Consider the following 57,671-nt stretch of genomic DNA (forward strand, 5'->3'; position numbering starts at 1 on the left):
TATCCAAATCATTCGTGTACGAATTGTATGGTGACAGCATCGGGCAAGCAATCGCCAGAATAATAATGACGATAAGAGCATACATACCACCCATCGCCAATCGATTGGTCTTCATCCGTCCCCATGACTCCTGCCAAGTGGACTGACTTTCGGCCACTATTACTTCCGCATCGATATGCTTTTGATGCAGCTTCTCAAATGGATCTGCTACAGAACCTTTCGCAAGGGGGGCGTAATCTTCAGAATGTGTACTCATGATTTAACGATACCCCCACTCAATTTGATCCTTGGATCAATAAGAATATAAGCCAAATCCGTAACAAACCGAGCTGCCATAAGAATGACTGCGTAGAAAATAGTGATTCCCATAATTAGCGTGTAATCCCGGTTCGTGATACTTTCAACAAAATGCGCACCTAAGCCTGGAAGACCAAATATCTGTTCAACAACGACTGAACCCGTAATAATATTGGCCGTCATGGGTCCCAAATAAGTAACAACAGGCAGGATACCATTACGAAGACCATGCTGCCATAAAATCGCTGACGGTTTTAACCCTTTTGCTTTAGCCGTACGAATATAATCAGAAGTTAACACTTCAAGCATGGTAGAACGAGTTAACCTAGCAATAAACGCAATCGGAAGCGTTGAGAGCGCAATGGTTGGCAGCACATAATCCATCGGGCCTTCTAATCCGGCAACCTTGAAGATCGGAAACTGTACAGCCAATAAATACTGGATCATGGCACCTATGACGAAGTTAGGCACAGATATCCCAATAACAGCTAATGTCATCGCACCATTATCAATGAGTTTACGATGTTTTAGTGCAGCCATCATCCCTAGATAGATCCCAATGATAATGGAAACGATTACCGCAACAAATCCAATTTTGAAGGAAGTACCAAACGAATCCGTAATGATGCTCGAAACCGTTCGATTCTGACTTTTCATAGACTCGCCCAAGTTAAGTTGGAATAAATTCTTCATATAAATAATATATTGCTCGCCAATTGGCTTATCCAGGCCATAATGAGCCATGATATTCGCTTTAATTTCCGGCGGAATCGCCTTCTCTTGAGTGAAAGGGTCCCCTGGGACAGCTTTCATTAAGAAGAAAGTAGCGGTGGCTAGAATGAGTAGAGATACAATAATATTGATAAATTTACCGCCCAAATACCGAACCATCCTAAGCACTCCCCAATCCTAAGAGAAGGGGTATATATGGGTATCCCATATATACCCCTGTGCCCCCTGTTTGTCTTCTTCGTTGTCTTATTTCTCGATCGAAATGTGCGAGTAATCCACGTTACCGCTGTAATCCACCACGTAATTTTTCACATAAGGCTTAACCAATTCTGAGGAAGTGTAGTTCCAAATTGGCATAATCGCCATGTTATCACCGATCAGAATTTTCTCTGCTTTCGCCATCGCGTCGACACGTTTTTGTTGATCATTCGTGCTGTTCGCTTCTTTAACTAAAGCATCGTACTCTGGATTTTTGAAACCAATGTCGTTATTACCGCCTTTAGAAGTATACATATCAATGAAAGTCATCGGATCATTATAATCCGCGCCCCAGCCCGAACGAGCGATATCAAAGTTCAAGCTTTGACGGTTTTTCAAGAACACTTTCCACTCTTGAAGCTCGAGATTAACTGTAATACCAAGGTTTGTTTTCCACATGTCGGCAATGGCTTCCGCTACATTCTTGTGAAGTCCTTCGTTAAAGGAGAGGGAGAATGCAGGCATCGATTTCAAGCCTTCTTCAGCTAAGCCTTCAGCAAGCAATTTCTTCGCTTCTGCAACATCTTCTTTGAAGAAGTTAGCCGGCACTTCTGTACGGTACTCCTCTTTCACACCATGGATACCTGTCGAAACAAAGCCGTAAGCCGGTTGTTGACCGCCCTTAGCTACTTTCTCAACAAGGTCTGTACGATTGATAGCCATCGATAGCGCTTTACGCACCTTTGCATTATTGAAAGGTTTTTTCGTGTTATTGAAGAGGTAATAGTACGTGCTCGCAATCCCTTTGATATTTAGCTCCGGGTTTTTATCTTTAATTGCTTTTGCAAGCTGTTCAGCAGGGATACTTCCTGTAGGCATGCCCGCCCAATCAAGTTGGCCTGTTTTGTATGCATTAAGCTCCGTATTCGGATCTTTGTACATCGCGAATTTCACGCTAGTCAGCTTGATTTCGGCTTTTTTGTTATAATACTCATTCGGCACAAGCTCAATGGAATCACCATGTTTCCATGAAGCCAATTTGAATGGACCGTTACCGATATAACCTTTTGCTTCTGCAGCCCAGTTCGGGTTGTCCTTCGCCGATTTGTGAACTGGGAAAGTGGTGAAGAATGCCGTTATATTAAGGAAGTAAGGAGTTGGGTTCTCAAGCTCCACATCCAATGTATAATCATCTGTTGCTTTCACACCCAGTTGATTCGGGTCGCTGATATGATTAGGGTTGTCCGCTTTGATGTTATAGTTTTGAGCGTTCTTAATATAATAAAGCTGGTAAGCATAAGGAGCAGGAGGATTCAAATTCGGATCCAACGTGCGCTTCCAGGAATATTCAAAATCATGAGCCGTTACAGGGTCGCCATTCGACCACTTTGCATCCTTGCGCAGGTGGAAGGTGAAATGCTTACCATCTGCCGATACATCCCATTTCTCTGCAACACCTGGTACGATGTTTCCTTTTGCATCCATACGGGTAAGACCTTCAAAAAGGCCAGAAAGAACAGTAAACGAAACGTTATCCTGTACTTGAGCAACATCAAGCGTTGGCGGTTCCGATGTAAGGTTCATCCGAAATGTTTGATCACTGCTTGAGGTTTGTCCACCGTTCTCTTCTTTCTTCGAGCCACAGGCTGACAATAAACCTGTTAATACGAGCATTAGTGAAACAAGGACGATCATTTTCTTCTGCATAAAGCCCCTCCGTCAATCAATTATTAGTTTAAACTTTTGAATCTGTTATTAATGATACTATTATTTTAATCGAAATAACAACATATTTTATGAATTTGTAAAATGTTACAACGTTTCTATGTTAGATTATGTTACATAGTTTTGAACGAAATCTTATTGATCTCTTTTATTATGCAGTTTTTTAAACTTATTTATTTTACACCGCAAAATTTTCTTTCGCCTTCAGACAACACAAAAAAGCCATCCCGCCCAAGAAGGTGAGATGGCTTTGAAGCTATTTGTTTATCATAAAAATACTTCATTCATTACTTAGGGTGTTGTTGTTGCAGGTGCTGCAGTTTTTGCTGCCGCTGCAGCCTTTTCTTTGTCGTCAAGCGTATTCGTAATTTTCGCTTTTGCCTTGAGGTCAGCAAGCCATGTAGCGGACAATTCTTGCACTTTTTGGTTAACCAGTTGATCTTTTATCTTTGCTTTCTCTTCATCTAGCGTTGCTACTTTAGCTTCCTTACGATCCGTCACTTTAATAATATGGTAGCCAAAGCTTGTCTTAACCGGGGCACTTAACTCATCCTTTTTCAAAGCAAATGCAGCTTTTTCAAAAGCAGGATCCATTGCGCCTGCACCAAAGAAACCAAGATCTCCGCCATTTGCTTTACTTCCGGGATCTGTTGATTTTGCCTTAGCGATTGCCGCAAAATCTCCTCCGGCTTTTAGCTCTTTCAAGATATCTTCGGCTTCTTTCTCAGTAGCAACCAAGATATGTGATGCACGGACCTGCAAAGGCGTACCTAAAGATGCTTTATTCTTATCAAAATAATCTTTAATTTCCTTGTCAGTAACCGTTACTTTCGGCTCCAGAATTTTGCGAATCCGAAGCTGCATAGGCGTTTGCTTCTTAAGATCATCCAGTGTCATGTTCGCTTGCTGCAGAGCCGCGTTGAAATCCGCCTCTGTCGGGAAGCGACCTTTAATCGATGTGATTTCTTTCTCTACATCAGCGTCAGTCACTTTAATTCCATCTTTATCTGCTGCTTGCATGATCAACTCATCTTGGATAAGATTATCCAACGTTTGCTTGCCGCCGAGCTCAGACATGGAATCAAAAAGCTTATCCTTGGTAATAGCAACGCCATTAACGGTGGCAACTGTATCATTCTTGCTGCTCGCTCCTCCAAATGGCGGTGCCACAAGAACGATTACTAGCAGAATTGCTAGACCGAGCGAAACATACATCCACGGCTTACTGTTGCTTTTCGTTGCTGCTGCCGAAGACGGCGGCCGATTGGAGTTGTCATTATCTGTTGAACCAACACTGACAACCTCATCGTGCTCTCCTTCATGTCGCTCAGCAGAATCTACACCTTCGTCGACCCCATTTTTCAATTCCTCTAGGTTATTCTCTTTGTTTGTTTCATTCTCTTTCTCGTTCAATGTTAAATCTCCCTTCCAATAGGTGAGTATAGCGAATGGTTTGTCCACTTGTTGTCATAATATCAGAAATAAAATTAATAAACCTTAAAAGAAGATAAAATGTCACTGAAAATGAGAAAAACAAACGAAAACGAGAGATTTTAGCAAAATATACGATTTTCAGAGCCAGAGCCAATTAGTTTACCTTATTAACGACGAGCTTTTGCTGGAATGATCGTAAGTTCTCGGAAGCAATGCTCATGAGGCGACTACGCGCTTCGATTGTAGCCCATCCGATATGGGGAGTAATGCAGCAATTGGCCGCATGAAGCAGCGGATGATCCGCAGGCGGCGGCTCAACAGACAATACATCTAGCGCAGCACCGGCTATTACGCCCTCATTAAGCGCATCCGCCAAATCCTGCTCAACTACATGCCCACCGCGAGCCGTGTTAATAAGAAAAGCTTCCTTCTTCATCCTTTTCAACGAGTCACGATTAATGATGCCTGAGGTTTCGGGTGTCAGCGGGCAATGAAGGGAGATAAAGTCTGATTGTTCTACTAGTATCTCAAAAGAGACAAAACGAACCCCTTCCAGTCCCGGAACTTGTTTGACTGTACGCGTGTGCACACATACTTCCATGCCAAAAGCGATAGCGGCTTTAGCAACCTGTTGACCAATTTGGCCAAAACCAATGATCCCGATCGTTTTCCCAGCTAACTCTAGCAGCGGAGTGAGCGAGAACATGAAGTCAGGACCAGCCGCCCAACGCCCATTATGAACGGCAGTACTATGTTCGCCAACATGAAGACAGTGCTCTAGGAGGAACGCGAATACCAGCTGAACTACCGAATGGGTGCTGTAATCTGGAACATTCGTCACAACAATACCTCTTTCAGCTGCTGCTGACGTGTTCACGATATTGTAGCCTGTTGCCAATACGCCAATGTAGGTTAAGTTGGGTAATTGTGAGATTGTTTCAGCTGTAATCGGCGTTTTATTCGTCAATAGAATGTCCGCTTCTGACGCCCTCTTCACGATCTGATCCGGTGATGTCCGTTCATATACCGTTAAATGACCAAGCTCAGACAACTCCTCCCATGTCAGATCGCCAGGATTAAGTGTGTATCCGTCTAAAACAACAATGTTCATATCGATGATACCCCCTGTTTTATTAATACAAATAACACAAGTAGACTAAGTGAAACATCCAGCATCCACATAGAGCGGCACACCCTGTAAGCCACCCTTTTTTCAAACGAGTCTTTGTTGTCGTAAAGAACAGGAAGAAAAAACACACCAGGTATATATTGGCGCATTCTGGGCATTCTATAGTTATCGGCGTCGCGAGATGCCGTAGACAACCGCGGAGAAGACTTACGTTTCCCCATAAGCTCTTCGTCCGGTTTCTCCTCTCCCATGAAAGGGACCCTGAAAGGGGTCCCGGATTTTTTGTATAAACCCTTGATAATAAAGGGGTTTTTCGAGTTTCTCCGTTAAACAAACACCTTGACCTCAATTATTGCGAACGACCGCTAAGCCATGATCTCGGGGTTAGGATGATAGGTAAGAACAACGACACCCGAACTGAACGTCTTTGTCTCCACCAATTTCAAGGTCTTCTTATCGAGACCTTCTCCGAAGAGACGTTTTCCGCTCCCCAGAACGACTGGAAACACCATGAGCCTATATTCGTCGATGAGGTCAAGCTCCATCAGCGTGTGAACAAGGCTGCAGCTGCCGAAAACCAAAATGTCCTTGCCAGGCTGCTGCTTCAGCTTGGATACTTCCTCTGCGATATCCCCCTTGATCAGCTCAGAATTGTTCCATTCCACTTCTTCCAGAGTCGTTGAAACCACATGCTTGGGGTAGCCGTTCATCATCTCGCCATATTCCCCTGTTTGCTCGACCATGTTAGGCCACACCGCCGCGAAGCCATCATAGGTTACTCAGATACAACTAATTTTCTCATTTTGATTCTCCTTTATCATTTTTGTATACTAGCTATTCATAAGTATAACATTTTAACGATTAGGCTGTTTCTAATGAATAGAGCCTCTTTAATTCATCAAAACTCATCTTTCGGACAACTTCATATCCTTTGCCTACCCAAATAAGGACTTGCCATAACCGGGAATTGTAAAGGAATCTGTTGTCCACGAAAAATATCCCCAATTAACTTGGCTTGTTCTTTACCTGTATCCGTCAAATTCCTCTGTGTGCTGCAATCTTTATTTTGACTGGAGCTTCCTTAAGATCTCTAGCAAAATAACATTAAGGCTTACCCAAACCCCTCCGAAAACGTAGCCTGCCACTACATCACTCGGAAACTGAACATGAAAGTAAATTCGGCTTAGACCCACGACTAGACACAAAAGAATGACGGAAAATACCGCTGCAACACGAATTGATGTCCACGTATAATGACGAACCAGTAAAAAAGCTGAAAAGCCGCAAACGGTAAGAGAAGTTAATGTCTCTTCACTTGGGAATGTGTTATACAATTGATGCCCTAAATGGACAGGACCCTTCCGATGGAAAAGTGCGCCTAAGCTCTCGTTAAGCAATTCCCCTCCAACCACAACCCATAACAGAAACAATAGTTCTAAAAACTTATCCTTAGCTCTTAAGCAGATCCAGATTGCTGTTATGGCAATCAGCGGACCAAAGAGATCAATTGAACCAAGTGCTGAGAACCTACTCATCCATCCATTCCACTCTGGACCAAAGACCCTCTGAACGAAATATGAGGCAACCTCGTCAAATTGACTAAACTCCTGTGCCAAGAAATCCTGAATTATTCCTAGCATGAAGGAGAGTGACATAACGAAAAATGCAAAGGATGCCAGAACCAAGAACCGAACTGTGCCAAGTGAATTGAAATGTTCGATTCCTTTGGATAGCATACCAGCAAACCAAGTGACGATACGCTGTTTATTCTTCCGGTAGAAGTAGACCAGAATCGTTACAATTGCGGAACCAACCCCGAACATAATCATGTAATGATTCACGGTTCTATGGTAGAGTTCCCATTTGGGCCCGAGAACCTTACCCAGCGAAATGAACAGGCTGACCCAGAAGATCGCTCCCGAATACGCGTATATTGCGTATCTACGAAATGGCATTCTAGTTACACCGCAGAAGTACCCCGTTATATGTCTGACACCAGGAATGAAATAAGCTACGAATAGAAGCTTGTCCCCATATTTATCAAACCATACAGACATGCTTTCGAGTTTCTCTTCGCCAAAATGAATGCGTGCTCCATATTTCATTACGAAGGGTTTACCCAAACGATAACCGATCCAATACGACAATGTAATGCCTGCTGTTACACCTGCACTCGCTGAGACAATACTTAACAACCAGTTCAATTTCCCTTCAAATACAAACAATCCGGTATAGCTCATCAACATTTCACCAGGTAGAGGCAGTGCAAGCATCTCAAGGAATAAAGCGATAAAAATAAGGCCATATCCATAATGTTCAAGCCATGTTGTTACTACGCTCAATGTAATTCCTCCTCTTCCGGTAGTTTGATCTCAAAACTTGGATAATAACCAATCAAAAACACATCGGCAGTTAACCCGATGTGTTTCGTTGAGATCTAGGTTTTCCCTCCTCCTCCCATTCCCTCCTTCGTCTGTTTGATTAACTGATGACTGTACACCGAAACCGCTCCGCACAGAATGCCTTGCAGTACGCTCTTTACATGGAATCCAAGCAAAAACAAAGTGACTACGATTGCAAATGCAGTTACCACATAAATGATTATCCAATCAGGTATCCTCGGTGTCTGCTTTAGCATGTAGCCAACGACCCAACATGCAGCAAGTACGATAAATAAGGAAGGATCGATTAGATCCGTAATAACACTCCATTCCATATTTGATCACGCTCCATTTTTAACTAGGCTATGAGTTTCCATCATGAAATGTACCTGTTCATGACAATGCCCCCCTCGATGGGGTCTTCGATTTTATCTCATTCCACACAAGTTGTAATTAAATGAGCTTTTGCCTTTTCAATACAACCAACAACCGATAGAAGTCCAATCCTCCGCCATTTGGCGTATCGATGAGCTTCGCTTTTATAGCTGCATCTACTGCATCCTTAGCCCAGCTTGGGACATCCATTGCAGATTTCCCCTTAAGATCTGCTACTTGTGTTTCTAGCGTTGTGATTCTCACTGCTTGATCAGACACTGTCTGATTCTGCGTATTCAGGCCAGCCGAAAGCTGGGTTACTATATCCTGCAAAGCTTGGAATGCTTTCTTTTCCGCATCTGTCATCGGTTGATCCTCCTCTGCCTTCACGTCATATTGAATGAGACTGTTCGAATCAATAATGGATTTGATTTGACTTGCATAGCTTGGATCGGTAGCGTAACCACATGCCTGAAGCATATCAGCCTGCTGCTTGGGAGTCTGAGCAGACCGAACACGATCATAACGGCTCTTCATAAATAATAGATCCTGATCTTTGTAAAAGTCATAAATAGAATCATAAGCTCTGAATGCTGCGATAATATCAACTCGCTGGTTGTTATACACCTCCCAGGTTCCTTTGTTAATAATTGCACCTCTCCAGTACGCATTCGGCGTTCCGCTTCCGACTTTATAACCACCAAGATTGTTCCAGCTTGGTAAATTTCCTCCCGTTTCCAGCCAGTTCTGGGCAAGTCTTACCGATGGGAACATGAAAGAGCCTTCCATTCGAACCTGAACTGCGATTGGCGCGAGCTTGTTGAAGAATTGTTCCTTATTCAATTTCAATCACCTCCAGCTCTTGTCCTAATTTCGTCTATACCTTTATATATGAAACTAGGGCAAGAATCGAAACGGACAAGTGCCAGTATGGCAGGATGGCAGCATGACGAACGCCTAACCTTTCTTTTGCATACGATGAATAACCAACTTTTATAGGCGAAAGGGTGCTCCAAGTGGAAATTCAATTGACTCCGCTGCACTATGTATACCTGTCGTTCATTGTTTTCATCATGGCTCTTCTTATTAAGCGCAGAGATACGACACTGATCTGTGTCGTCGGGATCTTTGCACTCGGCTTAATTGCCACTGAGAGTTTGAGCGGTTCTGTAAGCGCTATATTTAACAGCTTTATCTATGCGATCAAAGAATTGATTGGAACGATTCTGATCATATCCATCATTGTCGCTATGAGCCGAATTCTTATCCGAACCGGGGTCAACGAAATGATGGTTGCGCCGCTGACTCGCTTCTTACGAACACCTGCACTAGCTTTCTGGGGCATAGGTATCATTATGATGCTCACCTCTTGGTTCTTCTGGCCTTCACCCGGTGTTGCCCTCATTGGTGCCGTCCTCCTGCCAGTTGCTGTACGAGTTGGCTTGCCTGCACTCGGGGCTGCTATGGCAATGAACTTATTCGGGCACGGAATTGCATTGTCTGGGGATTATATTATTCAAGGCGCACCAAAATTAACCGCTGACGCAGCGGGATTACCGGTATCATCCGTAATGGAAGCTAGTATCCCGCTTGTCATTGTAATGGGTCTGGTAACAACAGTGGCTGCTTTCTGGATGATGCGCAGAGATATGAAACGGGGGACATGGAGAGATGGACTGGTCGTGCAAAGCAAAGCTTCGAATAGGAATACGGACGATACGGATGTCAAAATCCCCCTACCTTACCGTACCAAACAAGCATTAGCTATTGCCATCCCACTGCTGTTTCTGGTCGATGTTGTAGCGATGTTCGTGCTGAAGCTGCAAGGCGGAGATGCAACGGCGCTTATTGGTGGTACAGCTGTATTCATCTTGATCGTTGTCACGATGCTGGCTCATCGGAATCAAGGTCTGGAGCAGACGACCTCCTATCTCATTGAGGGCTTTCAGTTCGGGTTCAAAGTCTTCGGTCCCGTTATTCCAATTGCGGCCTTCTTTTACTTGGGCGATGCTGCCTTCACGGAGCTGTTCGGTAAAGTGTTACCAGCTGGCTCACACGGCATTGTCAATGACTTAGGTGTAGCACTCGCCAACCATGTGCCGGTTAATCAAGCAGTCAGTGCTATAACCCTCACTGTCACAGGTGCCATTACAGGTCTTGATGGATCAGGCTTCTCCGGTATATCCCTTGCCGGATCGATCGCACATCTCTTCGCCACTGCAATTGGTTCGGGAGCGGCGACACTTACCGCACTTGGGCAGATTGCTGCGATATGGGTTGGAGGAGGTACTCTTATTCCATGGGCACTCATTCCAGCTGCGGCAATCTGTGGAGTCGATCCATTCGAGCTTGCCCGCCGCAACTTGAAACCAGTATTACTCGGACTAGGCGTAACGACAATTGTCGCTATGTTCATTATCTAATGAGTGGCATCTATTGTTAAAACCCGGTGCTGCGCCATTATAGCGTATCACCGGGTTATTCTTGCTTCCAGGATTAAGTTAACGTTGAACAAATTGTCTCCTTGCTAGCTGGTTTCGCGGTCGCGATCTCTGCCTCTTAAACCTGCAAGACCAATTAATCCAAGCAGACCCAACCAGCCCCAGTTAAATTTATTCGTAGTGGTTGCTGTCACAGCCTTGGTTTTGTACAAATTAGCATGCATCGAGTCAAAGGATTTGGTGCCATAATTCGTGTAGGTATTGGGAGTTGTTGATTCAATCCCATAGCTGCGCATCCTTGGTGAAACGGATTGCGTTTCATTCTGGCCACCGGTATTGGATGAATGATAATAACTGCCGTATGGATCAATTGTTTGAGGAACTGTCGTGCCCTTCAACGTATCCGTGTTGTAATTATTCGTACTATATGCCCCGCTTCCTCCCGTCGACGTTGCACTTTCGAAAGCAAGGACAGGTACAGCGAACACCGATATAGCCAATGTCGTACTAATCGAGATACTTGCAAGAAGCTTCTTCACACCAAGACCTCCGATTATTTTTTTTGCGTTCCCCCTTGTTTTCTCCTGTTCAGGATTCCTTTATGCTTGCCAAAACAAGCAAAAACCCGGAGTCAGCACTACTTAGCGCCGACCCCAGGTTATTTGTAGAAATTCATGGCATTCATAAGCAGCTTTTCTTCTGCTTCCGTTATCGAAATCCCTTTGAGAAGGGCAATTGTTGCAGCAACCTCCTGCACCATGGCCGGCTTGGTGGCTTGCCCTTGGAAGGGGCCTTCGAACGGCCACGGCCCATCGGTTTCTGTCATCATTAGCTCAATCGGATACTTCTGTACCAAACGTCTAATTTCTTCTTCATATGCAACATCAGGCGTTATGGAAATCGAATAACCAGCCTTGATCATGCGATCAATTACAGAATCTGATCCTTTGAACCAATGAAAATGCGCTCTGCGTACCCCATATTGTTCGAGAAGATCACAGGCTTTATCAGCATCCTCATATACAGCGTGAAGTATTATCGGCCGATCCAGCTCTGCAGCCAACGCAACAAACGTCTCGAGTAAAACGATATAAGCCCCTTCGTCAAAAGAACGCCCTTCCGCTTCAGCCTCTATTCGCGAATAATAAGGAAGTCCAACCTCACCGATCGCAAATGACTCCTTGTCAGCAAACCGTTCACGAATCCACAGCAGCAAAGTATTCAGCTCTTCTTGATCTGGTAGAGGCTGTTCGGGATGGAAGCCATAGGCAGGTAAAACTTGACCTGGATAACGAGCTGCCAATGTCCGATTCGTTTGACTAGAATGCAAATGCATCGATACCGCTACAACTGCGGCGATACCACCATCTGCAAATGCCTCATGGAGCAGGGCATCACGTTCTTCCTCTGCATATAAATCCAAGTGAATATGGGCATCCATCCATTTCCCCATCTTTTTAGCCTTATTCATAAGAATAAGAACACCTCCTACCACTAGATCTTTTCACCCTTACTTCAAGATGTTAGGGCTTAAGCTGATCATAAATTTCCCGTTTAAGCTCATTAAAAGTAGGATCGCTCCACAATTCATCCCTGCGAGGCCTAGCAAATGGAACTACTACTTCCCGGATAATCGTAGCAGGAGCCGTCGATAGAATAAGAATACGATCTGACAAAAGCAAGGCTTCCTCAATACTGTGTGTGACGAAAAGTACGGAGCGTCGATTCTCTTCCCAAAGTGATAACAGCCAGGTCTGCATCTGCATCCGCGTTAAAGCATCAAGTGCACCGAATGGCTCATCTAAACACATTAAAGGCTGCGGAGAGAGAAGTGCCCGTAAGAAAGATACACGCTGCTGCATGCCGCCTGACAATACGTGTGGATAAGAATCACCTATTTCTCCATGGAGTCCTACACGTTCCAGCCACTCCCGAGCTTTTATTCTTGCTTCCTTCCGATCCATTCCAGCGATATCTAGTGCAAGCTCAATATTGCCGGCAACGGTTAACCATGGCATTAGCGAGGCCTGCTGCGGCATATAGGCAATATTGCCTCTCTCACCGATCGTTCTTCGACCCTTGATTCTGATTTCTCCAAGGTTAGGAACATCCAACCCGCCAATGAGATGAAATAGCGTCGTTTTCCCGCTTCCAGACGGGCCGATTAAAGAAACAAACTCGCCTTCCTTCACTTGAAACGTCACATTGGAGAGAACGGGCTTGCTGGATAATGGTACGTCAAAGCTCTTCGTTACGCCATCAACTTCCAAAACAAACGACATCCCGCTCATCCTCCTTTGCTCGGTGTTCGACCACGAAGGAATAATCGCTCTGCCAAACTAATTGCACCGAATATAATCAAGCTGATAAAAATAATAATTGCGATCGCACAGAAGATTTTGGCGGTCTCAAAACCATTACGGGACAGAAGCATGTAATAACCGAGCCCTTTACTTGCCCCGATCGACTCTGCGTAGATCGCACTAATTACACTATAAGATGCTGCAATCTTAAGTCCCGAGAACAAATAAGGAATCGAATTCGGAAGCTCTAACCGCCAGAACTGCTGCCGTTTCGTGGCACCGATCATTCTCATATAGGTGACTAGCTTAGGATCACTTTGCATAAGACCGGTCAGCATGGCAACTGCAATGGGGAAAAAACAAACAATGATAATCAATATAACTCTTGGTAGGATTCCGAAGCCAAACCACAATACCAGCAGCGGCCCTAAAGCCATAATCGGCACATTTTGTGTGAGCACGAGCAGTGGATAGAAACCGGATTTGGCACCTGGAATAAGATGCAGCAAAGCGGCGAGCACGAAGCCCGCCGCTGCACCTGCCGTAAATCCGAGTAAGGTAACACCCAAAGTTGCCAGCGTATGATCGAGTAAAGGTGAAGCATCCGTAATCGCCTGCATCATGATCACATAAGGTGATGGAAGAACGAATGGACGGATATCGAATACTACGACCACCGCTTGCCAACTTAGCAGCAGGAACAACATAACCGCGACTGGCGGCCATATTTTACGAATATTATTGCCCATCAGGGTATTTCTCCAGCAGCCTTCCCATGGAAGCTCCGCTGCTTGGATTGTAATAAACTTTAATTTGTGAAATAACAGAAGGACAGCCCTTAGCTGTCATAGCGTCATTCATTTCTTGCACGATGGCGAGCAGATTGCTCAATTCGCCTTCCATTGTTGTTTCTAATGGAGCCACGCGATAAGGAACGCCAGATGCTTTTATAATCTCAATTGCCCGGTCCACGTAAGGAATGACGCTCTCGCCACCCGGTGTCGTCGGTAATATTTGAATGCTTAGTAGTGCGTTTGCCATAGGATTCGCTTCCCTTCTGTATCTAGCTTAGTAGGAATGGTTTATTCAGGGATAAATGTATTCGTGAACGCTTTGTCCACATCTAGTTCCTTCTTGAGCAGCTTATGATCGAACATCCAGCCTGCATAGTTTGCCCATACATCCCGCTTTTGTTCGCCCCAACGCTTTGCATCATCTTGATACTTCGGACTGATCCACTTCTGGCTCGCCCGAACAAGATCTGCATTCAGGTCAGGTACTGCTTTAATCAACACCTCAGCGGCATCATCGGGATGATCAATTGCGAACTTGTAGCCTTCTGCCGACGCCGTAACGAAGGCTTGAACGATATCCTTGTGGTCTGTGATCATTTTCTCATTGGTTTCAAGTATCGGTGTGTAATAATCCAGCTTTTTGCTGTAATCTGTCAAATAAATCATGTTAATCTTCTCACCGCGAAGCTCTGCTTCCACACCCGTCCATCCGTAGAAAATCCATGCGAAGTCAATGTTTTTCTTAACCGCCGTGAAGAAATCAGCTTCGCCGATGCTGACGATTTTCACTTTCTTCACATCTGCCTTCTCTTCCTGCATGAGAGATTCGATGACTGCAGCTTCAGCAGGCGAGCCCCATCCGCCATACGTTTTACCTTCAAAATCCTTCGGTGATTTGATATTCTTGTCTGCAGGCGAGGCAAACCCGGATGTATTGTGCTGAATGATCGCTGCAATGGAAACGAGCGGCACGCCTTGAATTCTTGCCTGTGTTACGCCCTCTTGATAACCGACGCCAAAGTCCGCTGCACCTGTCGCAACCATCGTATCTGCACCAGCTTCACCGGGTTGAATGATCTCCACATCAAGACCCTGCTTCTTGAAAAATCCTTTGTCCCGCGCAACATATAGGCCGGTGTGGTTTGTATTCGGTGTCCAGTCAAGCACGACCTTTACTTTAGTGAGCGGTTTGTCTGCAGCGGCTTGTGTTTGCTCTTTGTTAGCTGCTCCGCAGCCTGTTAGCGCTAAAACGAGCGCAAGCCCCATGATCCCCCATTTTGCCTTATTCCAATGATTCCTGCTTCCCATAATACGATTGCTCCTCTCCAGTTATCCAAGATGAGCGACAAGCTAGTCAGACCCTGAGAAATAAGAAAAGCGCCCTCCGATTGGAAGACGCTTGAAAGTTGCTCTGTACAATTCATTCCGCTTAAAAGCACCTTAAACAAGGTGTTCACAGTGGTTGAGAATTGGTTACAACGCGATTTCCTACGCTGGCATTATCCAGATCAGGTTTAAGGGTCGGGATTATTAAGGTATCCCCTCTCAGCCGGCTATCTCCAGCTCCCCCTGTCTATTCAGTTATTGTCGCACAACCCATTATAACAAACAATGCGATAAATTCCACTGTTATTATTAGATATCTACCAGAAGCTATGCTTCACCAAGTATCCTCCACACATTCTACAGTTTGCTGCTCCGTCTATGCTGCACCGCTGCTGCTGTTGTAGAATCATTGTCTGCATGGGAAGCTTGAGTGCTGAGGTCCAATGCTTCATAATCCACTATCTGTGCGGCAGAAATCTCGCGCATCGGCGATCCTTTCATCCAATGCCGGTACCAATGCGCTGTGCGTTCAACAGCTTCAGCAGCCTCCCAACGGGGCCACCAATGAAGGCGATATTGCGTTTTGGCGATATTGAGCTGCAGCATAGTTGTATCATCTCGCTGGCCGCGTGCCGGCTGTTCCATCAGCGAAGCGGCATGCACCGGCGACTGGGTGCCGAGGGCTGCGCATAGCGTCTCGGCCAGCCAGGCCACTGTCCGCGCATCTTCCTCGCGCGGACCAAAGTTCCACGCTTCGGCATAGGCAGCGCCGCGCGTGAACAACCGCTCCGCCAGCTCGAGGTACCCTGCGAGCGGCTCCAGCACATGCTGCCACGGCCGAATAGCTCCCGGCCGCCGGAGCACAGGGGCATGCCCGAGCATGGCGGCACGCAAGCAATCGGGCACAATGCGGCCTTCGGCCCAATCGCCGCCGCCGATCACATTGCCGGCTCGGACCGTTGCGACGGCAGGCATTATGCCGTCCCCGCCTGTGAAGAACGAGCTGCGGTAGGCAGATACAACCAGCTCCGCGCTTGCTTTACTCGCCGAATAAGGATCATATCCGCCGAGCAGATCCTGCTCATGAAATCCCTTTGCGGATTCGAGATTGGCGTAACATTTGTCCGAAGTCGCCACCACGACGGCGCGTACCGGATGCTCGACACTCGTCACTCGCACCGCTTCTAGTAAAGCAGCCGTACCTATAACGTTAACTGCAAAGGTTGTGAACGGATCCTTATACGAGGCCCCAACTAAAGGCTGAGCGGCCAAATGAAAAACCAAATCCGGCTTTACTTCGCGCAGCGCAGCGATTAACTTCGGACAATCGCGAATATCACCGCGCGTCCATGGAATATCCGTCTCTAGTCCACAGAGACGGTACATCGATGGCGAGGTAGGCAGACTATCACTGTAGCCATGAACCTCCGCCCCCAGCTTGCGCAGCCATAGGCATAACCACGATCCTTTGAATCCCGTATGGCCTGTAACGAACACTTTCTTATGCTGCCAGAACGAGTGATTCATCGTTTCGATTCATCTCCCTACTTACTTGCAGAATGTTAGCGATCCCTCTTCTTTCGGCAAACAGCCACGACATACATGGGCTCTCCACTCTTCAGCTCTGATAAAGGAACAAGCTCATATCCACGCGGAACAACTCGATTCTCCGGTATACGGTCCGCTGGTTTTCCAGTGACTTCCCGCAGCCAGCGCATTGCCGCTAATCGCGAATCATCAAAGACCGTTTGACCGTAAAGAGCTACGAGATCATAAGACTGAAGCAGCTCACCAACTAATTCCTCTGTACGATATTCAAATTTATGATGAGGATTAAAAGGCTTTTCCTCATAGTAAAGCGGAGAATTTGTCAGCGCTCGGTTCGGTGTCGATACCACAAACAGCCCGTCGTCTTTCAGCACTCGCGCAGACTCCTCGATCCAAGCACGGCCATTATCTACATGCTCGATAGTCTCGAAGGAAATAACCGCATCAAAGGTCCCCTTGTCAAAAGGAAGCTGCAGTACGTCTCCCTGAATAAAAGTTACGGCTTCACCCCTATAATCAACCTTCGCCCGTTCCACCGACGAAAGATCGATATCGATCCCTACAAGTGAACTGGCTCCAGCAGCCTTCAGCATAGCCGTTCCATATCCCGTTCCACAGGCTGCATCTAATACGTCCAGACCGCGAACCAGCCCAGCAGCCATCTCATAACGCCGAATATGCTCCTCATAAACATCTTGATGGTGCGTTTTAACGACCTGATTCACAACAAGCCGTTCCCCCGTGAACAGCACATCATTCTGCTCGTGTATTTGCTGCTGGTGTTTTTGCTGCTCATGTATTAGCTGCTGGTCCGCCAATGATTTAACCACCTGAACCAGCAGCGGTACTGCTTCGCTCTCTTCTTTCTCTTTCTCTGCTTCGCCATTCTCGCTCTGCTCTCTCACTCCATCGTCCTCCTCTTTCTGAACCTTTTCGATATCTTTTCTTACCTTATTTCTGTCTCTTTTTGTCTCTTAATGCCCTTTCTCGTTCATGTCTATCTCTTCTCTCCGCCCCAATCCTTCTTTCACTGAACTTCCGGCTTCCTGCTCAACCTGATGCTCCATCCCCGATAGCAGACAAATTCTTCACTAGAAGACTTGATCCCAGAACTAATCATATTTACAGCTGTAAGCTGCTCTTTGAAATGGGAGCCCATCAGCTTTGTTATGAATAGATAGAAGCTTCATCCTCCTTCTTAAAAGCTGTACATTCGCTAAGCAAGCATCGCAGCAATCGCTCCAGCCATAATCACCAGCATTTTTCCTCCCAGAGCAGGATGTGTGTCTTTAGCGTATTCAAGCACGACTCCATTCGTTTGGACACAATGCCCACCACGCACAAAAAAATACGAGACGCTAAGCGCCGCGTATGCTCACAAACTTCCAACAAGAGACTTGGAGGGTGTTCACTGCAATGCCCCAGAATACTTCTGGGCCACCACAAGTGCCTCGACAGAAATCAATCGGAAAATAAAAAAAGCAGCTGAGGTTATGAAGAACCTCGGCCGCCGCGGAATTTCTGGGTATGTGCTTTTGCTTCATCCGTATTCGTGACGCGATTACGGCTCCATTCAATAAGAATCCGATCAATATAGCGAAAGTGCAGCTTTCCAGCGAATACAGCTTCCTTGAGTGCGAACCGGATCAGTTCATCGGGATATTTATCTTGATCCAGCCACGCGCTAATCGTCTCACATTCCATTGGAGACAATGGACGACCGAATTCCTGTTCAATAACGGTGAATAGATCGCTGGCTTTGGGCTGCTCAGCAGATGCTGCTGCTCGCTGCTGCTGCTCTTTGTCATTCTGTACCGATTGTTTGGCATCATCTGCTAGCCATTCCGCGCTGCGTATGATCAGCCCATTCCAATTATAACGCTCCGACTGGATGCCGCTCATCAGATCCATCTGCTCGTCAATGGCAAGCAGCCCCTCTTTCATCAAACGGCTTAGCATTTGTCCCACTGCCATTGATGTAAGGCCAAGACGATCAGCCAACTGTTCCGGAGTAGGGAATTCAACCTGTTCGATCTGTCTATACGTCAACAATTGAATGATTAATAGCATTTCTCCGTCTGACAAACCAATGCCTCGATAAGCACGAAGCAGACCGGCCGGAACAACAACACCACCACTATTCATAGCAGCGGCCATGCCCCGGGCGTAAGCTTTCCACATGTCATTCTTCACCGGTCACCCTCCTCTGCCAGGATATCCAACCCCTTCGATAATGGGGCGGATATCCGTAAGTCTTACTCGTTCATCCGATTGCTAAGGATAAAGACGGTAAAGCATGCGCGGGAACGCAATGGTCTCCCGCACATGATCAAGTCCACAAATCCAGGCTACAGTTCTCTCTAAACCTAGACCAAAGCCTGAATGGGGAACCGTACCGTATTGCCTTAAATCCAAGTACCATTGATAAGCTTCAACTGACAGCTCATGCTCGGAGAAACGCTCTGCCAGAAGCTCCGGATCATCAATACGTTGAGATCCGCCAATAATTTCACCATAACCTTCTGGTGCGATCATATCAGCGCATAATACAACCTCTGGTCTTGTTGGATCGGGCTTCATATAGAATGCTTTGAATGAAGCTGGGTAATGCGTGATAAAGACAGGACGATCATAGGTCGCAGCAATTGCCGTTTCATGCGGCGCGCCAAAATCCTCTCCCCACTGAATCTCCTGACCTTGCTCCTGCAGCAGCCGAATCGCCTCATCATAAGTAATTCGTGGGAAAGGAGCTTGAATCGCTTCAAGCTTGCTTACATCGCGACCAATCGTTTCAAGCTCTAGGCGGCAGTTCGATAGCACACGCTGCACAACATAAGCAATAAACTGCTCCTGAACACGTAAATTCTCCTCATGATCGACGAAGGCCATCTCCGGCTCGATCATCCAGAATTCAATCAAATGTCGACGTGTTTTGGATTTCTCCGCACGAAAGGTGGGGCCAAAGGAATAGACCTTGCCAAGCGCCATGGCTGCGGCTTCCATATATAGCTGTCCACTCTGCGTCAAATAGGCATCTTCGTCGAAATATTTAGTATGAAACAGATTCGTCGTTCCTTCACAGGAGGAAGGAGTCAGTATTGGAGGATCGACAAGGGTAAAGCCCCTTTCATCGAAGAAGGCTTGAATGGCCCGGATGATCTCCGCTCGAATAACGAGTATGGCTCGCTGTTTCGGTGCTCGAAGCCATAGATGACGTCGATCCATTAAGTAATCGACACCATGCTCCTTAGGTGTAATCGGATAATCCTGCGTCACTTGTATAATCTCAATTTCTTCTACTGTCAGCTCATAACCGGACGGACTGCGAGGCTCCTCGCGTACTATTCCCCTCACATACAGCGAGCTTTCCTGGGTCAGTGTCTTCGCAGCTTCCCATGAAGCTTCTACCACCTCGCTCTTGACAACGACCCCCTGAATATACCCTGTTCCGTCACGCAGCTGAAGAAATTGAATTTTGCCGCTTGACCGTTTGCCGTTCAGCCAGCAGCCGATCCAAACGGATTGTCCTGCATGCAGATGCAGCTGACTAATCGTGGTTAATTCTCTCATGTTCGTTACATCCTTTCTAAAGGCAGATCGTTTCCTTACAAGGATTCCCTAACTAATTGATAGGTATCTCTGGCAATGATCAATTCCTCATTAGTAGGAACAACAAGCACACTCACGCGTGATTTATCCGTTGAGATTAATCTTACTTCCTTAGATCTGATTTCATTCCGTTCATTATCCAGTTCAATCCCCATGAACGACAAATTCTCGCATACGGCTTGTCTGACCATAACCGAATTCTCTCCGACTCCCGCAGTAAATACAAGCACATCAATGCCGTTCATTCCCGCAGCATAAGCGCCAATATATTTGCGCAAACGATAAGTATACATGTCAAAAGCCAGCTTAGCCTGCTTATCGCCGTCCTTCATCGCATCCGTTATCTCTCGCATGTCACTGCTAAAGCCGCTAATAGCCTGAAGTCCACTATGCTTATTCAGCATCGAATTCACTTCATTCAGCGTTAATTCTTCTTTGTCCATCGTAAAAGGAACAATCGCTGGGTCCAAGTCGCCGCTGCGGGTTCCCATCATCAGTCCTTCAAGCGGTGTTAGGCCCATGCTTGTATCGAAAGACTTGCCATCCAGAATAGCAGCACAGCTGGCACCATTACCGATATGACAGGTAACCATCTTCAGCGACTCAAGCGGCTTATTAAGCTTCATCGCTGCTTGTCGGCTCACATAATCATGTGAGGTACCATGGAATCCATACCGCCGAATTTTATGGCGCCTGTAGAGCACCATTGGGATCGGATATAGAAACGTTTCCTGTGGCATCGATTGGTGAAACGCAGTATCAAAGACAACAACCTGAGAAACATCCGGCAGATTCGCTTCAACTGCCATAATTCCCATCATCGCGGCTGGATTATGTAAGGGGGCTAGATCAATAAGCTTCCTAATCTCCTGCTTGACCTCAGAGGTTACTATGACAGAATGCTTGAAGCTCTCGCCGCCGTGTACGACTCGGTGTCCTACGGCATTAATATCTTTCATTGAAAGAATCACACCATGCTCTCTGTCAATTAGCAAATCTGTGAGCTTTTTAACAGCTGTATTATGATCTAGGATTTCACTGACCTGGCGCACCTCTGTCTTACCACTAGGCTCGTGCGTTAGAATAGAATCCTCCATCCCAATCCGCTCTACGCGTCCTTGGGCAAGCACCGATTCGTCACTCATATTATAAATCTGGTACTTCAAAGAAGAGCTTCCTGCATTCAGGACAAGTATAATCATTGTCGATCCCCATCCTTATCATATTGAAAGAACCCCATACCGCTCTTAACACCGAGATGTCCGCCACGCACCATCTTCTTGAGCAGAATGGATGGGCGATACTTTAACTCTCCATATTCCCTGAACATTCGCTCAAGCGCGGCCAATACCGCATCTAATCCAAAGCGATCCGCCATTTCAAGTGGACCGTTCTGAAAGGAATATCCGATTCTCATTGCACTATCGATATCTTCAGCAGAGGCTACATTCTCCTCCAATACATGGAGCGCCTCATTAATAAACAAACAAATAAGCCGAGTGGTAACGAAGCCCGCTGATTCAAATACCATGATACTCTTCTTATGTATCACCTCTTCGACAAAATCCTTCGTTCGCGTGAACGTCTCATTCGAAGTTTTGAGACCACGTACAATCTCGACCAGATTCGTCTTCATAACCGGATAAACGAAGTGCATACCGATCACTCGCTCCGGGTATTGCGTTACACTTGCTAGCTCGGTCAAGCTCAGTGTAGACGTATTACTCGCAATAATAATATCAGGGCCACATAAACGATCCAATTGCTCAAAGATTGCAATTTTTCTGTCCAGATCCTCCGTTATGGTTTCAATAACCAGCTCACAATCCGCTAGCTCCTGCAAGGATTCAATCGGATGAATCCGGCTCATGATAAGCTTCTTCTCCGCAAGGGTTAAAGCCCATCGTTCCATCTGCTTATCCAAGCTTTGCTCGATCACGGCGATCATTTGGATAAGTCGCTCGTTAGAATGTTCAACCATATATACGTCAAGCCCATTGAAGGCGAGCATTTCTGCAATTCCTTGTCCCATCGTTCCGACGCCAACAACACCAACTTTACGTAATCCCACCTGCATACACCATCCATTTCACACATTCTTTTGTCCCGTCTATTATACCGTTTTTACGACAAAGAAAGAAGACAGACACAAGGTCTGCCTTCAATTGTTCAATTTTATACGGTTTGCAGCTCGAAGTTAGGCCGTGCTGCTGTATCCCCAAGCAAGGAACGAAACCGATCCCCGCCAAGCGTCTCTTCAGCAATGAGAACATCGAGTGAGCGCAGAAATACTTCCTTGTGCTCACCAAGCATCTGCTTCACTTTCCCCATAAGTTCTTCCAGAATGGTATGGTTGACTCCCGCCCACTTATCTGGGGTCATCATAGAGCTGTCAATAATACCAAGATCCGTTAAGCCCGATTCAACCATGGTACGGACAATACTCATTGACTGTTCGAAATCACCTCTGGAGCCGGTACTGCGATCCCCATAGAATATCTCTTCAGCAGCAGCGCCTCCGAGTGCAATCATAATTTGTCCATCTAGAAATTCCCGTGTATACAAATATCGATCCTGCTGTGGATTGTGGCGTACATAACCAAGCGCTTGTCCACGCGGCTGCAGTGCAACCTGTGAAACACTGCCAGGACGAACAAGCTCAGCAGCGATAGCATGTCCAAGCTCATGAAGTGCGACGCGTTCTCGTTCTTCCTTCGTTGCCTCGCGATCACTCTGCTCCCCCATTAACACCTTGTCAATTGCCAAGGAGAGATGACGTTGGGTGATGGAATCATTCGAATCACGCAGCGCATAGATAGCGGATTCATTCATCACACTCTCAAGCTGTGCACCCGAGAAGCCAAAGGACTCCTCAGCAATCTTCTCCAAGCTGACTTCCTCATGTAACGGTTTATTTCGGGCATGAATGTGCAGAATATGAGCACGTCCCTTTTTATCCGGCAGATCAACTGCGATATGACGGTCGAACCTGCCTGGACGCAGCAATGCGCTGTCCAGCATTTCCTTACGGTTCGTTGCGCCAATGAGAAGGATACGCGGAGACTCCGATGTGTGAATACCATCCATCTCAGTCAGCAGTTGGTTTAACGTTTGGTCATATTCTCGATGCTGTCCGCCATCGCGTTTGCCGCCAATGACGTCAATCTCATCGATGAAGATAACCGCACTATTTTTCCCTGCTTTTAATGCCTTCTGCCTTGCTTCCTTGAACATATCGCGAATTCGGCTTGCGCCGACACCGACGTACATCTCAACGAATTCGGAGCCGGATGCAGCTACATAGATAGAATCCGTATAGTGTGCAGCAGCTTTAGCCAGCAGTGTTTTACCAGTACCCGGAGGGCCTGTCAGCAGAATCCCTTTCAGAGGTCGAATCCCGAGTTTCGATATTTGCTCTACATTAACCAAGAAATCGAGCGCCTCTATAATCTCCTGCTTCGCACGCTCCTGACCGCCGATTTCTTCAAAGGATAACGGTGTTGTTAGGCGGGGCTTGCCTTTACGCTCGCCACCGATTGCTGCCAAATTACCACGTGACTTAGCTACATATAGAAGCCCTCCTGCTAAGCCAGCGAAGAGAACAATCGGAATCATGTTTACCCCAACGAAAAACTGCATAAATAAGATAAAGATCGGCATGAAGCCGATCATAATTTCTTTACTGTAATTACGCATTAGGCCACGCTCCCATTTGGTCTGGCGTACGAGGCAATATAATATATTTTGCAGAATCACCGTTCTTTAACGTGATGTAGACATTCGTCTCATCCATCTCAGAGGTCGCTTGAACGCCGCTGTAATTCTGTTCAATATGCTTCATAGCTGTAGGAATTTCGGAGTAATTACGATGCTCCATCGCCTGAGCTACATCAAATAAGTTCGATGACCAAACCTCATTCAGTTCTTTCTGTTTCGTGCCTGAATCTTGATTAATAGCAAGCTTCAGCTCACGCGTACCAATTATCGATTGACTTTGAGTTGCTATAGTATCGTATACAACGCGAAGGTTTGCATCCTTACGCAGTGTTAAATCCACCGTTACTGCATCATTGCTGACAACTGGCTTTGCTTCAAGAACACCCGGCACTTGTGCAACAATCCGCTCAAGCGGGTGAACAGTCGCCACATTCTGATATATAAACCAACCACCGACTAATAAGCTAGCAGAAACAATAGCTATAATCACTGTAGGCATCACACGTATTTTCATGGCAAAAATCCCCCTTTTACCTAAGATCGAATTCTTTCGTCTATCACAACTTGCTATACGAAAGTATATCATGATCTAGGGTCTAAGAGGGTGTGTAATAACAGGGAGCAGTGGGTGATTATGCTTCCAAAGTCAAATCTTCGCCTTATTGGGTGGGCAATTTGTATGTAACTACAAATGCGCCATTCTGGAATTGGTAAAAGTCATAATAATAAGTTTTAACTGAAGATTGCACTTTAGAATAATAAACTTCCCATACCGGTGCATTGTTCAACATTCCAAGCTTAGTATTTTTAATGGATGCATCCGGTTTGGATTGTAAGAATCTCTGTTCAATTTCCTGGCTAGTTAGGCCATCCTTAGCCTTGAGCACCAATGATGTATCCTTCTTGAGCCAAACGTAGGTATCCTCGTTATTCTTATCCTTGCCTTCCACAATCCAAATGGACTCATCCCATACGAATGGATAAGATAAAGTCGCTTCCTTCAATCCTGCGGTTTCAATTGCTTTTGCTTCCGCCAAACGTTCTTGTTTCCACATCGGAGATTGAACCGATCGATAATAAGCGTTCAATGCAATCAAAACCACAACGACAATCATGACGGACAGCAGCGTCCAACGGGCTGCCGTCATTACGGGTGGCCTTTTACGTCGATTCGTGCGCATTAGGAGGATAGCAGCCTTTCAAAGCATTGCTGTGCTTCGTGGCGAATTCTCGCTTCATCCAGCAGTAGGCATTCCCCATTCTTGACGACTTGTTTACCATCAATCCAAACATGCAGCACATCTCTGCCTGAACCCGAATAAACCAAATGGGACACCATATCTGTTTGTGGGTAGAAATGCGGCTGTTCTACATTAAGAGCGATAAAGTCTGCCTTCATTCCTTCCTTAAGCATACCTAGACGTTTTTCCTGCCAGATCGCTTTGGCTCCGTAAGTGGTTGCCATCTTGAGCGCTTCCCATGCAGGAATTGCAGTCGGATCACCAGAGATTCCTTTGTGAATAAGCGCTGATAACCTGACCTCATCAAACAAGTCCAGATTGTTATTGCTAGCTGCACTATCCGTACCTAAGGAGACCGTTATGCCTGCCTTCAAAAGATCGGGTACACGGGCGATCCCGCTCGCCAGCTTCAAGTTACTTACCGGGTTATGGGATACAGCAGCACCACGCTCAGCAAGCAAAGCAATTTCTTCATCATTCAAATGAACGGCATGGGCCAGTAGGGAAGGACGTGTAAAGAAGCCTAGCTTATCCAGATGTTCAACTGGACGACAGCCATAGTCCTTCACATTCTGAGCAACCTCAGCCGCCGATTCTGACATATGCGTATGTAGCGGAACGTCCAATTCATGAGCAGCTTCAACGATCCTAGCGATATAGTCCGGCGGGCATGTATATGGCGCGTGCGGTGACAGCATAGCCGTTATACGTCCTTCTGCCTGACCATTCCAATCCCTTACGAACTGCTTCGCCTCGTTTAGCTTTGAGGTCTGTACGTCAGGCGGGCAAAGCCCAATAACACCGCGAGTTAATACGCCGCGAATGCCGGATTGCTCCACGACCTCAGCAACAATATGCATGCGATCATACATATCAACAAATGATGTTGTACCTGATTTGAGCATTTCGGCTACAGCAAGCGAAGTTCCCCACCGAGCATCATCATCGGTGAATTTCGCTTCCATCGGCCACATTTTTTGTTCAAGCCATACTTGCAGAGACTGATCATCCGAATAGCCGCGAAGCAGTGACATCGCTGCATGTCCGTGGGTGTTAACTAAACCCGGCATGAAAACGAGACCCTGTCCATTTATTCGTTCTGCACCTTCTGGCAATGGGTCTGGAGCTTCCTCACTCAAATAAAGGATCGTATCTCCTTCGACGACCATATGACCCTTCAGTACGGGACGGTTATCATCCATTGTTACAAAAATACCGTTCTCAATCCACAACCGTTTCATCCTCGTCGTCCCCTTCTTTTTCCAAATAATAGGCTAAGCTCAGCAATTCCGTCGTGAAATCCGCATAGTGAATGCGAACATGATCTGGAACCCTCAATATTGTCGGAGCAAAATTTAAAATACCCGCAACTCCAGCATCCACGAAACGATCCGCTACATTCTGTGCTTCAACAGCAGGAACAGTAATAATTCCAATTCGGATATTTCGCTCCGCAACCGTTTCCTGCAGCTTGTCCATAGGCAAAACGCTCAAGCCATTAATTGAAGCACCAACCATTGAAGGATGAGCATCAAATACAGCAGTGATTTTCATATTATCCTTCAAATAGGTATTATAATTGCATAGCGCACGTCCAAGGTTACCCGCACCGACTAACCCTACATTAAGCGGCTGGTCGAGCTTTAAGATCTGTCTGATTTTCTCGATGAGATAAGACACATCATAGCCAATGCCTTTACGTCCAAAATCACCAAAATAGGCAAGATCCTTGCGGATTTGAGCTGGATTCAAATCTAATTTATTCCCAAGCTCCTGTGAGGATACCGTCTGCACATCCCTCATATGCAAATCGTTCAATACCTGCAGGTAAACAGGCAATCTACGAACTACCGCTTCAGAAATTTTGAAAGGCTTCACTCGTCAATCCCCCCATGTCCTGACGCTAACCATTCCCTTATACGGGGTACGATTTGTTCCAAATGCATATGCTCGATCTTGGGGCCAGGCAATGAATATAGAAAGTATTTGCCATAATACGTGTCAATAACACGTGTATCATAAATGAGAACAATACCGCGGTCTTTTGTCGTACGAACCAGCCTTCCAAAGCCTTGCTTGAACTTAATTACAGCTTGAGGGATCGAGAGCTTCATGAACGGATTAAGCTTCTGCTCCTGCAACATCTCAGACTTGGCCTCGACAAGCGGATTATTCGGCGGCTGAAACGGCAACCGTACAATGGCTAGACAGGTGAGCGCATCACCGGGTATATCTACACCTTCCCAGAAGCTGCTCGTTCCAAGGAGCACCGACGCTGCCTGCTGTTGAAACCGCCTGGTAAGCTTGCTCCGGTTACCACTGTCAATCCCTTGACCTAGCAGTTGAATCCCGCTTGGCATCAATGCTTCTTTCAAAGGATCATACACCTGCTTGAGCATTTTGTAAGAGGTAAATAGAACCAGCATGCGTCCTTTAGTCTCGATTGCTGCCTCCGCAAGCGACTTAACCAGCATTTCGTTAAACAGCGGATCGCCTGCAGCCCCTTTAAGAACTGGGAAATTACGCGGAATAATTACCAGCGCTTGATCTCGGTAATTGAACGGTGAAGGAAGTTGAACCGTCTTTAATCTACCGTGCTCTTCGTCTTGCTCCAAGCCAAGCTGCTCACATGCATATTGAAAGGACTTCTGTACAGACAAAGTCGCTGATGTGAGAACGACGCTTTTCTTGGTATCGAAGAAGAACGATCGCAATTGACTGCTGACATCAGCAGGAACCGCATAAAGATGAATGGATTTGGCTCTAAAATTACTATTTGCTTCAATCCAATATACATTTTCTGCTTTGTCCGCTTTCATGAATTGGCGCAGCTCATCTCGGGCGCGTGTCAGATCCTTTACCGTTCCGCTCAGATCAGTCACAAGCGCGATAAGGGCAGGATCTTTACATTCATCCTTCATGCTCTGGAACATTTTATCGAGGGGACGAATGATTTGGCTCAGCAGCCCATTTACAACTTCCTCAATCGCTTGGGCATCCTGCCATTTACTTGGGAGCTTGCTGCTGCGAAGTCGTAATATGAACTGTCCCGTTTCACCTGATGAGGACTCCTGTGGGCCTCCATTACCAGCGCCCAATAATGAGAATAATAAATCAAACAAACGATCCCATTCATCACGAAGCTCCCCGAAAACGGGTACAACACTGTCTATTTCTTCCTGCCATTTGTCTGCATAATCGGTATCTTCATTAGCAATTCTATGCTTGAGCTGAATGAGCTGACCGTTACGAGCATCCTTGCAAAGTCTGCCAACTGGATGTTGTACCGTATGATAGGATAATTGTGTACCCAAATGCTTACCTGCTACCTCTTCCAGATGATGAGCCTCATCGACAATGAGATGCTCGAAGCCTGGCAGTAATCGGTGATCAGCGCGAATATCCGTGAAAAGCATGGAATGATTCGTAATGACAACATCTGCGAGATTGGCCTCTTGCTTAGCTCTATGATAGTAACAGCGCTTAAACCAAGGACAGCTTCGATTGAGACAGGAATCTGCATCACTGGATACCGTGCTCCAGAACTCCGCTCCCCGATTGCCGAAATTAAGCTCTTCCTGATCCCCGTTCTCTGTTTCGCTGAGCCAAACGACCATCTGTGCTGACGTAATACGATCCTCTACCGGCGCTGCAAAATCTCTTGTATGGACCTTACCTTCAAATTTGCGTAAACAAAGATAATTGCCGCGTCCTTTGAAGACAGCGGCTCGGAAGGGATAAGGCATAACAGCTTGCAGCAAGGGCAAATCTCTTTGCCTTAGCTGCTCCTGCAGGTTTATCGTATGCGTGCTTACGACTATCTTTTTATTATGCTGGACACCATAGTATAGTGCGGGTATTAAATAGCCTAATGATTTGCCCGTTCCAGTACCCGCTTCGATAAGCAAATGACGATCGCTCTCTAATGCATCAATAACTTCTTGGAACATCATATTCTGCGGCTCACGCTCTTCGTACCCCGGTACGATAGACCGAATGCTGTCCTTCATATGGGTTAGAAAATCATGGAATGACCACTCACCTACTTGATCAGCTTCACCATTCTCCCCACGCGGCAGCTGTTCCTCGGTCCAATCTCCAGCTTTCATGGCAAACTGCCGAAAATAAACATAAGCATCTGTATCAATTGAGGTCATTGTTTCTTTATGAACCGCCATCTGCTCCACAAACCAGCCAAGATCGTCAATCTCATCGCTCAGCAGCCCTGACAAGCGCTGGAGCGTGAGAAGCGGCAAGCTCGACAGCTTCTTGAAGCATTCGATGAATAGCTCTGCAGTTGCCTTAGCATCACTATCCGCTCGGTGATGGTGGTCATGCTCAATGCCAAACAGCTCCGTTACAGCGCCAAGCTGATACGTAGTCAATGATGGATAAAGGACACGAAGCAAATCAATGGTATCCAGCTGACGACCTGCAAACGGCATGTAGCCGCTTCGATCGAGTGCCATGTTCAAGAAGCCTGCATCAAAGCCAACATTGTGGGCGACTAAAACGGCATCATCGAGAATGGGAATAAGCTCAAGGAGCACATCTTCAACAGAAGGTGCGTCCTCGACCATAGAAGCATCTATTCCCGTTAATTGTGTAATAAAGGGTGGAATTGGAATCGTCGGTTTTACAAAGGTATGATAAGTCCTTACGATTTGCATGGATTCATCAAGTAAAACAAGACCAACTTGTATCATTTCATCGCCGGCCCCATGACCGGTCGTTTCTAAATCCAGTACCGCGTAATTCATCCGGTTTTCGATCCTCTCACAAAAACTAAAGCTGTCCGCTCCCAAAATAGAGGGAAAGATGACCCGCCTGCTGTTGACAGGACTTCATGTTGGACAGCGGGTCGGCAAATTCCGGGTCGGCTTCGTGCGCTTTCTCAAAATACTTTGCAGCCTGTTCAAGATTCATGCGAACCGCTTGTATACAACCTAATGCATTAAGAGCAAGAGCTCGCCATTTGGCATAATCCGTCACCTCAACGAGAAATTGAAAATGCCGCTGTGCTTCATGCCATTCCTGTAAATGCATATAAGTCATAGCCAAGAACAACAGCGCTCGATTATCGTCGGGTGACAGCCTAACCGCTTCTTCAAAATGCTGAGCTGCTTGACGGAACATGAACAGCTTGAAGTAGCCCTGCCCTCGCATCATGGTTTGAGTTCGCTCATATTCTGCTTCACTCTCCAGCACAGCTTCTTCAGCGTGGGCTGCTGCTCCGCTGGCATAAGCCTCAGTAGCGGAACCAAGAATGGCATCAGCCGGTGGCTTAAGCTCATCATTGTGAGCCGTACCATAAGGAGGCTTACCGCCTGCGTAGCCCTGTGGAGAACTTTGACCTTGTTGAAGAGCGATTGACGGATCAAGCTGGAGATCGCGAAAGTCAGCCATTTTCTCTTCAAATTGCAGCCATTGCTCGATGAAGGTGTCACTGAACTGTTTTAGAACAGCGAGCTGCTCGTCATGCAGTTTTTTCTGATCTGCGTTCGCATTTGGATAATGAATCATAATTTCATTAAGCTTTTCATTCATGGAAGCAAAAACATGCTTAAACATCGTCTGCATCCCACCTTCACGCCATGTTGTGATGTAGAGAATTGTTATGCTCATTCTTTGCCCCGGCATCTGTTTTCATACAACGTCCCAGACGTTTCACAAGGCTGGAATTCTACATGGCGGCGTGGAAATGTTAGATAATGGCGGCGTGTACCTCTTCATAAGACGATTCAATGGGGCGATTGGCTGCATCCAAGATAACAACCTTTGGTTTGTTGGCGCGGCTTTCCTCTTCAGTCATCATTCCGTAAGAAATAATGATAACATTATCTCCAACCTGTACAAGTCTTGCTGCTGCACCATTCAGACATATAACCCCAGTACCTCTTGGCCCCGCAATTACATACGTTTCCAGACGTGCACCGTTATTGTTGTTAACAATTTGTACCTTTTCATTTGCCCAAATATCGGCCAGCTCCATCAAATCCTCATCAATGGTTATGCTGCCTACATAATTCAAGTTAGCTTCTGTTACGGTTGCCCGATGCAGCTTGGATTTCATCATCGTTCTGAACATGTCTGTCACCCCCAAACGGTACCATTAAACGGTTATCTATAAGACGCGTCTGCCCAAATTTAACGGCTAGCGCGACAATTAAAGTCGATTCATGACGAGATAGGTCTACACCTTGCTCAGGCAATGTCAAATCTGGATATTCAAGAACCTCTGCATAATCAATTTCTGCAAGTGAGGCTTCTCTTATCTTGCTGTTGATACGTGAGGCAAGCTCCGCGGCTGTAATACCTGGTTCCTTTAACCAATCATCAGCAGCAAGCAGCGTCTGTGAAAGAACGACCGCTTGATTGCGCTGCTCTTCGTTAAGATAAACATTGCGCGAGCTCATAGCCAGGCCATCTGCTTCCCTAATTGTTTCACAAGGCACGATTTCTACTGGAAAATTAAGATCATCCACCATACGCTTTATAACAGCCACTTGTTGGGCATCCTTCATCCCAAAATAAGCACAATCCGGCATAATCAGGTGGAACAGCTTGCTAACTACGGTTCCTACACCATCAAAGTGACCGGGCCTTGAAGCACCGCATAGACGATCAGTCACCGTACTAACCAGCACTTTCGTAAATGGCGTCTTCGGGTACATCTCATGAACGGTAGGCATGAATACCACATCGATATGATTAGCCTCTGCCAGTGCGATGTCGCGTTCCGAATCCCTTGGATAACGATCAAAATCTTCATTTGGACCAAATTGAAGCGGGTTAACGAATATGGATAGGATTGTATATTCACATTCCTCATTGGCTCTACGCATCAAGCTGGCATGTCCTGCATGCAGGAAACCCATCGTCGGGATCAAGCCAATACGTCCTTCTGGGACGCTTCTGCGTTGTTTAAGCAACTGAGCTTTAAGCTCAGTTATCGTTGTGCAAACGATCATTACTTACCCGCCTCCTTTCCGCTTTCTTGACTGCGGCTGCTGCCATAGAGCTGTGTAAATAATTCCTGTTCCATCGGAAACACATGCTCCTGCTGTGGAAACGCGCGAGATTTCACTTCTGACACATACGAACCAATCGCATTACGAATCGTTGTACCAATATCCGCATAGGTTTTCACGAATTTCTTCTCCCGATAAGGTGAAGCATATTGCAAAATGTCATGGTACACCAGCACTTGTCCGTCACAACCTCTGCCTGCACCAATACCAATTACAGGGATCGAAAGCGCGGACGCAATAGCTTCGGCAAGCGGTTCGGTTACAAGCTCCAGAACGATACTGAATGCTCCCGCCGCTTCCAGAGCTTTGGCATCCTCTATTAGCTGCTGGGCTTCGCGCTCCAGCTTACCTTGTACGCGATAACCGCCCAGCTGATGAACGGATTGCGGCGTGAGTCCAATATGCCCCATCACTGGTATTCCTGCACGAACACAGGCGGCAACCTCATCCGCAATGTCTGCTCCACCTTCAAGCTTAATCGCATGAGCATGGCCTTCCTGCATTATTCTAGCCGCATTCCGCAAGGTTGCTTCTTTGCCGATTCTATAGGTCATGAAAGGCATATCCGTCACAATAAATGTGTTCGTTGCAGCGCGTGCTACTACCCTTGAATGGTAGACCATATCATCTAAAGTTACAGGTATTGTTGTATCATAACCAAGCACCACATTGCCTAGCGAATCTCCGACAAGTATAATGTCGATTCCCGCTTCTTCAGCAAGCTTAGCGGATGGATAATCATAGGCAGTCAGCATCGAAATTGGCTCGCCGCTTTGTTTCATTTTTTTCAGCTTCGTAATAGTCAACGGTTGTTTCATTGCTTCATCCTCCTTGGATTGGGATGACTTCGGCCCCTAAGCTTATCTTAAAGCTTTAGCGAACCCAAGCCTTCCTATGTGGTAAACACAAAAAAACCTTCTAGCCCGTCGCTAAAAAGGTTCCAATTCAAAAAGGAACGTCCTGCTACCAGCGAGCTTCCTTCTGTCTCGGTCCCTAACGGCTCAGAGCAGAGTACACTGCCTTGCAAAAAGACATCAATCAACCACGACTACATGGTGTGAAGCTTCGACTTCCGGTGCGGTTCGAGTGCATCGATACCGCCCTGTCGAATGATTCATTGATAACCCGATTATAACAAAGAAACCACATGCCGTCTATGAACGGTTATCTGACAAAGGAGACATTTCAGCGGAAAAGATTGGCAGCAGCGAACCGTCTTCCAGCTTAACTAGCAAAGCTCCACTCTCATCTAATCCGATTGGCGTTCCGACTACTATACCGGTTGGTGTTTTCAGTTGTGTCGGTTTAAATAAAGAGACAGATAACGCTTCCCACACTGTGCGAATCAAGCCGAAGCCCTCATTCTGATAAACGTTATAGAGCTGTTCAAATTCGATAATGAACGCCGCAATGATATCCGCTCGATCAAGAGGACGACCAAGCTCCATTCGAAGTGAAGTCGCAATAGGCAGCAGCTCTTCGGGATAATCATCGGCCTCCAGATTCACACTGATTCCTATGCCGGCTATGACATATTTGAGACGTTCGTCCTCAGCTGTAGACTCCAGCAAAATGCCACTTATCTTTTTACCGCCAATGAGCAAATCATTCGGCCACTTAATCCCAATATCAAGGGGAGCTGCAACCGTCTTAAGTGCTCTACATAATGCAACAGCCGTAAGCAACGTTAACTGTGATGCGAATTGTAAGGGTAATCTCGGACGAAGCACAAGACTCATCCAAATACCTTTGCCAGAGGGAGAGACCCATTTGCGTCCCATTCTACCGCGCCCGCTCGTTTGCTGTTCAGCTATAACCAAAGTACCCTGGGGTGCATCATCCTCAGCGAGTCGCTGTGCGATATTTTGCGTGGAATCAACGGATTCATGCAGCTTAATGGCTTTTATTAAAGAGGTACCGCTCAATTTCTCCATCAGCTCTTGAATGGAGAGCTTAGAAGGCTTGCTAATAAGACGATAGCCTAGCCGCCTAGAAGCCTCAAACTTATAACCTTGAGCCTCAAGCTTCTTAATATGCTTCCAAACCGCAGTCCGGCTAATATGTAGATCTTTGCTGAGCACCTCACCGGACAAGTAGCCTTCGGTTTGCTGCTCCAGCAGCTCGAGAATTCGATTATCCATAGTAACTCCTTATCGATCTAATCGATCCACTCAAGTTTGACGTCGAGCAGCTTCGGCTAATAATCGCTTCTTATCATTAGGAACTTCACCAAACACAACACTTCGCAGCAGCTCATTCAGAAGCTGACCCAGCCACGGTCCAGAAGGCTTCTGGAGCAAGGCAAGGATATCTGCGCCCCCTATCGCAAGATCACGAACTGTGGATAGGGGCAGCGTCTGAAGCCAATCGTCCAGCTTGTCCATCGCTGCATTCGATCCAGTAGTTTTGGCTGCCGTTCTTAGCCAGCTGGCTGCTGCATCCTTACCATAGGTCAAAATTGTTTCCATCCATGTTTGAAATAATAGTTGATCGGATTGTGAAAGATCCAGTGAGTCCGAGCTATTCATAGGCTGATAAGAATGCAAAGCCTGCTGCATATCATTCTCAACTTGCATCACAGTCTTCAAATGCTGCGTTCGCACTGTCGAGAAGCGAAAGGCATCGAATAGCCGGAAGGCTTCATCTGCTCCTAATCCAAGCCCCATGCACAGCCCCGCCCAGCGGTCATCGATCTGATCCAGCTTGTTTAATTGCTCAAAGATAGGAACCGCATGAATTCGTTTACGCTCATATTCTCCTGCAGCTTGAACGATTCTCTCCGGCAATTGTCTCTTCGTATATTTCAATAGACCGCTTGCTGCCATCCAAGCTATTGCCCTGATCGGGCTGCTGCCACCGATCATTTTATCCGCTTCAGCACCAACACGCTCCATCGCTACATGGACGAGCAAGCTGCTATGCTGCTTCAAGGCACGCCATGTTTGCGGGGCAATACGCATATTGAATTCTGACGCAAACCGTATTGCTCGCACCATCCGGAGAGCATCTTCCTGCAATCTAGCATCTGCATCACCAACACAGCGAATTATACGATCCTGAAGATCCTGCATCCCGCCGAAAGGATCTACCACTGTGCCGTCCGCACGCATGGCCATAGCATTAATAGTGAAGTCTCTCCGCAGCAAATCTGCTTCATGCTCTGTTACGAATTGAACCTGTGCAGGACGGCGAAATTGTTCATAGGCCGTCTCCGTACGATAGGTTGTAACTTCGTAGGTTTCTGCTCCATGAATGACCGTTATCGTTCCATGCTGAAGCCCCGTCGGAATTGTCCTTGGGAAGCTAGCTATAACCTGTTCTGGCGTTGCAGAGGTTGCAATATCAACATCATGGAGCGTTCTTCCCATTATTGTATCTCGGACGCAGCCGCCCACGAATACAGCCTCATAGCCTTGACTTTCAAGCTTCTGAAGAACGGGGAGCGCTAGTCTTAAGGCTTCCTTCATCTAATGCGCTCCCTCCTATGGATGCGAATTACTCGCAGACTGGTACCGGAATATTTGCTTCAATACCAAGCACACGATAATAAATACGTTCATATTCAGCCGTAATCAATTCATTACAGAACTGGTTACGTGCCCGATAAAGACAAGCTTCACGGAACTGCTGATAAAGCCGTTCATTCTGCAGCAGCTTGATTGCGTTATTTGCCATATCATCGGTATCTCCGATTGGAGACAAATAACCGGTCTCTCCATTCGTTACAAGCTCAGGGATACCGCCCGCGATTGAACCAATCGTTGGAACACCACAAGCCATCGCTTCTAGCGCCACAAGTCCGAAGCTTTCCTTCTCCGATGGAAGCAGCATGAGATCAGCAATCGATATCACATGAGCCACGTCATCTTGCTTGCCTAGAAAGTGAACTTTATCCTCGATTCCCATCGAGCGAACCTTATGCTGGATTTTCGGCAAATCAGGACCTTCACCAACGAGTAGAAGACGACTTGGAACCTTTTGAAGAACCTTAGCAAAAATATCAACAACGTCGTTCATTCTTTTGACGGGTCTAAAGTTCGAAATATGCATAAGGATCTTCTCACCCTTGCCGACAAAATCATTACGCAATGATGCGCAGTCTCGCGGGTAATAAACTCGTTTATCTACGAAGTTATACGTAAGATCAATTGCTTTATCAATATCGAGTAAATCACGGGTTTCTCGAATTAAGTCATTCGAAACAGCTGTAACCGCATCGCTTTGGTTAATGCCTAGGCGGATCATATCTTTAATCGACTCATCCTGCGCGAGTACCGTAATATCTGTTCCATGCAGTGTGGTTACCGTTCGCAGCTGGTCTCCGACCATCTGTTTGGCTAAATAAGCACATACCGCATGCGGAACCGCATAATGAACATGCAGCAAATCAAGTTTATGCATTTTCGCTACCTGAGCCATTTTGCTAGCCAACGATAAATCATAAGGCGGATATCGAAAGACATAATAGTCGTTTACTTCAACTTCGTGGTAGAAAATGTTTTTATGAAATTGTCCCAGTCGAAAAGGAACACTATGGGTAATAAAATGAATTTCATGCCCTTTTTCTGCAAGCAGCTTACCAAGCTCGGTTGCTACAACTCCCGATCCGCCCAATGATGGGTAGCAGGTAATTCCTATTTTCAAGCGTCTTGCCATACTTACACCCCCATTGGTTACACGGCTTTATAACATTGTATGCTCCATTTTGACGATTCCTGCTTTAAAATATCGTAACCGCATAAGGACGCTTCATTGCAAATCCTTCCGCATATGCCCATCCACGTGTTTGTCCAAGCAGCATGTCACGAGCAGTTACTCGTTCCACGTACCGGTCTGTCAATGGCGTCTGCACACGATCTTCACCCGCGGCAGCCGGAGCAAACTGAGATCGATAAGCTCGCAGCGCATTGATCTTCTGTTCCACATACTCACTGATATCCGTAATAAGCGATACTTCGCTGCTATCATTTATGTAATAAAAATAAAGTTGTTCCACCTGAACGGATGGCAGCTCAGGCAAGTAATTACGCAATTTCGCATTAAATACGGCCTCTTCCAGCAGACGACTGCATGCATTATGATCCGGATGACGGTCAACCCAATAGGGTGCAAAAACAAGACGAGGTCGCAAACGGCGAATTTCACGTACGATAGCTTCAATTTGCTCCGATGAGCCTGTTAGTCCTCTGTCGGGCAGTCCAAGACAGGAGCGGTAGGATAAGCCAAGCACCGCGGAAGCTTCGGCAGCTTCTTGCCGCCTTGTTTCTACGGTGCCGTTAGAGGACATCTCTGCTTCTGTCAAATCACAAATGCCAACACGAAATCCTTCATGAACATGTTTAGCAATGGTACCTCCCATCCCAATCTCAACATCATCAGGATGAGCACCAAAGGCAAGTATATCAACGGTTTTCATCATTATCATTCACCCGGCTTATATTTATGGACAAGCTCACGCCATCCGAAGTCTCCGCGCTGCAGTGCCCTTACAAGTATTTCCCCAGTTGCGACATTGGTTGCAACCGGAATTCCCTGCACATCACAAAGTCTTAATAAAGCAATAATATCAGGCTCGTGAGGCTGTGCCATAAGTGGATCGCGGAAGAAGAGTATTAAATCCATTTCATTTTGTGCTACCATAGCGCCAATCTGCTGGTCCCCGCCTAGCGGTCCAGACATGAAACGATGGATGGATAATTTGGTTTGTTCCATAATACGGGTACCTGTTGTACCCGTTGAATAAAGGGTATGACCTTCAAATGCCATCTCATAAGCGATAACAAAGTTCACCATTTCATCTTTTTTACGATCATGCGCAATAAACGCGATGTTCATCCAAGTCGTTCCCCTCTCCGGTTACCCCGCAAGTGCTCTCATCAATCCATTACATGCTCAAAGCCATAAATAAGTCCAGTATAAGTCATTACCTTCTTAACGGCTACACTTACACCCGGCATATACCCTGCACGTTCGTAGGAATCATGACGGATTTTAAGCGTTTGTCCAAATCCGCCAAAAACAACCTCCTGCTGGGCAAAAACACCTGGAAGCCGAACACTATGTATTCGAAAGCCATTATAGTAGCCGCCTCTTGCTCCTTCGATTATTTCCTTTTCATTTGGATTCCCCTGTCGCAGCTCTTGTCTAGCTTCAGCGATTAGCTCCGCTGTCTTGATCGAAGTTCCCGAAGGCGCATCCAGCTTCTGATCTCCATGATATTCGATAATTTCAACATGAGGTAGATATTTTGCTGCTTGCGCAGCAAACTTCATCATTAGAATTGCTCCAATCGAGAAATTAGGTGCAATTAATCCACCGATCCCTTGGCTTTGACATAGCTTGTCCAGCTCTTTAATTTGCTCTGGGGTAATCCCAGTTGTACCAATAACCGGACGAACGCCATGACGAATCGCTGTTTCTGTAATGCTATAGGCAGCATGAGGCACGGTAAAATCAACAAGCACATCTGCTTGCGTATTAGATAAGGCAGTCTCCAAATCTGAGGAAACGATAATACCGCAGGGCTGCAGTCCGACGAGCGTTCCCGCATCAATCGGACCGGCGGATTGACTTACCGCTGCAGCTAATATCAATTCCTCATCTTGAAGCACCATCTTGACGACCTCGCGGCCCATACGCCCGCCTGCACCTGTTACAACAACTTTTATTGGTTCTGTCCTCATTTTATCACCTATTCCCCTTCGGTTTTCTTATCTGATTGTTCGCGCTTCGTCTGCGGGCCTTTACATCGCTAAGCAAACGGCGTGCCGCTTTATGCTCAGGATCAAGACCTATGGCACGCAAGGCACATGACGCAGCCTCATCGAGCCTATTTAATGATGCATACGCAGCACCCAGCAGCAGCAAGGCTTCCAGATTCAGCGGATCAAGGCGAGACGCCTCCTGCAGCATTTCTAACGCTTGATCAGCCTTCACAGACGTTTGTGTAGACAATATCGTCTCTGCTTCTAGGACAAGCTGTTTGGCCTGGACGGTTTGTAGGTGAAAATGATATTCTTGCTGCGCTGGATCCAGCTTCACTGCCTGCTCAGCATAATCAAGTGCCTTTTGCCATTTCCCGCTCCGAGCGCATGTTATGGAGCATCTATAGTAGGCAGCCGCATTACCGGGCTCCTCTTCAATTGCTTCCTCAAAGCGAATGATAGCCTGCTCAAAATCGCCACCTAAGATGGCTTCGTAAGCTTTCTTCAAGCTGCTCTCTCCGTCCATCCGTCCATCCTCCTTGTACACAGGTGATGGTACAGCATATGTATAAAGCTGCTTTACGGTTCGACGTTTTTTCGAGTCCAGCGGTTTGCATCCCGCGTATTAAACTTATTCATTACGCGATCATGCGCCTCGGCCATATCGATCCCTAAGGAATTTGCAAAGCAGATTACGATAAATAAGATGTCTGCCAGCTCATTTTCTATAGAGTTGTCTGCTTCGTCCACTTTCTTCGGTTTTTCACCAAATTCATGATTAACCTCTCGGGCAAGCTCGCCAACTTCTTCAGTCATGCGGGCTAGCATGGATAATGGGCTAAAATAACCCTCTTTGAATTGCGAGATGTAGCGGTCTACCTCACGCTGCATTTCCGCAAGTGATTTTTCTGACATGACGGTATTCCTTTCTATTCACCTTGGGTCTATTCATATGTTATCGCAAAGCGCATGTGAAAACAATGCTTTTGCAATCGTCTCAAAAGAGCCATACTACTTCTATGCCTTAAGAATCGTTCATTCATTTCATTATCATAAAGAGGGACTAGAAGGGAGTATGATTCGGCTTGACTACTCGTCTATCGACACTGCTGCGCACCTTGCCGCTCGTCATGTTTGGCACTGCGGTTTATGCGTTCGGTCTTCACTATTTTATTATTCCTAATCAGCTCATGGAGGGCGGCGTCACTGGAATCGCTATCCTTCTCAACTACGCGTTGGGTTGGCCTCTATCGATCTCCACGCTTGTGCTGAATATTCCTTTGTTTATTGTGGGATGGCGTATTCTAGGCCGTTCACAGATCGGCTACTCCATTTTCGGCACGGTATCCTTATCTGTGTTTCTTGCTCTGATGGAAAAGCTTATTCATTTAGGCTGGATTGTTCCTTTTCGCACATCAAACGATTACATACTAGCTGCACTTTATGCTGGGGTTACGCTCGGGTTTGGACTAGGAATTGTATTCCGTTTCGGCGGTACAACTGGAGGAGCAGACATCGTCGCACGCATCGCCTCCAAAATGAAGGGCTGGAGTATGGGACAAGTCATTCTAACCCTTGATGTCATTATTATCGGAGTTTCCCTTATCTATATCCCAAAGGAAAAGGTTCTCTATACTTTAGTGGCTGTTTTTATCGCTTCCAAAATGATTGATTTCATTCAAGAAGGGGCTTATGCTGCTAAAGCCTTCTCTATCTTTACTGAGAACGGTGAAAGGCTCGCCACCCTCATTACGCAGGAAATGGAACGAGGTGTTACTTTATTTCCTGCAAGAGGAGCCTACTCCGGCAAACAAAAAGAGGTCGTCTACTGCGTCGTTTCCCGTCAAGAAATTAGACGGATGAAAACGATTATTCGCAGTATCGACCCTTTGGCTTTTATCGTCATTACAGACGTGCATGATGTGCTTGGTGAAGGGTTTAAGGAAGAATAATGCTCATAAGACTATCGCCTCTTCTTATTACCATTTGCTGGGGAATAAGGCGAACCATGTCTCCGCTCATAAGCGAATCTTCGCCAGCCCACTAAAGCAAGCATGCTCATGACAATTGCTGAAATATATAAGATAGCAAGCTGCTCACTGCTGGATGGATTTCCACCTGGCATCATCACTCGAGGATCCGATTGCGCGGCTATGGAAGGATGATCCCCTTGAAATAGATGACTTTGCGCGAGAATCAAATTTTGAAAGGCTTGAGGAATTGAGGTCGCGTTAGTCTTCCCTTCCTTCTCTACATGGCGAATCAACTGCTCCGTGTACACCAATTGATTCCGAAGTCCAAGAAGGAGCGAAGCATCACGCTGCATCAACGCAGCTACTTCGAACCTCTGAAGATGCTCGTTGTAAATACGTAGAGAAATAAGCGTTTCCTCAGAATAACCCTTACGTTGTGATTGCCACGCTTGACGCATTCGACTTTCATCATCTCCGAGAATGTCCTCATATTGGAGCCAAAGCCCAGCTTCCGGCCTTATTAAAGCATCAGACGCCAATTTAATCCGAGCTGCTTGCATGTACCAATCGCGGCTTGAGCCGGTTTGAGACAACACCTGCTTGACTTCTTTCAAACTTTTATCAAAAGCAATCCACCCCTGCGGGGTTCCCTGCTGTCTCACGCTTGGCAGCGCAGAGGCTTTCTCTAAATGCCCAAGAATGGTATAAGCAAGCTGACGGTTGCCTTTGTTAGATGCGGAATACAGCTCTTCTGACAAGCGATTCAACTCCGTAAGGGCCACATACGACTTGTCCATATGTAAAGCGGCCGATTGCTCATCATGGAATACTGCTGCTGGATTTGAATCATAACTGCAGCCTGCAGTTATAGATAGAACTACGATAACCGCAAGCATGATAAAGAACGCAGATGGTTTATTGCTCATGCTCATGTTCATGTTCATCCCCCTCCTGTACAAATGTATGGGGGGATGTCCAATATTAGACCTTTCGGAATTGAAGTGTAAACCAAGTCACAAGTAAACTGAAAACGGATAAACCGATCGTGAAGGTTTGAATCGCGTTTAGATCATCCTCAAGTACGTCAGACAGCCATGGATATACGCCAAAGGTATAATCAACCGTGTCATTCAACAAAAGCCATAGAAGCGCAAAGAAAGCGGCCAAACGACCAAACACCATAAATCTTACGAAAAGCAGTCCCTCAATCGCCATGCCTAGGTGAGATACAATTAGCATATAGTGCTCCCATACGAGGTGATCGCCCTGTGCTGCCCCAGCAAGGATCATCGTGACTGCCCATATCCCATATTTCAACGAAGTAACAACAGCTAACGCCTCGATGATCGGCCTTAGCAATCTCAACACACTCGATGATTTCGTAAACTGTGGAAACAGGAGGTAAAGCAGCGATAAGGTAAAGAACAAACTGGCTGTTGGACTATCTGGAACGAAGACAACCCTCCATAAAGGATGATGATCAAGCGTATATTGCATTTGGTCCCAGTACCATATGTAACCGTATACAGTACCAAGTGCGTTTACGAGAAACAATACGATCAACATCTGTCGGCTAGCAAGAAAAGCACGGCTCCAAAAAAATGATATCGACGACAATAAAGCCACCCTTCCTTAAACTTTCTCGTGTATATAAAAAAGACGGCTAACACTCCGCATAAACAAGTTAGCACATCTACGCTGTCTTTAGTCGCGTTACAAGTTTCTTCCATAAGCAGCATTAGAAAAAGTGTCGATCAGTATACCTGCTTCTCTGAATTCATTTAAAAAAACCTGATCGAGTTGTTGCGATCAGGTTTTTTTGTCTGTGAAGTGTTATTCAATTATTCAGCTTTTTTTTGCTTAGCAAGCCAAGTTGTTAATTGATCAATTTCAGCGGCAGTCAACGTATCCTTGAAGGCAGGCATTTTACCAACTCCACCCTTACCATTGGTTACGATGTCGACAAGCTCCGCTTTCTTAAACTTATCTCCGATACCATGAAAGGAAGGAATTCCTGCGCTCTCATTACCTTTAAGATCTGCACCGTGACAAGAAACGCATTGCGCTTTCTTCGTAAGCTCTACAGCAGGGTCAGCTTTATCAACAAGCGGAACGTCCACTGCTGCTGCTTGACCTGGTGCTTCACCTTTTGCTGCTGCTTCACGTGCTCTCTCTTCCCGCAAAATATGCTCAGGAACCGTATTCGTTAACTCCAGCTCATGCTGGTAGTGAGACCACGATTGCTTAGTCAAATAAAATACGGAAATCAGGGACATGAACATCAGAATAGATGTGATTGGACGTCTGTAGAAGCGACGCTCTTTACCTGTATCCAAGAAAGGTGCAAGCAGCAGTGCACCAAATGCGATACCCGGTACGCCAACTGTTCCTAGAACGACGTAATCTTTGGAAACATATTGTAATTTCAAAAATTGATACAGGAACAAGAAGTACCAGTCCGGCATAGGAATAAACGCCGCATTCGTTGGATCTGCTGGGTAACCCAGCGGTGCCGGTTCCGAAATTGTCAGAACAAGGAATCCAACAAGTACAACGACGCCTACCATCCACTCTTTCAGCAAGAAGTTCGGAATAAATGCTTCCGACTTTCCTGGGTAAGCGGAATAGTCTGGTGGTACTTTGCTTACCGGTACTGTCCGCTTACGAACCCGTGAATCACCAACGAATACGACTTTTTCGTTCGATTTGTGGCCATGTGCCATTCGCAAAATGCCTCCTTTCGGCTTATAGTGGTCCCGAAATACCTTGCTTCCGGATCATAAAGAAATGCGCCGCTAGAAGCGCAAGGAGCGCGCCTGGCAGGAAGAAGACGTGAATCGCGAAGAAGCGTGTCAATGTTTCTGCTCCTACGATTTCTCCACCTTGCATCAATTCTTTGATGTATGTACCAATGTAAGGTACGGATTCTGCAATTTGAATACCGACCTTTGTTGCAAAATAAGCTTTGTTATCCCAAGGCAAGAGATATCCTGTGAAACCAAGTCCAAGCATGATGAAGAAAATAAGCATGCCGACAACCCAGTTCATTTCACGAGGAGCCTTGTACGATCCTGTAAAGAATACACGAAGTGTATGCAGGAACATCATAACGATTACGAGACTCGCACCCCAGTGATGCATACCGCGGACGATTCCGCCGAAAGCAACCTTGTGTTGAAGATAGTCAACGCTTTTGTAAGCATTGATGATATCCGGTACGAAATACATTGTAAGAAACATACCTGACAAAATTTGAATGACTGTAATGAAAAACGTCAATCCGCCAAAGCAGTACACGAAAGCGGAAAAGTGATGCGCAGGGTTAACGTGCTCTGGTACTTCGTGATCCGCGACGTCCCTCCACATCGGCGTAATATCAAGACGTTCGTCTATCCAGTTGTATACATTTTTAAACATCTGAGCTACGCCTCCTTTTATACGCGTGTATTAGCTTTGACAGGACCGAGATAAATCCAGCCTTTTTCAACCTTTAGATCGTACTCATCCAAAGGCTTTGGAGCTACAACCAAGTTCTTGCCATCCTTGGTATAGTGGGCTCCGTGACATGGACAAACATACTCTTCATTCTTTTCTGTGTTCCATCCAATTGTACACCCTAAGTGCTTACATACTGGTGAGAGTGCAAAGGGAGTTCCTTTGTCATCTTTGGAAATCCACGCTGTCAATTCAGGGTCGCTTACGTACCAACCGTCAATCTGGTGAATTTGGAATTTAAACTCTTGCGGTTCCGTTGTTAGCTTGGATTCTTCGACAACTTTAATCCAAGTACCACCGGCTTTCTTCGCCAGAATCGGGTCTACCGCAAACCGTATCATCGGGAGTGACATACCAGCAGCCATAAATGCTCCGGCACCTCCGAGTGTATACGACAAAAATTGACGACGGGACATTCCGCTTCGTTTCACCGGACGTTCTTTGGTTTCATGTTGTTCATGGTTACTCATCTTCTGTTCTACCCCCTTTGCTGAGCCATATCTTGTGTTCTGCCGGAGAAGGCAAAACGTACGACAAACTAGGACATTACTTATAATAGCCTAGGTATTTTAGAGCGTCAAGAATATGGCGGGTAATTTAAACAACGGATCAAAAAGCGTTCTTTAATTTGTTCGTATTTTGTCACAATTGACCTTGTCTGGCATTTGTTTTTCCCATTCAAGCGTCACCTTATGCAAAAGATGCTGGAATTACCTCTTAAGCTCGTCCCAGCCATAATGTTCGAACAGCCTCACTTACAGCTGGCGCGCTTGGCAAGACATCACCATTCTCCAGTCCTATAACCATGTCTGCGGAGATGGGTTTATCTTGATCCGGAGCTTGGAATGCCGCTGCTATAATAACGTACCGAAAACCTACCTGCTTCAAACTTGAGCAAAGAACTGCCAATTGCTCATTTGCACCATCATCCCACTTTACGTAATGGCAAGCTGGATAAACAACAACTCTTCCTTTGAAAGGGCCTTCAATTAAATCGAGAACATCTCGCAAATTCTCCAGCACAGCTGTTGCCTCATGCGGCATTTCTGAACCAGATAAACCTGTCAACGGAAGGATAGCTGTATCCAAATAGGGCTGAAGCTCTGCCCATTGCTCAGCGCTAAGGTCACTGAATTTCATCGTTTCACCAGTCCTTGAGTCATCATTTTCTTTCAAAACATCTGTATTCTACTATCCTACCACAATCCTCCAAACAAAAAAACGACCCGCAACCATACTCGGAGCATTCTCCGAGCGGAAGCAGGTCTTCATGAGCCGTTCTCATAGATCCTTATACATTTAAGGCCTTCAATTCGTCTGTCAAGCGACGGAACGTATCCTTATCCCCGGATGCTAACGCTTTATCAATCGCTTGATACAATCGGTCCGAGCGAAATTTAAGCACGGCCTCATCAAGTGTCATCTCAGCAGCAAGTCCGAGCATCGCTTCGTACGAGACTTTCATTTTATCCATAGGATACACCTCCACCACGGCGTTTAAGAGATCCTATATTCGTTTTCTTGCGCCACTTGAGCTTTCCATCGTCCATCTTTTCGTTGCCAATCGTCTTCTTGTCCGGATTCTGTTGACGACTTTAGCAGGCGATCCAAGAGAAAGCGTATAGGTGTCATTCCTGTAATGATTTCTAGCGAGAGCGAACCGGCTCTACTAAAGCATATTCAAAAACAGCCGCTCCGCTAGGACGTTGGCCCCTGTCAATGATGAATGTGTTCTTGCCTATGTGATAGATACCACTAGCTATTCAAAATAATGGTATCATCATCTATGCTCAGGCCAGCCACGATAGATTTGCCCATTGGCGTCATTCGAATAACCTGTCGCTGCTCGTTATGCTCGCCAATCCGCAGGATGCCAAGATGCATCATCATCCCAATCAAGCGTTGTTCGATGATCGTCTCTGGTTGATCATAATAGAAAGGTTTTATGTAAGGCGTCAGAGCAAGGGTCAATGTTTCTGCATTCACCCAGTGTTGTGAGAGCTTATCGATCCAGTGAACAATCGATTTTATATTCGGAATCGGCCCTCTATATAACCTTATCCAGAACTGATAGATCTTGTCCGGCTGCTCCGGAATACGATGCGTCTGCCTCTCCTTGCCAAGAGCTGTCAATGTAAGGAATCTGCTGGTTTCTTCGATCCATCCTTTGAAATAGCAATAATCATATAGAAGCGCAAGTCGATTCGGATAATCTTTTATCCGTCTGCCATAACCGAATCGCCATTCCCCGCGAGCAGGAAGCTGTTCTTTCACGCCGAATAAGTCAAGAATTTGCAAAATATTTCGTCTGTACATTACCCCATCTGAGGTTAAAGGAATTTCATTGTGTTGGATGTAATGAAGCAGTTGGAGGACATCATCACCCATCAATAACTGCTCATCCCGGTAAGCATCCGGTTCACCATCTGCATAAGTGACCTGAGAAACAAATCGACGTTCCATCGTAGCCTTGAAACGTTCCTTCAAATCGGTTGGTACTTGGAATAAGTAGCGGTTATGTCCCGCGAAGCCATTGAACAGCCACCCATATTGCTTAAACCTAGCTATTGTCTCTCTTGGTCCCGTCTCCGGTATTTGTTTTTCTTTTGTCGCTTTCATACGCTTGGTACTTTTCTTTTGCGCTGTTTTATGGCTAATTACTTGTTCAGAAGAAACTGATTCTGACTCTACCGAGCTCACTCCAAATTTACTTTGTTGTACACGCGCGACAAGTTCTTCTAAGCTGAAGGCATCTCTGGCGTCAAATAGCAGCGAATTTATGAACCGCAAATCTTCTAGTTTCATCCCGCCGATTTGCGCTTCAAACACATCCCTGCGATTAACCGTTGATAAAATAGACTGGATCAAATCGTTTTTCGAATTCCCATTGCATTCACAATGATACGTTGTCGCAATTCGGCTTAGCTGTCCAATATCGGCGTAACTAAGCATGTCCGCCAAATTCATCTTCCGCCCTCCGTTCCCGGTTCCGCTTGCAGGTTTACTATCATTATTGGAAGATTCACGGAATTTATAACCTATGAAAATAAAAAAGCCGCTTAGAACCGCGAATGCGGCAAGCAGCTGATCGTTATATCGTGGTGATTTATTTTTGTAGCTGTTCCAAATGACGGGTGCAATTATGAAGCAACGCTGACCATTTGTTGTTGTCATTCTGCATAATGGAGAAAGAGAGATTACCAATCGGCTTATCCTCTAGTTCAGCACACATCCCTTTGAGTAATTGAGCTAGCAGGCTGCCATGTGATACAACAAGGAGATTGCGAGTCGGCTCCTTTACAGCAGCTTCGTCTACGAAGGATAGAGCGCGTCCGCGTACTGTTTCATCCGATTCTTGCCCACTTTCGGATTTGCGCCAATTGACTCCCCACCTTCTCAGCCGCTCCTCTTCCGTTGTCCCTTCAATTTCACCAAAGAAGCGTTCACGCAGCCTCACTTCACTAGGTAAGAGTGGAATATTTAGCTTAGCGGCTATGATTCGCGCAGTATCGTAAGCACGACTCAGATCACTTGAAATGATAGCATCCCATTGCATCGTATCATGACTTAGCCTATCCGCTAAAGCATGAGCCTGACGGATCCCTTCATCATTTAGCGGCGTATCCGTCTGCCCTTGAATTTTACCTAACGCATTCCAATCCGTTTTACCATGGCGAATAAGTCCTAGCCGCAAACTAAATCCCCTCTTTCCTTTTAAGCTATTAAAAATGAAAAATCTCCAGCAGGTGCTGGAGTAAAAACAATACTTATAGGATACGTCAATTTCGCGTTCGCGAAAACCAATTTAATATGAGCAATGTCATAATGATACCCAGTAAAGACAATGCGACCCAGTATTGAGGGACTGTCGGTACGATATTCAGAAGGATTGGATCGCTTATGCTAGCGACCGGTACATCGGCATAAAAATCAGCACCGATTAAAGAAACATCACTCGCCGCATTGGCTGTTTCAATGAGTCCCGTTAACTTGGCTACCTCGACGGAAGAAGAGTTGTTATAGCCTGTAAGCAAGTAAAATAATCCACTAACGAAAATAGCCATGCAGCATGCAACAATTGCCGTCACATTACGTCGAAAAGACTTTGAGAATTGATAGCTGCGACTTGATACAGGTATGAGCCAAGATTCTTCTGCATAGATTCGATCCATAACCCCATGATTAACATGATCAATTGGACCAATTTCATCCTCATTCTCCGAAAAAAAGCGAATAAGCTGCTCGCTTTCCTCCCAAATTCGGAATTCTTCCCTACAGGTTTCACAATAATCTAGATGATCGTCAATAGTCATTCTTTCTTCGCCATCTTCGATCAAATCCCAATAGGCACCAAACGATTGTTGAACTTCGAGGCATTTCATCTCATTTTCATCCCCTCGTATTCCTCCAGCAATGGTGATTCGCCGAAATACGGTTCTAGTTGTACCTTTACACTGCTGCGGGCCCTGAAAAGAAGTGATTTCACAGAGCTTACTGTTTGACCCAAAATACTGGCTATCTCCTGATAATCCAACTGGTCATATTCTCGAAGAATGAGCGCTGAGCGCTGCTTCTCAGGCAAACTATTGATTGCCTCTCGAACCATCATCATTCGTTCACTTTGCAGTAAACGCTGCTCTGGCACTGTATCTGGCGGTGCAATCGGTATGTATCCAACTTCGTCGAGTGATATATTTCCTGCTTTTTGCTTACGCAGTTCACTAAGTACCGTATTCCTTGCTATTGTGTACAACCATGTGGAGTATGTAGCATCGACTTCGCGGAATGAATGCAAGCTGCGATAGGCTTTATAAAAGGTTTCCGAGCATAAATCTTCCGCCAAGAGCTCAAGTTTCGCACTCTTTAGCATGTGATAGATAAAGGCAAGGATCTTTCGCTGATAGCGCCGCATCAGTTCCGAGTATAGCTGTATATTACCGTCTTTAATTTCACGTATAAGTTGCGAATCGGTCATTACGGGCGATCCTCCTTGGCCTTAGGAGTAATCCCAGTTCGGTATGACTTAAACATTGTACCGAAGCAGGAGAAAAAAGTTGCGCATTCTTTCAAAAAAATATATCAAGAAAAAAACGGCTGGCGCTGCGCGTGAACCGATTATGGAAATGATCCTTGTTCGATTGTTAGTTATCCTATTATTAAAAGTCTATACCTATGCTATAAATTCGAGAAATGCGACCAAAATCCTGCTTCTTTCGACATTGGATAACATTCCCTTATTTTTACATTCATGTACATCTATTGTAACATAGCTGCTTCTTATCTTCGATAAAAAAATTCCAAAGATTATCCCTATTATATTCTAGACGAGACTCAGCCTGACTAAGTTCCAAATTAAACAAAAAAAAGACCGCCCTGATAAAGGGCGGCCCGCACAAAGTGCGAAGGATTAGGATAGGAGTGGAGAGAAACCATACTGTACTTTTATTATATGTATACGTTTTCATTTTGTCAACAAGCGTTTTCATAAATCATATAAAATTTTTAAAAATGAACAGAATATCCGATTTTGTCCAGCTTGTCTACTGCACGATCCAAATCCTCTTGGGTACGGAAAGATAATCTTAGAACGCCTGGTACATCTTCTCTGCTTTCAATGATTTGAATATTACTGAGGTTAATCGAACTGTTACCGAGCTCAGTTGCAACTTTTCCGATTATGCCTGGATGATCAGGTACATCCACATAACATTCGTAGATGGAGTGAATCATGCCTTTACGGCGCTCTGGCAGCTGACCGCGAAATTGTCCCGCTTCCTTGAATGCAAGCTCAATACGATCCCCGTCCTGCTCCTCAAGCATACGAATGAACGTTGAAGTCCCTTCATTCCAATCTTTGAGCAGTCTTAGCAGTACTTTTCGGTTATCGACTAGGATGTCGCGCCAAACAATGGGATCACTCGATGCAATACGTGTAATATCGCGGAAGCCTCCTGCTGCAAGAACACAGTAAAGCTCATTGGTATTACTGTAAGCTCGAATTTGGTTGACCAGCGCAACCGCAATAATATGCGGAAGATGACTGATCGCACCAACAATCTCATCATGCTCTTCTGGACTAACCTGAATAATATGAGCTTTCGTGTGCTTTAGAAGCTCGATCAGCTTATCCACTTCCTGCTGATTCGTATCGGGGTCAGGCGTAATCACGTAAAAAGCATTTTCGAATAAATAGACGGAAGCCGCTTCTACTCCAGACTGCTCCTTCCCTGCCATCGGATGACCACCGATAAACGTTGCTCCCTCAAGTTGAACTTGTTTAGCACTTGCTGCAACCGATGCCTTCGTGCTTCCAACATCCGTTACAATACATCCTGGCTTCAGCTGCAATGAGCTAAGCTCACGTACATACTGATCCAGATTCCCTACAGGAACACATAAAAAAATAAAATCCGCGCCTTCTGCGGCCTCGCGCATAGACGTTGTCGCATAATCGACAACGCCCCGCTCGAGGTACTTGGCTGCGGATGATTCACGTATGGAATGACCAACGACAGTGAGTCCTGGCTTGCCCTTAAAGCAAAGCGCAAGCGAGCCGCCAATCAAACCGACGCCAAATATCGCAATTTTCGTCATAATATTAACCTAGCACCGCCGCTTCTGATAGTACTTCCTCGAGTGCCTTAATAAACGACTCGTTCTGCGCTTGGCTTCCTACCGTAATCCGGATATGCGTTGGATAATAAGTCCAGCGAGCACGAGAGATAATCCCTCTGCGAAGCAGCCCATCGAATACTTGCTGCGAAGGTAGTTTCACATCGACCATGACAAAGTTGCCATGCGCTTCGAAATGACTAAGACCTAAACGGGCAAATTGTTCAGTCAAGTAAATGCGGCCTTCCGCATTACGTTCCTTACAGCTATTCAAGAAATCAATATCCTTGATTGATGCGGTTGCGGCTGCTTGGGCAAAGCGAGTGGTATTGAATGGCTCACGGACTTGATTGATGGAGCGTACAACATCTGGATGCCCTACCCCATAACCAATACGCAAAGATGCTAAGCCATATATTTTGGAAAAGGTACGTAATAAGATCACATTATTATTATCACGAAGGAGTGCAAGACTGTTCGGATAAGCCTCATCCGTTACATATTCATAATAAGCCTCGTCAAGAACAATGAGAACATGCTTGGGCACTTCACGAACAAATGCTGCCAATTCATCTTCGCGAACGATTGTCCCAGATGGGTTATTCGGGTTACAGATCCATACGATTTTGGTACGCTCATTGATTTTTGACAAAATAGCCGGCAAATCATGCGTTCCTTCTTTAAGCGGTACTTCAATAACCGTAGCGCCTTCGATCTCTGCGTTATGTTTATATTGCGGGAAGGTCTCATCCGCCATGATCGTTTCGTCGCCAGGAGATAGGAATGCACGAGCGAGCATTAGAATAACCTCGTCAGATCCTGCTCCGAAAATAATTTGGTTTGGATTAACCTCCAAATATTCGGCTACTGCTGCTGTCAGTTGAACACTTCCACCATCCGGATAAATGCTAATATTGGCAATTTCATTCTGGATAGCTGCTTTGGCATGCTCTGAGCTTCCGAATGGATTCTCGTTGGAGGCAAGCTTGATAACTTCCTTAAGCCCTAGCTCACGCTTAACCTCTTCGACGGGTTTACCAGGCTGGTAAACAGGTAAATGGACAATACTTTTCTTAGGAATCAACTATAATCACCTCATGGAAATGGCTTATTGGTACTGACTTTATGTTGAACATTGTCTCATAAGTCAGATGTATTTAAAAGTTTTTTCAGGTAAGTTACCAAACTCTATTCGCCCTTCAAGGCTCTGACAAAATCACGAATTTGCGCAAGTCCCTCTTTTTTGGTGTCTTTCGATTGCAGCAAGGGGACCACTTCTTCGATTTTACGAACAATAGCACTACCCACAATGACCCCATCAGCCTGTTTCTCGAAGCGCTCCACCTGCTCGCGGCTCGAAATTCCAAAGCCCACAGCAATAGGAATAGAAGTCGCGCTTCTTACGGTCGATAAGAAATCATCAATCCCTTTGTGGAAATCGGCACGGACACCTGTAACGCCAAGCGACGAAACACAATAAACGAAGCCACGCGCTTTACTTGCAATACGGGCTACACGATCATTGGAAGTAGGGGCAACAAGCGGAATAAGATGAATGCCTGCTTCCTCTGCCATCTCACGAACTTCACTATCTTCCTCTATTGGCAGGTCAGGAATAATAAGACCACTGATTCCTTTGGCAATAACGAGCTTAAAGAAACTTTCCAAGCCGTATTGAAGCACAGGATTATAGTATGTGAAGAGAATGAATGGCAGCTTAACACCGATGTTACGGGCATTCTCTGCTACTTGGATGACATCAGCAACCGAAATACTTCCGTTCTTGAGCGCACGTTCAGATGCACGCTGAATAACCGGCCCGTCAGCAAGGGGATCGGAATAAGGAACCCCAAGCTCAATCATGTCGGCGCCTGCTTCTTCCAGAGCTTGAATGATATCAACGGATGTCGCCAAGTCCGGATCACCGATCGTCAAGAACGGAATTAGCGCAGAACGCCCCTGCTCTCTGAGCTGGGCGAATTTATTGTCTATAAGATTATTAGTGGCCATCTGTCGTTCCTCCTAATGATCCCATAATCGTGTGAACATCTTTATCTCCGCGACCGGATAAATTGACGACGATAATTTTGTCCTTACTTAGCGTTGGAGCCAGTTTCATGACCTGTGCGATCGCATGTGCGGATTCGAGTGCCGGTATAATGCCTTCCATGCGCGTTAATAGGAGCAGTGCTTCAAGCGATTCCGCATCTGTAATCGGAACGTATTCTGCACGACCAGCATCCTTTAAGTAAGCATGCTCCGGTCCTATACCAGGATAATCTAATCCAGCAGAGATGGAATGGGCAGGCTGTACTTGTCCATATTCATCTTGGAGTACATAGCTAAGAGAGCCCTGGAACACCCCATGACGACCTTTAGTCATGGTTGCTGCATGCTCATCCGTATCAACGCCTCTGCCTGCTGCCTCTACGCCAATCATTCGAACGGATTCATCTCCGATAAAGGGATAAAACATACCGATTGCATTACTGCCCCCACCAACCGCAGCTACTACATAATCAGGTAATCTACCCGCTTCCTTCTGAATCTGCTCCCGAGTCTCATCACCAATGATCCGTTGAAAATCACGTACCATCATCGGATAAGGATGAGGTCCAGTTACGGAGCCAAGTATATAATACGTATCCTCTACGTTGCTTACCCAATAACGCAGCGTTTCATTACAAGCATCCTTCAGCGTTCTTGTTCCGGACATAACCGGAACAACCTCAGCACCGAGCAGCTGCATACGGAATACATTAAGCTCTTGACGCTTAGTATCCTCTTCACCCATAAACACTTTACATTCCATACCTAGCAGCGCAGCTACGGTTGCTGATGCGACACCGTGCTGACCCGCGCCTGTTTCAGCAATAATCTTGGTTTTCCCCATTCGTTTAGCGAGAACGCCTTGACCGATTGTATTGTTAATTTTGTGCGCGCCAGTATGGTTTAAATCTTCGCGTTTAAGATAGATTTTGGCTCCGCCCAGATGCTCGCTTAGACGCTCCGCATAATAAAGTGAGGTTGGACGACCTGAATAATGATTTAATAAATAACGGACTTCCGCAATGAAATCCGGGTCCTTGGAATAATGCTTATAAGCTTCTTCTAGCTCGAGCAGTGCGTTCATCAGCGTTTCTGGTACATAACGACCGCCAAACTTCCCGAACCTCCCGTTTACGTCAGGGACTTGATTCATGCTTGATTCACCCTTTCAACAAACCTGCGAATTTTATCTATATCTTTGATGCCTTCCGTTTCTACACCACTTGAGACGTCTACACCACTCGGTGTATAATTTTCCAGCAATTCACCAACATTATCTGGGTGAAGTCCACCAGCGACATATAATGGAACGCCGATTCGAGCAGCTGCCTCAGCATAACGTTGAATTACATGCCAAGCAAAGGCTTGTCCGGTACCTCCACCAGCTGTATCAATAAGGACGGCATCAAGGGTACCTTGATAGCGATCAAGTCTAAGCGGCCCCTCTGCCAATTTCTTCGAATGGCTATCATCAGACAGCTGCTCGCTCTCCGTCACCGAGAAGACCTTCCATACTTCAACGCCAAGCTCTTCCCTTATTGCCGCGCATAGCTCCGGTGACTCATCACCATGCAGCTGAACGACATCAAGTGGAGCTACTTTCAGCAGTTCACGCAAAATTTCAAGCTGTGTGTCTACGAAAACGCCTACCGTATGCGGCCTACTTCCGGCTGGAGTCCGTAGTTTATGCACTTCACGGATCAGCTCACCCGCTAGCTGAGGAGATACTTCTCTACGACTTTTCGCAAATAAAAAGCCAATCTCGTCTAACGGCAGGCCATTCATCGCGCGGATCGTTTCCACATCGCGCAGTCCGCATATTTTGACTCGTGTCCGTCGATCCTGCAGCTTGTTCATTTCCTGGTCACCGGTCCCATTAATTCCTCTACTGCAGCAGCTACATCAGGCTGACGCATGAAGAATTCACCAACCAACACGCCCTTCGCCCCTACTGACTGGACATAGGAGATATCCTGCGGAACGGATATGGAACTCTCGCTAATAACCGACACACCGGCAGGGACAAGTCCGATCAGTTTCTCCGTTGTTGTAATATCGGTCTCAAAGGTCTGAAGATTACGATTGTTAATTCCAATCAGCTTAGCTTTACCAATTCCGAGCACTGCTTCCATCTCTTCCTGATCATGCACTTCAACAAGCACATCCAAGCCGATGGACTTCGCAATATCGTAAAACTCGGACAATTGAGAAGGTCTGAGGATCGCCGCTATTAACAAAATAGCATCGGCACCAATCACTCGGGCTTCGTAAATTTGACGATAGTCGACCGTGAAGTCCTTACGAAGCAAAGGTATGCTAACTGCACTGCGAACAGCTGTCAGATACTCGTTCTTCCCTTGAAAATAATCCTCATCTGTTAATACGGAGATACAATCAGCACCAGCAGCTTCGTAAGTACGCGCCAATGCTACTGGATCGAAATCCGCACGTATAAGTCCTTTGGACGGGGATGCCTTCTTCACTTCAGCGATTAGACCAAGCGGGCGATTCGTAGAACCTGCTATTACATGTTCAAAACCTTTGCATGGCGGTAACTCTGCTATTTGACGCTCGTATTCGTTGAGTGAAAAGCTTTCTGCAAGATCATCCACTTCTTTACGTTTGGAAGCTACGATTTTATCAAGAAACATGAACCAACACTCCTGTCGTATCAATAAGCTGCTCTAGCTTTGCCGCTGCCTTGCCAGAATCAATAATTGCTGCAGCCGCTTCTACACCTTCCCTTAAAGAAGCTACAGAACCGCCTACATACATACATGCTCCGGCATTAGCCAATACAATATTACGATATGCCTCACGTTCTTCGCCACTGAAAATCCGTCGAATAATCGAAGCATTAACATCCGCCTCGCCACCGATGATTTCGGCTAGGGAATGAACGGGCAGTCCCAGATCTTCGGGTGTAATTTCGTATGTTCGAACCCTACCGTACTGAAGTTCAGAAATCTGGGTCGGAGAAGATATACTGATTTCGTCTAAGCCATCATGACTGCTCACGACCATCGCACGCTTCAAGCCGAGCTCGCCAAGCACCTCCGCAACCGTACTCGTCCGTGAACGATCGTATAGACCAAGTAATTGACGATCTGCGCCAGCTGGATTAGTTAGGGGTCCGAGCATATTAAAAATCGTACGAATGCCGATCTCTCGTCTTGGAGACGCCGCATATTTTAAAGAAGGATGATACAGCTGCGCGAACATGAAGCATATTCCAATCGATTCCAAGCAGCTAGCCGCCTGCTCTGCGCTTAAAGTAATTGTCACGCCTAGCGCTTCAAGTACATCCGCGCTCCCAGATTTACCGGACATCGCGCGATTGCCATGCTTGGCAACACGTACTCCACCGGCGGAAGCAATAATTGCCGAAGCGGTGGAAATGTTGAATTTGTGGATACCCGATCCACCGGTCCCACAGGTATCAAGAAGTCCCTGCTGCTCTGTAAGCACATGATTGGAGTGAGCTCGCATTGCTTCTGCGAAGCCCGTGATTTCGTCCTTCGTTTCACCCTTCATTCGAAGGGCAGTCACTACAGACCCAATCTGTGCACCGGTTGCTTCACCATTCATTATAATCCCCATAATGGTCCGCGCTTCCTCACGGGTCAAATCTTGATTGGATATTAGAGCAGCAAGCGCGCGCTGCATCGTTATTGTTTCATTCACCACGGCGCTGCTCATCCTTTCACATTCGCGTAATAATCCATATTGATCATGCTCTCGCCCCGCGGGGGAACAGTGAATGCAGCTTCAGCTGCACGAACGGCTTTGAGCAGCGCCATCGCCTTATTAACGGTCTCCTGATACTCATTCTCCGGTATGGAATCCCATACGATTCCAGCTCCTGCCTGCACGTAAGCTTTGCCGCCCTTGAAAATCAGGGTGCGAATTGTAATACAGGTATTCAAGCTGCCGCCAAAACCCAGATAACCAATGGCGCCTGCATAAGCACCACGCGCTTCATTCTCAAGCTCAGCGATGATACTCATCGCTCTTAGCTTTGGAGCACCAGAAACTGTTCCAGCAGGCATACAGGATACAAAAGCATCGAAGAAGTCTTTGTCCTCACGAAGCTTGCCCGATACGTTGGAAACGATATGCATCACATGCGAGTACCGCTCAATATCCATATAGGAATCACAGCGAACGCTGCCAAATTCGGACACTCTACCGATATCGTTTCGGCCCAAATCGACAAGCATTAAATGCTCTGCGCGTTCCTTCTCATCCGCTAATAGCTCCCGTTCAAGCTCCAAGTCCTGCTCAGGTGTCTTGCCGCGCGGTCTTGTGCCTGCAATAGGACGTGTCTCTACTCGCTCCCCGTCTACCTTCACCAACGCTTCTGGCGAGGTCCCGACGATAACTTCATCGCCCAATTTCAAATAATACATATAAGGTGAAGGATTCATTGTACGCAATATCCGATAGACATGGAAAGGATCAACCTCTGTCTCGATGTTGAAACGCTGGGATAATACAACTTGAAAAATATCGCCTGCACGAATATATTCCTTCGCTTGATCCACATTTGACAAGAAC

Annotated in this window: 61 protein-coding genes and 1 riboswitch (2 of these 62 cut by a window edge); of the genes, 2 read left to right on the plus strand and 59 right to left on the minus strand. The window is 46.1% G+C overall.

Annotated elements, in window-relative coordinates; genetic code table 11:
- The 9 genes from EKN16_RS11075 to EKN16_RS11120 all read right to left on the minus strand — a co-directional run.
- Window positions 1-256 carry the start of an ABC transporter permease gene (locus EKN16_RS11075; protein WP_125656574.1) on the minus strand. Its footprint begins 695 nt before the window's first position, so only the first 256 of its 951 coding nucleotides appear in the window; it begins with the start codon at window positions 254-256; its stop codon lies off the left edge, out of view.
- The gene (locus tag EKN16_RS11080) at window positions 253-1,188 is read right to left on the minus strand and encodes an ABC transporter permease (protein WP_125656577.1); all 936 of its coding nucleotides are present in this window, start codon (window positions 1,186-1,188) and stop codon (window positions 253-255) included. Before EKN16_RS11080 ends, EKN16_RS11075 begins: the two co-directional genes overlap by 4 nt.
- 87 nt (window positions 1,189-1,275) lie before the next feature.
- Entirely contained in the window at window positions 1,276-2,934 is a 1,659-nt protein-coding gene (locus EKN16_RS11085; protein WP_125656580.1) for a peptide ABC transporter substrate-binding protein, read from the minus strand.
- Window positions 2,935-3,243: 309 nt separating this feature from the next.
- Window positions 3,244-4,365 (minus strand): foldase protein PrsA, encoded by a 1,122-nt coding sequence (locus EKN16_RS32200; RefSeq protein ID WP_164522765.1) that lies wholly within the window; start codon window positions 4,363-4,365, stop codon window positions 3,244-3,246.
- Between the two features lie 175 nt (window positions 4,366-4,540).
- Window positions 4,541-5,497 carry a D-2-hydroxyacid dehydrogenase gene (locus EKN16_RS11095; RefSeq protein WP_125656583.1) on the minus strand — a complete coding sequence of 319 codons (957 nt, stop codon included), beginning with the start codon at window positions 5,495-5,497 and terminating at the stop codon, window positions 4,541-4,543.
- Window positions 5,498-5,880: 383 nt separating this feature from the next.
- Window positions 5,881-6,270, minus strand: coding sequence for a dihydrofolate reductase family protein (locus tag EKN16_RS11105; protein WP_375782057.1), 390 nt, complete (start codon window positions 6,268-6,270; stop codon window positions 5,881-5,883).
- 306 nt (window positions 6,271-6,576) lie between these two features.
- A complete protein-coding gene (locus EKN16_RS11110) occupies window positions 6,577-7,857 on the minus strand; it encodes a bifunctional DedA family/phosphatase PAP2 family protein (RefSeq protein WP_125656592.1) in 1,281 nt (426 codons plus the stop codon).
- Between the two features lie 95 nt (window positions 7,858-7,952).
- Window positions 7,953-8,231 (minus strand): phage holin family protein, encoded by a 279-nt coding sequence (locus EKN16_RS11115; RefSeq protein WP_125656595.1) that lies wholly within the window; start codon window positions 8,229-8,231, stop codon window positions 7,953-7,955.
- A gap of 118 nt (window positions 8,232-8,349) precedes the next feature.
- Window positions 8,350-9,114, minus strand: a complete 765-nt coding sequence (locus tag EKN16_RS11120; RefSeq protein WP_232016360.1) for a glucosaminidase domain-containing protein — start codon at window positions 9,112-9,114, stop codon at window positions 8,350-8,352.
- A 173-nt stretch (window positions 9,115-9,287) separates the two neighbouring features.
- On the opposite strand from EKN16_RS11120, the gene EKN16_RS11125 reads away from it, so the two are divergent.
- Window positions 9,288-10,694, plus strand: a complete 1,407-nt coding sequence (locus tag EKN16_RS11125; protein ID WP_125656598.1) for a hypothetical protein — start codon at window positions 9,288-9,290, stop codon at window positions 10,692-10,694.
- A 104-nt stretch (window positions 10,695-10,798) separates the two neighbouring features.
- On the opposite strand, the gene EKN16_RS32700 is transcribed toward EKN16_RS11125, so the two are convergent.
- The 31 genes from EKN16_RS32700 to EKN16_RS11275 form a co-directional block, all read right to left on the minus strand.
- Window positions 10,799-11,251 carry a WGxxGxxG family protein gene (locus EKN16_RS32700; RefSeq protein WP_125656601.1) on the minus strand — a complete coding sequence of 151 codons (453 nt, stop codon included), beginning with the start codon at window positions 11,249-11,251 and terminating at the stop codon, window positions 10,799-10,801.
- Window positions 11,252-11,370: 119 nt separating this feature from the next.
- Window positions 11,371-12,183 (minus strand): TatD family hydrolase, encoded by an 813-nt coding sequence (locus EKN16_RS11135; RefSeq protein ID WP_125656604.1) that lies wholly within the window; start codon window positions 12,181-12,183, stop codon window positions 11,371-11,373.
- 52 nt (window positions 12,184-12,235) lie between these two features.
- Window positions 12,236-12,994, minus strand: coding sequence for an ABC transporter ATP-binding protein (locus EKN16_RS11140; RefSeq protein WP_125656607.1), 759 nt, complete (start codon window positions 12,992-12,994; stop codon window positions 12,236-12,238).
- Window positions 12,995-12,999: 5 nt separating this feature from the next.
- Window positions 13,000-13,764, minus strand: a complete 765-nt coding sequence (locus EKN16_RS11145; RefSeq protein WP_125656610.1) for an ABC transporter permease — start codon at window positions 13,762-13,764, stop codon at window positions 13,000-13,002.
- Window positions 13,754-14,056, minus strand: a complete 303-nt coding sequence (locus tag EKN16_RS11150; protein WP_125656613.1) for a thiamine-binding protein — start codon at window positions 14,054-14,056, stop codon at window positions 13,754-13,756. Before EKN16_RS11150 ends, EKN16_RS11145 begins: the two co-directional genes overlap by 11 nt.
- Before the next feature lie 41 nt (window positions 14,057-14,097).
- Entirely contained in the window at window positions 14,098-15,117 is a 1,020-nt protein-coding gene (locus EKN16_RS11155) for an ABC transporter substrate-binding protein (RefSeq protein WP_125656616.1), read from the minus strand.
- Between the two features lie 159 nt (window positions 15,118-15,276).
- Window positions 15,277-15,389: riboswitch (TPP riboswitch) on the minus strand.
- A 103-nt stretch (window positions 15,390-15,492) separates the two neighbouring features.
- Entirely contained in the window at window positions 15,493-16,662 is a 1,170-nt protein-coding gene (gene rfbG / locus EKN16_RS11160; RefSeq protein ID WP_125656619.1) for a CDP-glucose 4,6-dehydratase, read from the minus strand.
- 35 nt (window positions 16,663-16,697) lie between these two features.
- Complete coding sequence (locus EKN16_RS11165) at window positions 16,698-17,588, minus strand: class I SAM-dependent methyltransferase (RefSeq protein WP_164522766.1); 891 nt, start codon at window positions 17,586-17,588, stop codon at window positions 16,698-16,700.
- Between the two features lie 311 nt (window positions 17,589-17,899).
- Window positions 17,900-18,025 carry a hypothetical protein gene (locus tag EKN16_RS33465; protein WP_260182471.1) on the minus strand — a complete coding sequence of 42 codons (126 nt, stop codon included), beginning with the start codon at window positions 18,023-18,025 and terminating at the stop codon, window positions 17,900-17,902.
- Window positions 18,026-18,174: 149 nt separating this feature from the next.
- Window positions 18,175-18,876, minus strand: a complete 702-nt coding sequence (locus EKN16_RS11170; protein WP_232016362.1) for a DnaD domain-containing protein — start codon at window positions 18,874-18,876, stop codon at window positions 18,175-18,177.
- 81 nt (window positions 18,877-18,957) lie between these two features.
- Entirely contained in the window at window positions 18,958-20,253 is a 1,296-nt protein-coding gene (gene asnS / locus EKN16_RS11175) for an asparagine--tRNA ligase (RefSeq protein ID WP_125656625.1), read from the minus strand.
- 35 nt (window positions 20,254-20,288) lie between these two features.
- On the minus strand, window positions 20,289-21,494 hold the full coding sequence (locus tag EKN16_RS11180; RefSeq protein ID WP_125656628.1) for an acetate kinase: 1,206 nt from the start codon (window positions 21,492-21,494) through the stop codon (window positions 20,289-20,291).
- The gene (locus EKN16_RS11185; RefSeq protein ID WP_125666133.1) at window positions 21,491-22,363 is read right to left on the minus strand and encodes a 3-hydroxyacyl-CoA dehydrogenase family protein; all 873 of its coding nucleotides are present in this window, start codon (window positions 22,361-22,363) and stop codon (window positions 21,491-21,493) included. The genes EKN16_RS11180 and EKN16_RS11185 overlap by 4 nt, the downstream gene beginning before the upstream one ends.
- A 104-nt stretch (window positions 22,364-22,467) precedes the next feature.
- Window positions 22,468-23,988 (minus strand): AAA family ATPase, encoded by a 1,521-nt coding sequence (locus EKN16_RS11190; protein ID WP_125656630.1) that lies wholly within the window; start codon window positions 23,986-23,988, stop codon window positions 22,468-22,470.
- On the minus strand, window positions 23,981-24,523 hold the full coding sequence (locus tag EKN16_RS11195) for a hypothetical protein (protein WP_125656633.1): 543 nt from the start codon (window positions 24,521-24,523) through the stop codon (window positions 23,981-23,983). Before EKN16_RS11195 ends, EKN16_RS11190 begins: the two co-directional genes overlap by 8 nt.
- A gap of 145 nt (window positions 24,524-24,668) precedes the next feature.
- Window positions 24,669-25,157 carry a cell wall elongation regulator TseB-like domain-containing protein gene (locus EKN16_RS11200; RefSeq protein ID WP_183530716.1) on the minus strand — a complete coding sequence of 163 codons (489 nt, stop codon included), beginning with the start codon at window positions 25,155-25,157 and terminating at the stop codon, window positions 24,669-24,671.
- A gap of 32 nt (window positions 25,158-25,189) precedes the next feature.
- Entirely contained in the window at window positions 25,190-26,491 is a 1,302-nt protein-coding gene (locus tag EKN16_RS11205) for an amidohydrolase (RefSeq protein ID WP_125656638.1), read from the minus strand.
- Window positions 26,472-27,128: a redox-sensing transcriptional repressor Rex gene (locus tag EKN16_RS11210; protein ID WP_125656641.1), complete on the minus strand. Its 657-nt coding sequence runs from the start codon at window positions 27,126-27,128 to the stop codon at window positions 26,472-26,474. The genes EKN16_RS11205 and EKN16_RS11210 overlap by 20 nt, the downstream gene beginning before the upstream one ends.
- Window positions 27,125-30,010: an ATP-dependent DNA helicase DinG gene (dinG, locus tag EKN16_RS11215; protein ID WP_125656644.1), complete on the minus strand. Its 2,886-nt coding sequence runs from the start codon at window positions 30,008-30,010 to the stop codon at window positions 27,125-27,127. The genes EKN16_RS11210 and dinG overlap by 4 nt, the downstream gene beginning before the upstream one ends.
- Before the next feature lie 25 nt (window positions 30,011-30,035).
- Window positions 30,036-30,875 (minus strand): tetratricopeptide repeat protein, encoded by an 840-nt coding sequence (locus tag EKN16_RS11220; RefSeq protein ID WP_125656647.1) that lies wholly within the window; start codon window positions 30,873-30,875, stop codon window positions 30,036-30,038.
- Window positions 30,876-30,954: 79 nt separating this feature from the next.
- Window positions 30,955-31,338, minus strand: coding sequence for an aspartate 1-decarboxylase (gene panD, locus EKN16_RS11225; protein WP_125656650.1), 384 nt, complete (start codon window positions 31,336-31,338; stop codon window positions 30,955-30,957).
- On the minus strand, window positions 31,283-32,221 hold the full coding sequence (panC, locus tag EKN16_RS11230) for a pantoate--beta-alanine ligase (protein ID WP_125656653.1): 939 nt from the start codon (window positions 32,219-32,221) through the stop codon (window positions 31,283-31,285). The genes panD and panC overlap by 56 nt, the downstream gene beginning before the upstream one ends.
- A complete protein-coding gene (gene panB, locus EKN16_RS11235; RefSeq protein ID WP_125656656.1) occupies window positions 32,221-33,099 on the minus strand; it encodes a 3-methyl-2-oxobutanoate hydroxymethyltransferase in 879 nt (292 codons plus the stop codon). The genes panC and panB overlap by 1 nt, the downstream gene beginning before the upstream one ends.
- Before the next feature lie 336 nt (window positions 33,100-33,435).
- Window positions 33,436-34,422, minus strand: a complete 987-nt coding sequence (locus tag EKN16_RS11240) for a biotin--[acetyl-CoA-carboxylase] ligase (RefSeq protein WP_125656659.1) — start codon at window positions 34,420-34,422, stop codon at window positions 33,436-33,438.
- A gap of 30 nt (window positions 34,423-34,452) precedes the next feature.
- Window positions 34,453-35,748, minus strand: coding sequence for a CCA tRNA nucleotidyltransferase (locus EKN16_RS11245; protein ID WP_125656662.1), 1,296 nt, complete (start codon window positions 35,746-35,748; stop codon window positions 34,453-34,455).
- Between the two features lie 28 nt (window positions 35,749-35,776).
- The gene (gene bshA, locus EKN16_RS11250) at window positions 35,777-36,937 is read right to left on the minus strand and encodes an N-acetyl-alpha-D-glucosaminyl L-malate synthase BshA (RefSeq protein WP_125656665.1); all 1,161 of its coding nucleotides are present in this window, start codon (window positions 36,935-36,937) and stop codon (window positions 35,777-35,779) included.
- Between the two features lie 64 nt (window positions 36,938-37,001).
- Window positions 37,002-37,700 carry a bacillithiol biosynthesis deacetylase BshB1 gene (bshB1, locus tag EKN16_RS11255; protein WP_125656668.1) on the minus strand — a complete coding sequence of 233 codons (699 nt, stop codon included), beginning with the start codon at window positions 37,698-37,700 and terminating at the stop codon, window positions 37,002-37,004.
- A 2-nt stretch (window positions 37,701-37,702) separates the two neighbouring features.
- A complete protein-coding gene (locus EKN16_RS11260; protein ID WP_125656672.1) occupies window positions 37,703-38,116 on the minus strand; it encodes a methylglyoxal synthase in 414 nt (137 codons plus the stop codon).
- A gap of 41 nt (window positions 38,117-38,157) precedes the next feature.
- Entirely contained in the window at window positions 38,158-38,964 is an 807-nt protein-coding gene (gene dapB / locus EKN16_RS11265) for a 4-hydroxy-tetrahydrodipicolinate reductase (RefSeq protein ID WP_125656675.1), read from the minus strand.
- A 4-nt stretch (window positions 38,965-38,968) separates the two neighbouring features.
- Entirely contained in the window at window positions 38,969-39,511 is a 543-nt protein-coding gene (locus EKN16_RS11270; RefSeq protein WP_125656678.1) for a tetratricopeptide repeat protein, read from the minus strand.
- 53 nt (window positions 39,512-39,564) lie between these two features.
- A complete protein-coding gene (locus EKN16_RS11275; RefSeq protein ID WP_125656681.1) occupies window positions 39,565-39,900 on the minus strand; it encodes a nucleotide pyrophosphohydrolase in 336 nt (111 codons plus the stop codon).
- A gap of 215 nt (window positions 39,901-40,115) precedes the next feature.
- Between EKN16_RS11275 and EKN16_RS11280 the strand changes: the two genes are divergently transcribed.
- Window positions 40,116-40,937 (plus strand): YitT family protein, encoded by an 822-nt coding sequence (locus EKN16_RS11280; protein ID WP_125666135.1) that lies wholly within the window; start codon window positions 40,116-40,118, stop codon window positions 40,935-40,937.
- A gap of 11 nt (window positions 40,938-40,948) precedes the next feature.
- On the opposite strand, the gene EKN16_RS11285 is transcribed toward EKN16_RS11280, so the two are convergent.
- From EKN16_RS11285 to trpE, 19 genes are all read right to left on the minus strand, one after another.
- On the minus strand, window positions 40,949-41,896 hold the full coding sequence (locus tag EKN16_RS11285) for a sporulation protein YpjB (RefSeq protein ID WP_164522767.1): 948 nt from the start codon (window positions 41,894-41,896) through the stop codon (window positions 40,949-40,951).
- A 43-nt stretch (window positions 41,897-41,939) separates the two neighbouring features.
- Window positions 41,940-42,524, minus strand: coding sequence for a DUF1405 domain-containing protein (locus EKN16_RS11290; RefSeq protein ID WP_125666137.1), 585 nt, complete (start codon window positions 42,522-42,524; stop codon window positions 41,940-41,942).
- A gap of 275 nt (window positions 42,525-42,799) precedes the next feature.
- On the minus strand, window positions 42,800-43,681 hold the full coding sequence (locus tag EKN16_RS11295) for a menaquinol-cytochrome c reductase cytochrome b/c subunit (protein ID WP_125656687.1): 882 nt from the start codon (window positions 43,679-43,681) through the stop codon (window positions 42,800-42,802).
- 22 nt (window positions 43,682-43,703) lie between these two features.
- Window positions 43,704-44,375, minus strand: a complete 672-nt coding sequence (gene qcrB / locus EKN16_RS11300; protein ID WP_125656689.1) for a menaquinol-cytochrome c reductase cytochrome b subunit — start codon at window positions 44,373-44,375, stop codon at window positions 43,704-43,706.
- A gap of 17 nt (window positions 44,376-44,392) precedes the next feature.
- Window positions 44,393-44,923 carry a Rieske (2Fe-2S) protein gene (locus EKN16_RS11305; RefSeq protein ID WP_125656692.1) on the minus strand — a complete coding sequence of 177 codons (531 nt, stop codon included), beginning with the start codon at window positions 44,921-44,923 and terminating at the stop codon, window positions 44,393-44,395.
- A 247-nt stretch (window positions 44,924-45,170) separates the two neighbouring features.
- On the minus strand, window positions 45,171-45,593 hold the full coding sequence (locus EKN16_RS11310) for a DUF2487 family protein (RefSeq protein WP_125656695.1): 423 nt from the start codon (window positions 45,591-45,593) through the stop codon (window positions 45,171-45,173).
- A gap of 151 nt (window positions 45,594-45,744) precedes the next feature.
- Window positions 45,745-45,927 carry an IDEAL domain-containing protein gene (locus EKN16_RS11315; RefSeq protein WP_125656697.1) on the minus strand — a complete coding sequence of 61 codons (183 nt, stop codon included), beginning with the start codon at window positions 45,925-45,927 and terminating at the stop codon, window positions 45,745-45,747.
- Between the two features lie 281 nt (window positions 45,928-46,208).
- The gene (locus tag EKN16_RS11320; RefSeq protein WP_311546553.1) at window positions 46,209-47,627 is read right to left on the minus strand and encodes a hypothetical protein; all 1,419 of its coding nucleotides are present in this window, start codon (window positions 47,625-47,627) and stop codon (window positions 46,209-46,211) included.
- Window positions 47,560-48,147, minus strand: a complete 588-nt coding sequence (locus EKN16_RS11325) for a histidine phosphatase family protein (RefSeq protein WP_125656703.1) — start codon at window positions 48,145-48,147, stop codon at window positions 47,560-47,562. Before EKN16_RS11325 ends, EKN16_RS11320 begins: the two co-directional genes overlap by 68 nt.
- 85 nt (window positions 48,148-48,232) lie before the next feature.
- Complete coding sequence (locus EKN16_RS11330) at window positions 48,233-48,835, minus strand: anti-sigma factor family protein (protein ID WP_125656706.1); 603 nt, start codon at window positions 48,833-48,835, stop codon at window positions 48,233-48,235.
- Window positions 48,832-49,428 carry an RNA polymerase sigma factor gene (locus EKN16_RS11335; protein ID WP_125656709.1) on the minus strand — a complete coding sequence of 199 codons (597 nt, stop codon included), beginning with the start codon at window positions 49,426-49,428 and terminating at the stop codon, window positions 48,832-48,834. Before EKN16_RS11335 ends, EKN16_RS11330 begins: the two co-directional genes overlap by 4 nt.
- 527 nt (window positions 49,429-49,955) lie before the next feature.
- Window positions 49,956-51,047 carry a prephenate dehydrogenase gene (locus tag EKN16_RS11340; protein ID WP_125656711.1) on the minus strand — a complete coding sequence of 364 codons (1,092 nt, stop codon included), beginning with the start codon at window positions 51,045-51,047 and terminating at the stop codon, window positions 49,956-49,958.
- 4 nt (window positions 51,048-51,051) lie between these two features.
- Entirely contained in the window at window positions 51,052-52,149 is a 1,098-nt protein-coding gene (gene hisC, locus EKN16_RS11345) for a histidinol-phosphate transaminase (protein ID WP_125656714.1), read from the minus strand.
- 104 nt (window positions 52,150-52,253) lie between these two features.
- Window positions 52,254-53,075: a tryptophan synthase subunit alpha gene (trpA, locus tag EKN16_RS11350; RefSeq protein ID WP_125656717.1), complete on the minus strand. Its 822-nt coding sequence runs from the start codon at window positions 53,073-53,075 to the stop codon at window positions 52,254-52,256.
- The gene (trpB, locus tag EKN16_RS11355; protein ID WP_125656720.1) at window positions 53,065-54,267 is read right to left on the minus strand and encodes a tryptophan synthase subunit beta; all 1,203 of its coding nucleotides are present in this window, start codon (window positions 54,265-54,267) and stop codon (window positions 53,065-53,067) included. Before trpB ends, trpA begins: the two co-directional genes overlap by 11 nt.
- On the minus strand, window positions 54,264-54,971 hold the full coding sequence (locus EKN16_RS11360) for a phosphoribosylanthranilate isomerase (protein WP_125656723.1): 708 nt from the start codon (window positions 54,969-54,971) through the stop codon (window positions 54,264-54,266). The genes trpB and EKN16_RS11360 overlap by 4 nt, the downstream gene beginning before the upstream one ends.
- A complete protein-coding gene (trpC, locus tag EKN16_RS11365) occupies window positions 54,968-55,765 on the minus strand; it encodes an indole-3-glycerol phosphate synthase TrpC (RefSeq protein WP_125656726.1) in 798 nt (265 codons plus the stop codon). The genes EKN16_RS11360 and trpC overlap by 4 nt, the downstream gene beginning before the upstream one ends.
- The gene (trpD, locus tag EKN16_RS11370) at window positions 55,755-56,780 is read right to left on the minus strand and encodes an anthranilate phosphoribosyltransferase (protein ID WP_125666139.1); all 1,026 of its coding nucleotides are present in this window, start codon (window positions 56,778-56,780) and stop codon (window positions 55,755-55,757) included. The genes trpC and trpD overlap by 11 nt, the downstream gene beginning before the upstream one ends.
- A 29-nt stretch (window positions 56,781-56,809) precedes the next feature.
- On the minus strand, window positions 56,810-57,671 hold the 3' portion of the coding sequence (trpE, locus tag EKN16_RS11375; protein WP_125656729.1) for an anthranilate synthase component I. It continues 689 nt past the right edge of the window; only the last 862 of its 1,551 coding nucleotides appear in the window; the start codon falls outside the window, past its right edge; it ends in the stop codon at window positions 56,810-56,812.

It is taken from the genome of Paenibacillus baekrokdamisoli (assembly GCF_003945345.1).
Lineage (GTDB): Bacteria > Bacillota > Bacilli > Paenibacillales > Paenibacillaceae > Paenibacillus_Z > Paenibacillus_Z baekrokdamisoli.

What these genes read in the sequence shown, in the direction of transcription:
- bshA (WP_125656665.1), bottom strand. Translation starts at nt 36,937, where the DNA reads ATGGCAAGACGCTTGAAAATAGGAATTACCTGCTACCCATCATTGGGC.
- EKN16_RS11310 (WP_125656695.1), bottom strand. Translation starts at nt 45,593, where the DNA reads ATGAAATTCAGTGACCTTAGCGCTGAGCAATGGGCAGAGCTTCAGCCC.
- EKN16_RS11140 (WP_125656607.1), bottom strand. Translation starts at nt 12,994, where the DNA reads ATGTCGTTTGTTTTGGAAGTTGATGGCGTAACGAAGAGCTTTGACGTA.
- dapB (WP_125656675.1), bottom strand. Translation starts at nt 38,964, where the DNA reads ATGAGGACAGAACCAATAAAAGTTGTTGTAACAGGTGCAGGCGGGCGT.
- EKN16_RS11305 (WP_125656692.1), bottom strand. Translation starts at nt 44,923, where the DNA reads ATGAGTAACCATGAACAACATGAAACCAAAGAACGTCCGGTGAAACGA.
- panC (WP_125656653.1), bottom strand. Translation starts at nt 32,221, where the DNA reads ATGATCGTTTGCACAACGATAACTGAGCTTAAAGCTCAGTTGCTTAAA.
- EKN16_RS11285 (WP_164522767.1), bottom strand. Translation starts at nt 41,896, where the DNA reads ATGAACATGAGCATGAGCAATAAACCATCTGCGTTCTTTATCATGCTT.
- qcrB (WP_125656689.1), bottom strand. Translation starts at nt 44,375, where the DNA reads ATGTTTAAAAATGTATACAACTGGATAGACGAACGTCTTGATATTACG.
- EKN16_RS11295 (WP_125656687.1), bottom strand. Translation starts at nt 43,681, where the DNA reads ATGGCACATGGCCACAAATCGAACGAAAAAGTCGTATTCGTTGGTGAT.
- rfbG (WP_125656619.1), bottom strand. Translation starts at nt 16,662, where the DNA reads ATGAATCACTCGTTCTGGCAGCATAAGAAAGTGTTCGTTACAGGCCAT.
- EKN16_RS11085 (WP_125656580.1), bottom strand. Translation starts at nt 2,934, where the DNA reads ATGCAGAAGAAAATGATCGTCCTTGTTTCACTAATGCTCGTATTAACA.
- EKN16_RS11220 (WP_125656647.1), bottom strand. Translation starts at nt 30,875, where the DNA reads ATGAGCATAACAATTCTCTACATCACAACATGGCGTGAAGGTGGGATG.
- panB (WP_125656656.1), bottom strand. Translation starts at nt 33,099, where the DNA reads ATGAAACAACCGTTGACTATTACGAAGCTGAAAAAAATGAAACAAAGC.
- EKN16_RS11190 (WP_125656630.1), bottom strand. Translation starts at nt 23,988, where the DNA reads ATGCGTAATTACAGTAAAGAAATTATGATCGGCTTCATGCCGATCTTT.
- EKN16_RS11195 (WP_125656633.1), bottom strand. Translation starts at nt 24,523, where the DNA reads ATGAAAATACGTGTGATGCCTACAGTGATTATAGCTATTGTTTCTGCT.
- EKN16_RS11155 (WP_125656616.1), bottom strand. Translation starts at nt 15,117, where the DNA reads ATGGGAAGCAGGAATCATTGGAATAAGGCAAAATGGGGGATCATGGGG.
- EKN16_RS11335 (WP_125656709.1), bottom strand. Translation starts at nt 49,428, where the DNA reads ATGACCGATTCGCAACTTATACGTGAAATTAAAGACGGTAATATACAG.
- panD (WP_125656650.1), bottom strand. Translation starts at nt 31,338, where the DNA reads ATGTTCAGAACGATGATGAAATCCAAGCTGCATCGGGCAACCGTAACA.
- EKN16_RS11135 (WP_125656604.1), bottom strand. Translation starts at nt 12,183, where the DNA reads ATGAATAAGGCTAAAAAGATGGGGAAATGGATGGATGCCCATATTCAC.
- EKN16_RS11115 (WP_125656595.1), bottom strand. Translation starts at nt 8,231, where the DNA reads ATGGAATGGAGTGTTATTACGGATCTAATCGATCCTTCCTTATTTATC.
- trpC (WP_125656726.1), bottom strand. Translation starts at nt 55,765, where the DNA reads ATGTTTCTTGATAAAATCGTAGCTTCCAAACGTAAAGAAGTGGATGAT.
- EKN16_RS11280 (WP_125666135.1), top strand. Translation starts at nt 40,116, where the DNA reads ATGTTTGGCACTGCGGTTTATGCGTTCGGTCTTCACTATTTTATTATT.
- EKN16_RS11360 (WP_125656723.1), bottom strand. Translation starts at nt 54,971, where the DNA reads ATGAACAAGCTGCAGGATCGACGGACACGAGTCAAAATATGCGGACTG.
- trpB (WP_125656720.1), bottom strand. Translation starts at nt 54,267, where the DNA reads ATGAATCAAGTCCCTGACGTAAACGGGAGGTTCGGGAAGTTTGGCGGT.
- EKN16_RS11205 (WP_125656638.1), bottom strand. Translation starts at nt 26,491, where the DNA reads ATGAAACGGTTGTGGATTGAGAACGGTATTTTTGTAACAATGGATGAT.
- asnS (WP_125656625.1), bottom strand. Translation starts at nt 20,253, where the DNA reads ATGAGAGAATTAACCACGATTAGTCAGCTGCATCTGCATGCAGGACAA.
- EKN16_RS11330 (WP_125656706.1), bottom strand. Translation starts at nt 48,835, where the DNA reads ATGAAATGCCTCGAAGTTCAACAATCGTTTGGTGCCTATTGGGATTTG.
- EKN16_RS11270 (WP_125656678.1), bottom strand. Translation starts at nt 39,511, where the DNA reads ATGGACGGAGAGAGCAGCTTGAAGAAAGCTTACGAAGCCATCTTAGGT.
- EKN16_RS11145 (WP_125656610.1), bottom strand. Translation starts at nt 13,764, where the DNA reads ATGGGCAATAATATTCGTAAAATATGGCCGCCAGTCGCGGTTATGTTG.
- EKN16_RS11080 (WP_125656577.1), bottom strand. Translation starts at nt 1,188, where the DNA reads ATGGTTCGGTATTTGGGCGGTAAATTTATCAATATTATTGTATCTCTA.
- EKN16_RS11150 (WP_125656613.1), bottom strand. Translation starts at nt 14,056, where the DNA reads ATGGCAAACGCACTACTAAGCATTCAAATATTACCGACGACACCGGGT.
- EKN16_RS11260 (WP_125656672.1), bottom strand. Translation starts at nt 38,116, where the DNA reads ATGAACATCGCGTTTATTGCGCATGATCGTAAAAAAGATGAAATGGTG.
- trpD (WP_125666139.1), bottom strand. Translation starts at nt 56,780, where the DNA reads ATGCAGCGCGCGCTTGCTGCTCTAATATCCAATCAAGATTTGACCCGT.
- EKN16_RS11240 (WP_125656659.1), bottom strand. Translation starts at nt 34,422, where the DNA reads ATGGATAATCGAATTCTCGAGCTGCTGGAGCAGCAAACCGAAGGCTAC.
- EKN16_RS11275 (WP_125656681.1), bottom strand. Translation starts at nt 39,900, where the DNA reads ATGTCAGAAAAATCACTTGCGGAAATGCAGCGTGAGGTAGACCGCTAC.
- EKN16_RS11290 (WP_125666137.1), bottom strand. Translation starts at nt 42,524, where the DNA reads ATGTTGATCGTATTGTTTCTCGTAAACGCACTTGGTACTGTATACGGT.
- EKN16_RS11315 (WP_125656697.1), bottom strand. Translation starts at nt 45,927, where the DNA reads ATGGATAAAATGAAAGTCTCGTACGAAGCGATGCTCGGACTTGCTGCT.
- trpA (WP_125656717.1), bottom strand. Translation starts at nt 53,075, where the DNA reads ATGGCCACTAATAATCTTATAGACAATAAATTCGCCCAGCTCAGAGAG.
- EKN16_RS11200 (WP_183530716.1), bottom strand. Translation starts at nt 25,157, where the DNA reads ATGACGGCAGCCCGTTGGACGCTGCTGTCCGTCATGATTGTCGTTGTG.
- EKN16_RS11245 (WP_125656662.1), bottom strand. Translation starts at nt 35,748, where the DNA reads ATGAAGGAAGCCTTAAGACTAGCGCTCCCCGTTCTTCAGAAGCTTGAA.
- EKN16_RS11095 (WP_125656583.1), bottom strand. Translation starts at nt 5,497, where the DNA reads ATGAACATTGTTGTTTTAGACGGATACACACTTAATCCTGGCGATCTG.
- EKN16_RS11320 (WP_311546553.1), bottom strand. Translation starts at nt 47,627, where the DNA reads ATGACAACAACAAATGGTCAGCGTTGCTTCATAATTGCACCCGTCATT.
- EKN16_RS11180 (WP_125656628.1), bottom strand. Translation starts at nt 21,494, where the DNA reads ATGATTATACTTGTCCTGAATGCAGGAAGCTCTTCTTTGAAGTACCAG.
- dinG (WP_125656644.1), bottom strand. Translation starts at nt 30,010, where the DNA reads ATGAATTACGCGGTACTGGATTTAGAAACGACCGGTCATGGGGCCGGC.
- EKN16_RS11340 (WP_125656711.1), bottom strand. Translation starts at nt 51,047, where the DNA reads ATGACGAAAATTGCGATATTTGGCGTCGGTTTGATTGGCGGCTCGCTT.
- bshB1 (WP_125656668.1), bottom strand. Translation starts at nt 37,700, where the DNA reads ATGATGAAAACCGTTGATATACTTGCCTTTGGTGCTCATCCTGATGAT.